This window comes from Streptococcus sp. BS35b, assembly GCF_000286475.1.
Classification (GTDB): Bacteria; Bacillota; Bacilli; order Lactobacillales; family Streptococcaceae; genus Streptococcus; species Streptococcus oralis_W.
Window position 1 is genome coordinate 230,687 of the sequence record NZ_ALKH01000004.1, and the last position, 57,671, is coordinate 288,357.

Genomic DNA, 57,671 nt, shown 5'->3' on the forward strand with positions numbered 1-57,671 from the left:
GCCTGCAATAATTGGAAAAATTACCAAATTGTAGATTAAAAAAGATATCTGATGCATTCGATTCACGGCTTCATTATTTCCCTTTGATAAAAGGTTTGAAACACGTGGAAGCATGACACTTCCAAGAGAAGTTACCAAAGTAAGTAATATATTTACCAATTTTAAAGCTTGATCATAAATACCAACATCAGTAGTTGATGCTAAAGCACCGAGCATTGTTCTATCTAAAGTAACATACAAAGAAATTGCTATTTGAGGCAGAAACAATAAAATTACCGGTTTAAGATGTTGCTTTGCATAACATAAATCCAAGTGAGGCTTGTCAATAAATTCGCGAGCTGGAAACCACATACTTAACTGGCCAAATAATTCAAATACCGTCAATAAGGAAACATATAGATATAAATCACCTGGAGATTTGACAAATAAAAATATTGAAACAACTCCCACCAGTTTAACAGTGATATTTCTAACTGTTATCTTACGAAAGTCCTCCAAACCCTGAAAAAGCCAAGAAATATCCATTCCCTTAGATAATAAACTTAAACCTAAAATATACGCTACTGGATTCTGCATAAATGAAAAGGCAAAGCATAAAATTATATAAAATAAAATTGATAAGCAAGTTGCAGCAAACTGTAAGGTATAGATACCCCAGAAGTTTTTTCGAATATCCTTCCGATGACTTGAAATTTCTTTTGTCCCATAATTAGCAACTCCTAGAGTTGCTAAGAGAATAAAGTAGGTAACAATTGAATTGAAATATCCATAAGTTCCTAAATCGTTGGAGTTAAAAACCCTAGTAACATACGGTGTTGTGACAATTGGAAGAATAATTACCAATAATTGATAAGAGAGATTGTAAGCATAGTTTTTCAAAACTTTCATGACTATCTAACCTATTTTCCCTCTGACTTTTTTATACAATTTTACAGATACTAGAAACAATATATATTTCAATTTATTTTTCCTTGTGACATTTGGATTCGGAATAACATCTTTGAAATATTGAATATATTCTTTTCTGATTTTATTGACTTCAGCATACATACCTGAACTAAGCATAGCATGTACAATATGCAGACCATTAAAAACATAGCGAACATTCAAGGCCGTTCTCATATCCCTATCACCTGAATAGTCTCGTTCAACATAACTTCTATTCCATTCCATTGCCTTGTAAAAATCTAAAAGACGATCACTATACTTAGAATTTACAATACTACCTGGTCTGCGATAGTATTTATAAAGGTTTAGGTCACTAACAGCAATATTTTTACAGGAAGCAATATGCTCATAAGCAAGAGCTAAATCTTCATACAACATTCCACTCGGATATGGAAACCGTAATAAGATTTCTTTCTTATATAGTTTACCACCTGAATGTGTCCCAACATAATTTCCATAAAACATTTCTTTTAAAGCTGTTCGACGATTTAATTTTTCAGAATATTTATCTCTGAAGTCTCCTAGGAAATTACTATTTGTATAGTTTCTAACTTCAATCACGGGAGTAGCTACAAGATCAACTTCATACTTGTCTCTGAGTTCTACCAAATATTCAATAGCTCTATGGTCATAATAATCGTCTGAATCAATGAAAACTATCCAATCTGTTGAAGATTCTTTGACCCCAGTATTGCGAGCATTAGACAATCCCCCATTTTCAATGTGCAGAACTTTTATTCTGTCATCTTCTCGAGCATATTGGTCACAAATTTCTCCAGAACTATCCGTTGAACCATCATCTACCAGAATAATTTCGATATTTTTATATGTTTGTTGTCTTAGACTTTCTACACAATAACTCAAACAGTTCTCGACATTGTACACTGGTACAACAATAGAAACCTGATCCATTATGATAATCCTTCCAAAATGATATCAACAATACGCTCACAAGCTTTTCCATCTCCATATGGATTACTTGCTTTACTCATCTTGCTGTACTCTGTTTCATCTTCTAGAAGAAGTTTGAAATTAGTATAAATATTATCTTCTTCTGTTCCTACTAATTTCAAGGTTCCTGCAGCAATTCCCTCTGGGCGTTCTGTTGTATCACGCATTACCAATACTGGTTTACCTAAAGAAGGTGCTTCTTCTTGTACACCACCCGAATCGGTTAAAATCATGTAGCTTTGATTCATAAAATTATGAAAATCAATGACTTCTAAAGGTTCAATGATTTTCATACGTTCATTGTTGCCAAACACTTTACTTGCTAGTTCACGAACCTTAGGATTCTTATGAATAGGATATACGACTTTAACATCTTCAAACTCATTTAGGATACGGTTAACTGCATTAAACATATTTTCCATAGGTTGGCCAAGATTTTCACGTCGATGAGCTGTTAGCATGATTAGTTTACTGTCCTTAGCCCACTCTAAAATAGGATGATCATAATGTTCTTGAACTGTCGTCTTCAAGGCATCGATGACAGTATTTCCCGTAACATAGATATTCTCTCTTCCTTCTTTTAGAAGATTCTCTTTAGCCACTTCTGTCGGAGCAAAATTGAAATCCGCAATAATTGAAGTAGTCTGACGATTGAATTCTTCAGGAAATGGACTTTGTAGATTATAAGTTCTCAATCCTGCCTCTACATGCCCAACTTTAATCCCCATGTAAAATGCTGCTAAAGCTGTCGCAAAAGTGGTTGTAGTATCTCCGTGAACAAGAACAATATCTGGTTTTTCCTGCTCTAAAACTGCCTGAATTTTATCTAAAATACTTGTCGTGATTGTAAATAGTGTTTGATTGGCCCTCATAATTCCTAAATCGTAATCAGGAACAACTTTAAAGACATCTAAAACTTGCTCTAACATTTCTTTATGTTGACCAGTCACACATACAAGTGTTTTAATTGAATCATTTTTCTTCAACTCATTAACTAAAGGACACATTTTTATTGCTTCTGGACGCGTTCCAAAAACTAACATTACTTTTTTCATTTTGAATCTCCCATTAGTTCTTGATAAAATTTACGGTAATTCTCTAAAAACAAAGGATAGCTAAACTTCTCTTCATAATCTTTTTTAGCTTGAAGAGCTAACCTTGTTCTAAGAATTGAGTCAGTTGCCAAACTCTCAATAGCAGCAGCTAAGGCCTTAGCATCTTTCGCTGGAACCAGGACCCCATTTTCTTTTGTAACAACTTCATTTAATCCTGGAATATCTGTAGCAACCATTGTTTTTCCGGCCATAAATGCCTCAATTGCCACTAAGCCAAAACCCTCAAATACTGAAGGTAAGACGCAAAAATCAAAACTATTAATGCACTCGACTATATCCTGTCTATAGCCTAAAAAAGTTATTTTATCTTCTAGATTGAGTTCTTTCGCCTTATTTTCGAGTTCAGCTCTAAGCTCTCCATCTCCAACGATAAATAAATGAAGTTTGTCATCTACAATCAATGAGATAGCATCAATGAGATAGGTCAAACCTTTTTGTTCAGATAATCTTGCAATACAGCCTAACTTGATTCCATCAAACTCCATAATCTCATCAACTTGTCTATTTGACTGTTTCAAGATTACTCCGTTATAGATAACCTTACTGTCTGTAACTCCCACATCATCTTTCAAATTTTTATTTACTGCTTGACCAACTGCAATACTATAAGCATTTTTCAGTGAAAATCTATATAAAGACAACTTATCTTGAAAGACATTATGAGCAGTGTAAACGTGGACTAGCTTCGGATTAATCAGTTTTAATAACCGAATATAAAAAGCTGCCATTCGATGATGCGTATGAACTAGAGTAATCTCATTTGTCTTGATAATTTGATAAATACTAAGAATCAACTTTAACACTGTGAGAGGATTTTTGCTGTCTATATCCTGAATTTTATGATGGATAATTCCTCGAGTCTCTAATTCTCGTTCCCATAGACCTCCTGTAGAAGCAACATGTACACTATCAAACTCATCTTTCAAATCAGAACTCAACTGGTACACAATTCTCTCAGCACCACCAATATCCATTGTTCGTGAAATATGTAAAATATTATTTTTTCGTTTTTCGTTTCTCATCTAAAACTCGCTTAATAAAGGTAACATTCCCTACAAAGTATCGTTTAAAGAGACGCTTTGGTTCGTTAGCAACTCGGAACAACCATTCCAAGTTTGATTTCTGCATCCAAAGTGGAGCACGCTGAATGTGACCAGACAATACATCAAAGCTACCACCTACCCCCATAAAAATAGAATTCACTCCATTATCCATAAATTTTTGGATGATATATTCTTTTTTAGGTGAGGTAATTCCAACAAATACAAAGTCAGGATTCTTTTCACGAATATCTCCCTGAATATCTTGCTCATCTTCCTCAGAAAAATAACCATTACGATGTCCCACAACTCGTAGATTTGGATACTCTTCTTTGAAATTTTGTAACATATCTTGCAAAACTTCTTCTTTAGCGCCAAAGAAATACACTGAATAAGATTTCTCATTGGCTAATTTAAGTAATCTTTGCATCAAGTCAATTCCAGCAACTCGTTCTGGAACCTGGTAGCCCAAAAAGCGAGAAGCAAGAACTACCGATGCACCATCTGCATTGATGATTTCAGAATCGTTAACTATCTTTTTAATGACTTCATCTGACTGGCATTGGTTAATCTTATCAGCGTTTACGCCCATTAAATGAAGAGGACGTTGTTCAATGACAAAATTCTCAACTGCCTGTACTGTTTCATCCATTGTTAAGGGGTCAATCCTGACCCCCATTAAATCAAAACTATTCAAATTAATTTCCCCATGTAGACTCAAAATGGCCCTTACGTTCTGCTTCTTTTGGTAACTTCATGTAATCACCATATATTTTTGTTAAATATTCATCTGGGTTTGCATGGCAACTTATTTCTAAGTTCTCAAACTCTAGTAATTGTGGTTCACCAAATACTTCTTTTCTAGCAAGTTCACGTTCTCTGTAGGAACCTAATACATTACCAACGATTGAACTAGTTTCAAAATCATACTGTTTAATTAGATTTTGTAATTTGTTGTTAATGGTGGATGTTTTCAAAAGTTTATTTAATTGCAAAACTTTTGATATACTCACAATTGCATTTTCAAAACTTCCCCGATCTCTGTCATGAAGACGATCGATTACAGAAATTTTAGAAAGTGCACGATAGAATTTAATTTTGTTTGTATGAATAAAATAGCGAAAACTATCATCTGGATATCCATCCAAAGGAAAAATATCTATGAATGGACTACATAGTTCATCTCCAAATGGAATTTGTAAGGATGTATCCATAATAGAGGTATTACCTAAATTATCATCATGAAGTCTCAAAACAACATGTTCTGGAAGTTCCTTGTTACAAATAGACAAAAATTTTTCATAATCTTTTCGAGGCATCCCTAAATCCATATCATCATCCCAAGGAATAAATCCTTTATGACGAATTGCTCCTAGTAATGTTCCTCCCAAAGCATAATATCTTAAATCATGCTTACTACAAATAGCAATAAAACTTTTCAATAAAGATAATTCTCCTAGTTGAATTTCCCTCACTTTATTCATAATTTTACTTCGCCCCTTCTCTCATAAATACCACTTTGACGGTCTTTAACAATATTTCAATATCTTTCCAGATGGTCCAATCATCAATATAAGCCACGTCCAGCTTGACAACATCATCAAAGTCCGTGATTTTACTACGACCACTCACCTGCCATAGACCAGTAATTCCTGGCTTAAAACTAAGACGACGTTTTTGTTCAGGAGTATATTTTTCATACTCATCAACTGTTGGGGGACGTGTCCCAACCAAACTCATATCTCCCATTAAAACATTCCAAAACTGAGGGAGTTCATCTAGACTGGTCTTACGGATAAATCTCCCTATCTTTGTTATACGAGGATCATCATCAACTTTAAACATACCACCTTGCATGGTATTTTGTGCAAGGAGCTCTTGTTTCTTTTTCTCAGCATCCACGCACATAGATCTAAATTTATAAAAAGTGAAATGTCGACCATTTTTTCCGATACGAGTTTGAGAAAAAATAGCGGGTCCGCCATCTTTTCGAATCACCGGAACCAAAACAATACTCACCAAGCCACAAATAAGTAGTCCGATAATTGAACCCATGATATCAATGAAGCGTTTAGCAATGACGTGGCTTGTCTTATAAAATTTTGTAGAAAATGTAATGACATTCAAGCCTGCCATTCCGCGAATCTTTTTATCGCTACCTAGATAGTTATTGAAAGCATTCAGGTTGACTGTCACGTCAATTCCCATTGTTTCAAAAAGAGAGATAAACTCCCCAATGTCATACTCTTCACTTGGTAAATTGATAAACACTTCATCAACAACTTCATGGGTAGCAAAGTCTAAGATGTTCTCTGCAGGTACAACGGTTACGGATGCATGCTGAAAATTAGGCTGATCCAAAACACTGACCGCCACCAATTCCCAAAAAATATCTCCCGACTCTATCAGTCTATCCACAACTTTCTCAACTCTGGAAGTAGCTGTTATCAAGAATATCTTTTTACTCCCCTTGAAATTTGGAAAGATACGTCTCCTATAGCGTTTAATGCACAGATTCAACAAATACAACAAAATAGAATGTATTGTCAAAAAATAAATCATGCCTCGTCTAGAGATACTAAAACGATCTTCTAAAAAGAAGTTTGAAATACTGATGGCTAAAGCAAAGAAAACGATATATTTTGTAGTGCTGATAAACTCAGCCAAATAGCCCCTTTTAAAAAAATCACGCTCATAATCACTAATGCTAAAAACAACAAAATGCAGAATGGACAAGATGATAACAGAGGTGTTCACAATCTCTGTTTCTCTAACAAAACTAAGTAAATAAGCTAATATAATGACAAGAAAACTCTGGATTGCCGCCAAAGTAATCTTCAATCCTTTTTCTTCCATAATATCTTCCCTAAGCTATCTCTTATTTTTTCCCGTAAGAGCCATAAGCTCCATATGATCCATATTTTTCAACTGAGGTATTCAATTTATTTAATACAATCCCTAAGAATGGTTTACTTGTTTGTTCCAATTGTTCTTTGGCTTTTTGGATATCACGTCGATTTGTTTCACCAGCTGCAGTCACCAAAATCGAAGCATCACATTTCTGAGTGATGATAGCCGCATCGATCACAACCCCGATAGGAGCGGTGTCCACAATGATATAATCGAAGTACTTGCGCAAAGTGTCAAGCATAGTCTTAAAATTCTCACTTTGCAACAAAGCTGTTGGATTTGGAGAAACAGAACCAGCTTGAATGACAAACAAGTTTTCAACATTCGTATCACATAACCCTTGTGATAAATCTGTTGTCCCAGATAAGAATTCTGTTAGACCTGTAATCTTTTCACGTGATTTAAAAACACCTGACATGACAGAATTACGAATATCGGCATCAATTAAAAGCGTCTTATATCCAGCACGCGCAAAGGCCCAAGCAATATTGGTAGAAGTAGTTGACTTTCCTTCCCCTGGTTTTACTGATGTAATTGAAATAACTTTTAAGTTATTTCCACTCAATTGTATATTGGTACGAAGCGCATTGTAATACTCCTCTGCTTTTCTTGCCAAATCTAATTTTTTTTGTGCAATTTCTAACGTTGGCATTTTTCTCTCCTATTTTAATTTATCCAAATTTGGAACAACTCCCAATAATGCAATTTGCATAACATCTTCAACGTCTTCTGGTCGTTTAACACGTGTATCTAGGAGTTCAATAAGGAGAACCGCGACAATCATCACAACCGCTCCAGCGAGAAATCCAATCATGGTATTACGACGAATGTTTGGTGAAGATGGTGAGGTTGCTGGGCGAGCCTCTTCAAGTGTCGTCACATCCGAAACCCGTGTAACACTTATAATCTTTTGAGCTGCAACCTCTCTCAATGAGTTGGCGATGCGACTTGCTTCTTCAGGCGCACGATCTGTAACAGAGATCGATACGATACGTGTATCAGCCGGTACGGTCACCTTGATTTTACTAGCCAAACCTTTTGAAGGAAGATCCAGTTTCAAATCCGTTGCGACCTTCTCCAAAACGTCTTGTGATAGAATAATTTCGCGATAGTCTTTAACCAAGTAAGATCCTGCTTGCAAATCTTGGTTTGTCAATCCAGGCTTATCTCCCTGATTACGATTAACTACATAGATACGTGTCGTACTAGTATATTCAGGTTTTACGATAAAGCTACTGTAGGCAAAGGCTACTACCCCAGTTACGATTGCTACCAGTGCAATTAGAACTTTCCGTTTCCAAAGGATTTTAAGTAATTGAAATACATCAATTTCCATCATATTTTGTTCTTTCATTGTTTCTCCTAAATCAATTGATCCATTATTATTTTTCGTGGGTTATCTTTGAAGAGTTCCTTCGCCTTATCTTCACCATACTTTTTAGCAATGATATCATAGGCTTCTTCCATATGAGGTGGTCTGCGATCCAAGTTATGCATATCACTAGCGATGACGTGAACTAGATCACGTTCCAAGAAATACTGAGCTCTCTTTTTCATGAATTTGTAGGTTTCTCCAAAGAGTTTTGGTTTCAAAACATGAGAACTATTGACCTGGGTATAGCACCCCATATCAATCAGTTCCTGAACTCGCTTTTCATTATTTTCTAGAGCATCATAGCGCTCAATATGGGCAATAACTGGTGTGATCCCCAACATGAGAATATCGCTCAGTCCTTTATGTATATCTCGATAGGGTGTATTCATGCTAAACTCAATCAAAGCATAGTGACTATCATTGAGGGTTGGAATCAATTTCTTTTCCAATTTTTCGACAACATCTGGCGTATAGTATATTTCTGCGCCATAGGCGATGACAAGATCATCTGCCACCTCCTTGGCCATTTCGCGAACTTTCAAAAAGTTAGTTGCTATCTTCTCTTCTGGTGTCTCAAACATCCCTTTCCGACGATGAGACGTGGAAACAATGGTCCTAACCCCTTGACTATAGGCTTCTCTTAAAAGGTTTTTACTCTCCTCTATCGACTTTGGACCATCATCCACATCAAAAACGATGTGTGAATGGATGTCTATCATGCTACTTACCCTCCATCACATCTTTGATAGCTGCCTTGGCTGCAGCCAAGCTACTTTCATCAATTTCCATCATATAGAGGTTGCTATCTGGCATAGCGTAGGATGGAAGATCCGTTCTACCAGTTCCTTTTAAGTCTTGGGAATTGACCTTATACTGACCGCCACTATCCAACTGTGTATTAACCAAGTCCATCATGGTTTCCAAAGGCATATTGGTTTGAAGAGAATCTTGCAATCCTTGAATAATGTTGTCATAATTCTTTAAAGCATCCGTTGATGTTAACTTCTGAATGATGGCAACAATGACTTTTTGCTGGTTCCGACCGCGGTCGCGGTCTCCATCCGCTAGAGAGTAGCGTTCGCGGACAAAACCAAGGGCTTTTTCAGAGTCTAGATGGACATTCCCGACAGGAAAATGGTACTGCCCATGCAAAGAAGTGAAATCTTGGTCATTATAAACATCCACACCACCTAGAAGGTCAATCAATTTCAAGAAAGAGGTGAAATTCAAACGAACATAGTAGTTAATATCAACTCCATATAGGTTTTCCAAGGTATGAATCGATGAGTCCACCCCATAAATCCCCGCGTGAGTCAATTTATCCTTTTGATTATTTCCTCCGTCCGCGATCGGAACATAAGAATCTCGAGGTGTTGTGGTGAGAAGGATTTTCTTAGTATCTCGATTTACAGTCATCAAGATGTTGACGTCTGAACGTGAAACTGAACTGATGGGTCCGTAAGTATCAATACCACTGATATAAATATTAAAGGATTGATTTTTAGATACCTTTGGTGCCGCAACATCCTTGGTTAGTTTTTTCGTATAGATTTTCTTAATCTTCGAAGCATAATCTGGATACTCTGCTTCAATGATGTTTTCAAAGACACTGTTCAAGACAATCGCTTTCGCATCACCTGAAATCAAGCTCTTATAGGCTGCTAAGTAAGATACACTTTGTTCAACCGCCAAGTCTTTGCTCTGAGTCGTCTTAATATCCGCTATCAATTTTTGGATATTGTCATTATCCGTTTCAGTCGGACCTGTCACACTCTCCAACTGGGTAACGTTGTTAATTTCACTATCTTTTAAAACCACAACACTCATCGAATACTCTGAGTAGTTTGATGTCGCATTGATGTGATTGGTCAAGCCCACAAATTGGTGCAGAGCAAATAGCGAAACCGAACTAGTCAGCACCGCAAGTACCAAAAAGAAAATCGTGAACTTTTCGGCTTTCTTATATACTATCAAAAGTAGAGCTGCGATAGCAGATAGTAAAACTAGAACTGTAGCTAAGATATTGAGATGCCTAAAGGCTAGAATATTATGTCTAAAAATTAAGAACAACAAAGAGCCACTCAATAATAAATAAATGGCTAATAAAGCTATATTAATACTTCGTTTCACATTTCCTGAACGATTTCTCTTTGAACGTCTACTCATGGTAATCCCCTATACACGTTAATAATTATAATTATTATATCACAATCATGAAAGAAATTCCATCCATTCCTGCTATTATCAGCGTTTTCATTCATTTTTTCTTATCTATATTTTGAATTTATGACTTCCATTAACGGAATCCTTGATCAAACAAAAACAAGGCCCCTTATCATGGGGCCCCATTTCTGTTTTTATTTGATATGATTTTCAAACTCTTTTTGGCTCTTTTCAATAGCCTTTTTACTTTCTGCTTCCCACTTAGCCTTGGCTTCGTCAAATTGTTTCTTGGTAACAGGGTCTTTTTGCAGTCTCATGTACTTATAATTATTTCCGTCACCCTTGATGCCCACTAGGGAGTAGGCACGTGTAAACGGAGTTACTTTAGTTACAGAGGCTGTACCACCATTTGACATAGCAGACATGATTAGAGAATTGTCAATCATCCAAGCTTGAGCTTCGGCGTATTTTTCATAACGCTTAGCGACATCTTTGTTCTCGGCATCTGCTTCTTTCAGGAGTTGTGTATAGGTATCTAACCCTAGACTCTTAATGAGTTCTTGGTCTTCCTTGGCATCAAGACCAAAAATCTTGAGATAGAAGCCGGTCTCAGCATTGAAGGGGTCTAGATAAGTTGATGGATCCTGGTAATCACCAACCCAACCATCAAAGTTTAGGTCGTAGTCACGAGCTGCTGGATTTGGTGCTAGGAAGGCAACATTTCCAAAGTCATCTGTAGAAAGCTGTTGAACATCAATGACGATATTGTCAGAACCTAGTACTGTTTCAAGGGTTTGTTTAACTGAGTTCATACCAGAAACCGCATTTTTATTCGTCTGATCAACAGGAACATCCAAATGGATTGGGAAAGTCACGCCTTGGGCTTCCAATTCCTTTTTAGCTTCTGCAAATTTTGCTTGGGCCTTTTCCTTGTTAAAGTAAGCATCTTGAGCGTCTGCCAAATTGATACCTGACCACTCAGTTCCATAGTTTACAAGTTTAGAAGCTGTCACTTCTCCAAAGGTCTTATCTCCCACCTGGACAAATGTTGGTGGAACTAGAGTATTACGAAGGGTCTTGCTTGCTGCTTCTTCACCGTTAGATTGAGCAGAGTAGGCTGTTCGATCAATACCAAAGTTGATAGCCTGACGGAAGTTTTTATTTAAAATAGCTATTTGAGTTGATTTCTTTTGTTCGTCCGTTGTTTTAGCAGTATGATTATAGGTCTTACGGTTGACGTTAAAGTTAAAGTACCAAGATGTCTTGTCTTGTAAGCTATAAACGATATTGTCTTGGTATTTTTCTTTTGTCTTGGCATAGTTCGAACTATTTGGATAGACTCCCGCAATTGAGTAGGCACCATTTTCAAAGTTTCGAATGGTCATCTCCTGATCTGACCCATCAAAGTAGGCTAACTTAACTTTTTCAATGGTTACTTTATCATGGTCATAGTAGTGTGGATTCTTCACATATTCGATCGAAGATTTTGATGTGAAATCTTTTAACAAATACGGACCATTATAAAGGATACTGTCTGGTGTCAAGGTACCAAAATCCTTATCCTTTGATTTCAAGAACTCTTCATTGACTGGGAAAAGGATACTATTAGTCGTCTTTGAATTCCAGTACGGTTCTGGTCGAGTCAAAGTGTACTCGACTGTGTAGTCATCCAAGGCTTTGACACCAACAGTTGAAAAGTCATTAGTCACACCCGTCACATAGTCATCTAATCCCTTGATTGAATTTTGGATCAGATCCATGGCTTGCCCCTTGTTGTCCGCGGCATATTTGATCCCAGTGACAAAATCCTGAGCCTTGACTGATGCATATTCCTCACCATCAGCTGTATACCATTTGGCATCTTTTCTGAGCTTGTAGGTATAGGTCAAACCATCTGATGAAACTGACCAATCCTCCGCAAGAGCAGGTACGAGGTTCCCATAGCTGTCATTCTCTAACAAACCATCTACGAGATTGGTAATAACGGCAGTGTTATCTGCATAATAATCTAGAAGATAGTTGAAAGTTGTTGGATTCGCACTAAATGTTGATGAATAAGTGCTAGTATTTGTGTTGAACTGTCCACATGCCGAAAGCAAAATACCTGTCGCTAAGACAAGACCTGTCCCGATTAGTCTTTTTTTCATTTTGATCATCTACTCCTCAGTCACTCATCTATGTTACGTTTTATAACATAACCATATTTTATCAAATTTATTCAAAAATGTAAAGTTACTGCTTTTATGACGACTAGTGTCTCAAAACAAAAAAAGAAAGCACAGTTTCCTGCAACTTCCTTTTCTGTTTATAGATTACTTGACGTGTTTTTCAAGTTCTTTTTGGTATTTGGCATTTGTTTCGATTTTTTCTTGTTGCCATTTCTTGAAGGCTTCTTCGTATTCTTTTGCAGTCACAACATCATTTTGCAACTCCAATCCTTTGAACACAAATGGGTCTCCCTTGATTCCGACTTGAGAGTAGGCTTTTGTGAACGGTACAGTACGGCTAACCGTTGGAGAACCACCTGAAGAAGCAACTGGGATTAAGAGTGAGCTATCAGACACCCAAGCTTGAGCTTTGGCGTATTTTTCATAACGCTTATTAAGGTCGCTAGTTTCAGCTGCAGCATCATCCAAGAGTTTCTTGTATTCGTCCAGTCCAACCTGAGCCATCACTTCTGGATCTTTTCCGCGAGTAATTCCCAAGTGTTTGAGGGCAGAACCCTTCTTGGCATCAAGAATATTGAGGTAGGTAGCTGGGTCTTGATAGTCTGGTCCCCAACCAGTTCCGTTCAAGTCATAGTCTTTTTGGGATGGAACCTTGGCTTGAGACGTAATGCTCATTTTCTCATTATCGGTCATTTGAAGGACATCGACAATGACATTTTCAGTACCAAGTGATGATTCGATAGACTGCTTGAGTGAGTTAGTTTGCTGAACCGCTATTACATCTGTTTGTTCAACTGGAACATCCAAACGAATTGGGAAGGTGACACCTTTGGCCTGCAATTCTGCTTTAGCTTTCGCAAAAGCTGCCTTGGCTTTTTCAGGACTGTAAATCGTATCCTTGCCATCTGTAAGGGCTACATCTTTCCACTGGTCTCCATATGAAACAAGCTCTGCCTGCGCCAACTCTCCAAAAGTTTTTTCTCCTACTTGAACGTAGTCATGAGGTACTAGGCTATTACGGATAATCTTGTCCGCACCTTCTTCACCATTCAACTGAGCAGTGTAAGAGTGACGGTCAAGGGCAAAGTTCAGTGCCTGACGGAAGTTCTTGTTGAGAAGAGCTTCTTTTGTTGATGTTTTTTGAGCTTCGTCTGTTTTGGCTGTTTTATTGTAAGATTGGCGGTTTACGTTGACAGTGAGGTAGTAGCTAGTCGCTTCTTGTGGACTGTAAACAATCTTATCGCCGTACTCTTGTTTAGTTGACTCAAAGTTTGAGCTTGTTGGGAAGAGACGAGCTGTTGTATAAGCACCTTGTGTAAAGCTACGAATCAAGGATTCTTGGTCGGAACCATCATAGAAGGTTAGTTTGATGTTGTCAATCTTAACATTGTCCTTGTCCCAGTAGTTTGGATTCTTTTCATATTCGATGACTGATTTTGAAGTCAATGATTTCAAAAGGTAAGGACCGTTATAAAGGATGCTTGATGGTGTTGGCGCACCGTAATCGCTCCCTTTAGAATTCAAGAATTCTTCATTAACTGGAAGCATGGTAGCAGTTGTGACTTTAGAGTTCCAGAAGCTTTCTGGTTTGTTAAGCGTGTATTCAACCGTGTAATCATCAACTGCCTTGACTCCTACAGTAGAAAAGTCATTGCTTTCTCCACTGATGTAGGCAGCCAAACCTTTGATAGAGTCTTGAAGGAGGGATAAGCCGTCTGATTTACCGTCAGCTGCATGTTTCAGACCTGTAACAAAGTCTTGAGCCTTGACTTCAGCGTATTCTTCTCCCTCAGAAGTATACCATTTCACACCCTTACGAAGTTTGTAGGTATAGGTCAAGCCATCTTTAGAAACGGACCAGTCTTCTGCAAGCGACGGAATCAAGTTCCCGTATTTATCATTTTCCAAGAGGCCATCGACAACGTTCGCTATAACATCAGAAGTTGAACTCTTGCTCGTCACACTGTAGTCCAAAGATGATGGATCCATAGCATAGACATAAGAGAATGTCTTGGGTGCATCAGCCTTCTTTTCACTTTGCCCACAAGCAGTTAAAAGAAGGGCTGTGCTCAGGACGGCACCTGCTCCTAAGAGCCACTTTTTCGATCTCATAAGTAATCTCCTTTAAGATAGTATTTTCACCATTATACCCTATTTTTTCATAAAAGCAAGGGCTTTTGACAGATTTTTTAGAAAATTCTAACAAATATTTTTAAAGACTTTTCTACATAATTTTTACTAAAAAGGCCCCAAGCTACAAAAGCTTGAGGTTCCCTTATTTTAATCCGTTAGTTCCACACAGAAAGCATCCCATGGTGCCAAGATTTGTTTTTCAACTGTTTCTTTAGCAGTAGTGTTTTCAATCAAGATTGACTTGACTCTTCCTTCTACTGAAAAGGTTTGTTTTTCATTGGACAAGTTAGCCACAACTAGGAAGCGGCGGTCACCGTCCTTACGGATATAGGCAAAGACCTTGTCAGCTGTATCAAGCAATTCAAAATCAGCTCGAATCAGCCAACTGTTTTCCTTACGGATTTGAACGAGTTTTTGATAGGTATAGAAAATAGATTTTGGATTCGCCAGCGCTTCTTGAACGTTGATTTCTTGATAGTTTGGATTAACTGCTAACCAAGGTTGACCTGTTGAGAAGCCAGCATTTTTGCTTTCATCCCACTGCATCGGGGTACGGGCATTATCACGTCCGATGACACGGATACTGTCCATGATTTCCTCTATAGGAACGCCTTTTTCAAGAGCTTCACGCGCATAATTGAGAGATTCAATATCTTCGACTTGGTCCAGTGTTTCAAACGGATAGTTGGTCATCCCAATTTCCTCACCCTGGTAGATATAAGGTGTCCCTCTCATAAGATGAAGCAGGATTGCAAAGGCTTTGGCGGATTTTTCGCGATATTCTTGGTCATTTCCCCAGATAGAAACGATGCGAGGAAGGTCATGATTGTTCCAGAAGAGAGAATTCCAGCCGTCTTCAACTCCCAACTCTGTCTGCCATTTGTTAAAAATCTCTTTTAATTTCCCTACATTTAACTCTTTTTGGTAGTGCCACTTAGGTTGCCCTTCCTGATATTGAAGACAGATATGTTCAAACTGGAAGACCATAGACAATTCTTGTCCCTTTGGATCCGAGTAGAGTTTAGCAATCTCTGGCGTTGCTCCCCAGGTCTCTCCTACTGTCAAGAGATCCTTATCTCCAAAGGTTGCCTGATTCATTTCCTTGAGATAGGGATGGAGCATAGGACCGTTATTGACTACTTTCTCATCAGGAATTTTCCCAATCATGTCAATGACATCCATACGGAAACCGCCAATGCCTTTATCAATCCAGAAGTTCATCATCTCATAAATTTTCTGGCGTAGTTTTTCATTCTCCCAGTTGAGATCAGGCTGTTTCTTGCTGAAAAAGTGAAGATAGTATTGACCTGATTTTTCATCGTATTCCCAAGCAGACCCACTAAAGATAGACTCCAAATCGTTTGGCTCATCCCGCCAGATATAGTAGTCACGCTCAGGGATATCAGGATTTTCACAGGCTTCGACAAACCAAGCATGCTCATCCGAGGTATGATTGACCACCAAATCCATGATGATACGAATATCACGCTTCTTAGCTTCCGCGATCAGTTCATCCATATCCTCCATGGTTCCGAAAATAGCTGCAATCGCTTGATAATCAGCAATATCATAGCCATTATCATCCATAGGACTGTCATAAACGGGAGAAAGCCAAATAGCTGTAATCCCTAACTTGGCTAGATAGTCTAACTTACTCGTAATTCCTGGCAAATCACCAATTCCATCTCCGTTGCTATCCATAAAACTCTTTGGATAGACTTGATAAACTACGGCATTGTGCCACCATTTTTCTTGCATCTGTTTACCTCATTATTTTAATATTCTACAGTCTATGATAGCGCTTTTTAAAAGTTAGTGCAAGCGTTTGCCTAATCTTTTTGATTTCTTTTTTAGCTCCGTAGTTTCCTAACTCCCATTTTTTTATTATAATAGAGGTCAGAGGTAAAAAAATGAAAAAACAAGCTTTTAGTTCTGAACAATATTTGAATCTACAACGCGACCACATTTTGGAGCGCATTAACCAATTTGACGGCAAGCTCTATTTGGAGTTTGGTGGCAAAATGTTAGAAGATTTCCACGCTGCTCGTGTCCTTCCTGGTTATGAGCCTGACAATAAAATCAAGCTCTTGCAAGAATTGAAAGAGCAAGTTGAAGTTGTGATCGCCATTAACGCAAGCAACATCGAGCATTCTAAAGCGCGTGGCGACCTAGGCATTTCTTATGACCAAGAAGTTCTTCGTTTGATTGACAAATTCAATGAGCTGGGAATTTTTGTTGGCTCAGTTGTCATCACACAATACGCTGGCCAACCAGCTGCAGATGCCTTCCGCAACCAGCTAGAGAAAAACGGAATCGATTCTTATCTTCATTACCCAATCAAAGGATACCCGACTGATATGGACCACATCATTTCTCCAGAAGGTATGGGAAAAAACGACTACATCAAAACCAGTCGCAACTTGATTGTCGTAACCGCTCCTGGACCTGGTTCTGGAAAATTGGCAACTTGTATGTCAAACATGTACCACGACCAAATCAATGGTATCAAGTCTGGTTACGCTAAATTTGAAACCTTCCCAGTTTGGAATCTTCCCCTTCATCATCCAGTCAACTTGGCCTACGAGGCTGCAACCGCAGACCTTGATGATGTCAACATGATTGACCCCTTCCATCTCCAAACCTACGGAGAAACCACTGTCAACTACAACCGTGATATCGAAATCTTCCCAGTGCTCAAGCGCATGTTAGAGCGCATCCTAGGCGAATCTCCATACGCTTCTCCAACAGACATGGGTGTCAACATGGTTGGTTTCGCTATTACAGATAATGAGGCTGCTATCGAAGCTTCAAAACAAGAAATCATCCGTCGCTACTATCAGACTGTACTTGATTTCAAAGCTGAAAAAGTCGGGGAAACTGCTGTCAAGAAGATTGAACTGCTCATGAACGACCTCGGTATCACACCTGCAGACCGTAAGGTTGCTGTTGCTGCACGCCAAAAAGCAGAAGAAACTGGTGGTCCTGCCCTAGCCCTTGAATTGCCAAGCGGGGAAATCGTGACTGGTAAAAACTCTGAACTCTTTGGCCCTACAGCTGCCGCCTTGATCAATGCCATCAAAAAATCAGCTAATATCGCTAAGGAAGTGAAACTAATCGAACCTGAAGTCGTCAAACCAATTCAAGGTCTTAAAATCGATCACCTAGGTAGCCGCAATCCTCGCCTCCACTCAAATGAAATTTTGATTGCACTAGCCATCACAGCTATGGAAAATCCAGATGCTGCGCGTGCCATGGAAGAACTTGGTAACCTCAAAGGAAGCGAAGCCCACTCAACCATCATCTTGACCGATGAAGACAAGAATGTCCTTCGCAAACTAGGTATCAACGTAACCTTTGACCCATACTACCAATACGATCGCTTGTATCGGAAATAATTAAACGAGGCTGGATAAAACTCAATTTGAAGAAAAATCCAGTAAATCTTTACATGATAAAAAAATCAAACGCATAATATCAAGACTTTTGAACACTTGGTATTATGCGTTTTTATGATTTTCCATTCTCATTTATTTCAATGAAATTGTCAACTCGACACAGGCTCCTCTGTGGTCTGGATTGAGCAGGGTCAGACGACCACCGTGCAAGAGAGCTACCTGCTTAGAAAAGGCTAAGCCGATACCATGATGGGGATTAGCTGAATTGCGGCTTTGGTCACTCTGATAAAAGAGTTGTTCCGCTCCCAGCAGCATCTCCTTTGAAAATGCAGGGCCGTTGTTCCAGATAGCAAAAACCAACTGGTCCTGCTGCACTGATACCGTCAGCTTCACTTCCTTTTGATCCGGGTCAGCATGTTCAAGCGCATTCAGTAAGATATTGAGCAAAGCCCGCTTGAGATAGTCCAAATGAATGGACAATCTCAAGCTAAGATCACAATCTTCTTGGAGAGAAAAACGATAGTTTTCCTGTTTGCTGAACAGTGCCCAGTCGTCCTGGAGATCAGCCAAAAAGTCCTCCAAGGAAAGCTGACTGAACTGATTAGAATCAATCTGAAAAGTCTTAGCGTAATCAATCAAAGAGCCACAATACTCTTCCATCTTGTGACTAGCCTGCAAAATCTCAGCAGCATAGTCTGCCTGTGGCTGGCCCAACTGCGCCAACTCCAAGAGCTCAGCATTCCCCTTAATCACAGTTAGGGGCGTCTTCAAATCGTGCGATGTCGCTGATAGCTGTAAAATCAACTCCTGATTATGCTGCTGCTCTTTTTCTAGAAGACGAGCATTTTCTTGGTGGCTGCTCCGTAAATCGCTATAGACTTCTAGCATTTCCTCAATCAGAAAAAGCTGGCTTTGATTTTCTTCTAAAAGCTTCTCGCTCGTTAGCATTTTTATTTCCCTGTCGATTTTTCGGAGCAATTTCAAAATATGATAAAAAGTAATCAGCAGCAAGCTCCCTGCCCAGAAGAACAAGGCGAAAAGAACGTGATCACTTCCTTGCGTAAATTCATAACCTATAAGCGCAAAAATCAAAACATGGAAAAAGACAATTTTCAAGCTAGTTGTCCAGACTAGGCTTTTGAAATTTCGGGTTCTAATTGCCATCTATAGCCTACTCCTCTAACTGTTGCAATTGCTTGCAACCCTTCTTGTTTGCATTTTTGGCGAATCTGATATACGTATTCTGAGATGGAGCGAAGCTGTGTTTCTGAGCTTTCTGGGTAAAGCAAGGTATGCAGACGTTCAGCTGAGAAGGTCTGCTTGGGATTGCTAGCTAGTAAATGTAGCAACTTAAACTCTCGCTCTGAAAATTTCAAGACTTTACCAAAACAGGCAACTTCATAGCGCTCTGGATAAAATTGACAAGAAGCAATTTCAGAATATCGCTCCTCACGTCTTTCCTCCCGCCGAAGATGAGCTCTGACACGCGCCAGCAATTCTTTGGTCCCAAAAGGCTTAACAATATAGTCATCTGCTCCGCGAAAGAGCCCTTCCACCTTGTCCGTCTCTAACTCCTTAGCCGTCAAAAAGATAATCGGACACGAAAGATGAGGACGAATGTAGGAACACAGCTCAAAACCGTTAACAGGCTCCATCATCACGTCCAGCAGAATCAAGTCATATCCGACAAAATGCGTCAGCTCTAGCTCTTCTATCCAATCAAGCGTCGTCACATCATAAGCATCGAGCTCTAGGACGTTTTTCACCAGCTTTAAAATGCTCCAGTCGTCATCAACTACCAAAATACGATACTGTCTCATGATTTCCATTATAGCATACCTCTAGCGAACATCTCGTTTCAAGGTTAAGAATATAGCAGAGCTCCAAACCAAAGCTAACCATAACAGCTGTATTCCCAGCCCTGATAAATCTATTGAATGCTGAAGCCCTTCATACTCAAAAAGATTTAGGGTAGCCAGATCGGGCAGGTACTTTGCCTCCTTGATGAACGTTGCCAATAAACGGCTGAGACCAATCAAGAGAGGAAAGAGCACCGACACCGGCACAACCCAAGATTGAAAGAGCAAAGCGAGGCCGGCAGTTAAAAAAGCCAGAAAAAGATTGCTAAGAAGACCAAAAGAGCTGTAATAGAGGAATTTCCCTAGTAAGGACCAGCTAAAGCTTAGGTCAAAACGAGCCAGCATAACAAGGAAACAACTGCCTATCATGACACTGTAGAGAACCAAGAGCAGCAAGTCCAGAAAAAGGAATTTCCCAGCCAACCAAGCCTTTCTATTTGATACGGTTAGAAAATTCGTTCGCATCCCAGACTTGACAAACTCTTGGGCAAAATAGAGAGAAGTGAAGATGACGATGACAGGCTGCGCCAGATAGAGGGCATGCAAAGCCTCGCTCAGAGCCTTCGTCTGGCCAACTGCTGTCTGACTGTAGTCAAGATTCATCAGAAAAAATGGAACGACTACCAGAACCACCAAGGCTGCACCAAGAGCGAGATAGTAAGAACGAAACTTAATCCATTCACTTCTAAGCAGAGCTTTTATCATCAGTATCGCCCTCCTAAATCCGTCTTCAAAAAGCGCAGAGAAGCCATGCCGCCGATGACTAGCAGCCATGCACCAAGTATCAACAGCCCTTGCAAGGGATTGTTAGCATATTGGGAAGTTGGCGTTGCAGCAAACAACTCTCCTGCTGGCTGTGGCAAATAAGCTCCCCAACTCGTGTGAGCTGCCAGGTAGTTTCCCAGATTATAGATCTGGGGTACGAGAAAAAGCAGAGGAACTAGCATGGTCCGAGCCAATAAACCTAACAAAAATGAAAGGATTCCTAATAAGGTTAGAGATAAGGTTTTCCACAAAATCAAACTCCAAGCTGCCTGATTGAGCAAAATCGGATCAAGTCCTTCCTTTCCTAAAGCCAGATGCATGACCATATAACTAAAGTAGATTGATAAAAAGCTAATGGCAGGAGAAAAGCAAGTAAAGGTCATGAGTTTCCCCACAAGCAACTTCAGGCGGTTATTACAGGATAAAAGACTGGTTCTCAAGCTATGAGACTGAAATTCCATAGCTCCCAAAATTCCAGCTAAAATGACCAAAACCATGACCGCCATAGAAGCCCCGTTGAGACCTAGATATTCCAGCGGATCAATGGCGTTTATCAGATTAGGAACCGTCTCAGGTGTAGCATCCAAGCCGATAGACAGATACTGTCGGCCCTCCAGCCAGGATACGACAGGCACCAATAGCAGCATGAGGGCCATACTCACTTTGAAAGCCTTGATTGATCGGATTTTCAACCATTCTGAACGCAATAAAGACATCGTTTCTTTCATCTTAAACCTCCTCTGTCAAATCAAAGAAGAGATCTTCTAGACTGTCTGAATCTTGCAGAACCTCTTCCAATCGTCCTTGCTCAATAATTCGCCCATGATGAATCAAGACTACATCATCTGTCACCATTTGCACCTCTGATAGGATATGGGAAGATAGAAGTACCGTTTTCCCTAAATCAGCCTGCTGACGGATAAACTTTCTAAACCACTTAATCCCACTTGGATCCAGCCCATTAGTCGGCTCGTCTAATATAAGAAACTGAGGATCACCCAGCAAAGCTACTGCCAAACCCAAGCGTTGACCTTCCCCCAGAGACAGGCTTGACAAGAGGTCCTTCCTCTTATGAGCGATTCCAGTCATCTCCAAAACCTCATCGATCCGAGACTTGGAAATAGCATTACTCGCCGCAATAATTCTCAAGTGGTCATAGACCTTTCGATTTGGCAGACCGCCAATGCCATCAAAGGCTGCACCTACCGTTCTGAGCGGATAGGTCATTGATTGATAGGTTTGCCCATCAAAAGTTGCAGTTCCTGCTGTCGCCCAATCTAACCCCAAGAGAATCCTCAAGGTCGAACTTTTCCCTGCACCATTTGGGCCTAGAAAAGCTGTAATCCGACCGCTTCTAGCTGTAAAAGAAATATCTTCTAAAATCTGCTTGCTGCCATGCTTTTTGCAGACGCCTTCTATTTTCACCATATGTTCCATACTGAACTCCTTTATCTTTATTTTCTCCAGTATACCCAATCTAGTTCAGAATTAGTTCAGAGATTAAACAGAAATTTCAGAAAAAGTTGATCCACTTTTCAAAAGTCGCTCTAGCTTCATTAGAAAGAACTCAGTTTTTCTTTTCCTTTACTCCATTCTTTTTTATAATTCTGAGGTTTATGTATAGAGACTTTATTATCATTCTAGTCTCAAAAAGTCATTTATCAAACTTCATCAAGAGCAGTCTTTATGATATAATGAAAGAAGAAAACTGAAAGGAACTACCATGTCAAAAGAAGTTATTGTTGAAAGTTTTGAACTTGACCACACCATTGTCAAAGCACCCTATGTTCGCTTGATTGGAGAAGAAACAGGGCCAAAGGGAGATGTCATCTCCAACTTTGATATCCGCTTGGTGCAACCAAACGAAGACTCTATCCCTACTGCTGGCCTTCACACTATCGAACACCTCTTGGCCAAACTCATCCGTACCCGCATTGACGGCATGATTGACTGTTCACCATTTGGTTGCCGTACAGGTTTCCACATGATTATGTGGGGACGTCATACCAGCGCTGAGATTGCTGCTGTCATCAAGGATTCACTCAAGGAAATTGCTGAGACCACTACTTGGGAAGATGTCCCTGGAACAACCATCGAATCTTGCGGAAACTACAAGGACCACAGCCTCTTTTCTGCTAAGGAATGGGCGAAGCTCATCCTGGAACAAGGTATTTCAGATGATGCCTTTGAGCGTCATGTCATCTAAACACAGAAGGAACCAGCTTTTTAGCTAGTTCCTTCTTTTTTTATTCTCAAAATCGCGAGTTAGGCTTTTTCACGAATGACCAAAACGCCATCTTCCATATCTGCTTCCAGATGTTTGGCATCTAGATGATCCAAGTGGAAGTCTGTCACCTTATCACGGATTTGTTGTTCAACCACGCGACGGAGAGGACGAACACCCATAACTTCGTCATAGCCTTCTTCTGTGATAAAGTCCTTAGCTGCTTGGCTAACTTCAAGGTCGATTCCTTTCTTAGCCAAGGTTTGGTTGACTTCAGCCAACATCAAGTCCACAATCTTAGAAAGATCTTCCTTATTCAAGTGTGAGAACTCGATAACTGCATTAAAGCGATTGAGGAATTCTGGACGGAAGTATGGTTTCAAACGATCCATTAATTCTGGTTTGTCTGCATCTTCCGTCAAGTTGGCTTCATAGCCAAATCCAGCGTTTGATGTTGCGATAATGACAGTGTTTTTGAAGTTCACGGTATTTCCTTGACCATCAGTTAAACGACCGTCATCCAAGACTTGGAGGAGAAGGGTAATTACTTGAGGATCAGCCTTTTCAATTTCGTCCAAGAGAATAATAGAGTAAGGATTGCGGCGAACACGTTCTGTCAAGGTATTGCTATTGTCATCATAACCCACATAACCTGCTGTTGTACCGATTAGCTTAGATACAGCTGTGCGGTCACTGTATTCAGACATATCCAAGCGGATGATTGCGTCCTTGGTTCCAAACATATCGAGCGCCAATTGCTTAGCAAGCTCGGTCTTCCCAACCCCAGTTGGACCTACAAAGAGGAAGCTGCCGATTGGCCGATTGCCTTCATCAAAACCAGCACGGTTACGACGGATAGCACGAGCCACTGCTTCTACTGCCTTATCTTGACCGATAACCTTGTGTTCCAAACGATGGGCCATATCTTTCAAACGTTCGATGTCTGATGCTCCCATTTGTGATACCGGAATACCAGTCATACGTTCTACAGATTCAGCCACATCGTTGACACTCGCAGTCACCTTCATATCTTCTGTGTGGTTTTCGATTTTCTTCTCTAATTCTGCAATACGTGTTTTAGCATTGAGAGCTGCTTCAAAGTCTTCTGCCTCAACTGCTTTTTCTTGCTTGTCTTTTTCTGCCTCAATTTCTCTTTCAACAGCATGCACATCTGTTACAGGATGTTGGGCTGCCAAGTGAGCTGCCGTAACATCGACAAGGTCGATAGCCTTATCTGGCAAGCTACGTTGAGGAATGTATTGGACAGAATAATCCACTGCTGCTTTCAAGACTTCGTCTGGCAAGATGACATTGTGGTGTTGTTGATAGAGGTCGCGAATCCCTTGAAGGATTTTAAAGGTATCCTCTGCTGAAGGAGCATTGACCTTGACTTCGTTGAAACGACGAGCAAGAGCTGCATTTTTCAAGATGGTGTTACGGTATTCGTCTTGAGTCGTTGCCCCAATAACGGTTAACTCACCTCGAGAGAGAGCTGGTTTGAGAATATCCGCAAGACCTTTAGAACCACTTTCACCTCCGATTGAGCCAGCGCCAAGGATTTGGTGAATTTCATCAAAGAAGAGGATAATATTTCCTGCTTCTTTTACTTCATTGACTAAGTTTTGAACATTTTCTTCAAAGCTACCACGGTATTGAGTACCAGCCTCAAGACCTGAGATATCAATAGAAATGATGTCCTTGTTCTTAATAGCAGCTGGAACATCTCCGTTCACAATGGCTTGTGCTAGACCTTCGACAACGGCTGTCTTACCAACACCTGCATCTCCGACCAGAACAGGATTATTTTTCGTACGACGTGAGAGGATTTCAGCTGTTTCTTGAATTTCCTTGTTTCGTCCGATAACAGGATCCAACTTGCCCTCACGAGCTTCTGCTGTCAAGTTACGACCTAGCTTAGCAAGGACACCGTCTTGTTTCATACCTGAAGCGTGTTGTTGCATTTGCACCTCAGATTCTGCATTTCCCGGCAATTGACCAGTTGCACGATAGTGAGCGAATTCCTCAGGTGTCACTTCTCGTCCATTAATCAAGTAGCGACGGTTCTCAGAACTGTATCCTCGCATGCCACCCATCAATTGGTTAAATAAATCATCCATGTTGTTAAAGTTATTAAAGTTGTTGTTCATATTCTTTACCTCGTTTATTCTTAATTAGATGCGATCTCTGATATTGACTATCTTTGACCTTTGTTTTAAAAATTTTAGACTAGCTAACTTGCTATCCTAAGAATAACTTCTGGTTTTTCTTTTTTAAATAAGCCTTTTATCATTTTCTTTTCAAAGTCTGTTAGATTTAACATAGGCCTCACCCCTTTCTAGGGTATCTATTATACATTTTCAAGAAATAGAATCATTGAAAATGAGTTTTTCTAAGGAAGTCATTTTCCTTATGTTTCTACTATATCACATTGGTCAGTAAAAGTCAATAACTTTTTGACTAAATTTGACTATTTTTAAAAAAGTTTTTAAAGCACAAGAAAACCAGTTAGATTAACTGGCTTTCTTTCTATTCTAATTGAATATTAGCTCAATGCATCATCCATTGAAAGAACTTCGTGGAAGACACGTTGTGTTAATTCAGTTTTTTGTTCTGGAGTGAGGTATTTAGTGTTTACACAGTATCCTGAGATACGAACGATGACATCTTCGCCATTCATAATCTTGTCATAAACATCTTTCAAGTCCATTACGTTCAAGTTACAGTGTTGTCCACCGTTTTCGAAGTAACCATCAAGGATTGTTACCAAGTTGTCCACTTGTTCGCCACGAGTTTTACCAAGAGCACGTGGAGAAACTTGAGTTGTCAATGAGATACCGTCAGCTGCGTAACCAAAGTCTAGGCTAGCAAGTGAGTTCAAGTTTTGCAACCATCCACCTTTAGCTTTGTTAGATGGGTTAGCACCTGGTGAGAAGAATTCAAGTTTAGACAAGTTCACAGAACCATCTTCGTTGAGGTATACGCCTTTGTGGACTGGTGAGTTACCAGTTTGTTTAGAGTAAGCAACGTTAGATGTGATGGTCAAAAGTGATACTGTGGCTTCTGCGTTCTTGTAGAGTTTGTGGCTACGTAGACGAGTTGTGTAAGCTTCAATCAACCATTCTGCCAATTCGTTTGAGCGTGGATCATCTTCACCCCAACGTGGGTATTCACCGATTGTTTCGTAATCGTAGATGTAGCCATTTTCGTCACGGATTGGTTTAACTGTAGCGTATTTGATTGCTGACAATGTATCAACAGTGTTGGCAAATCCACAGATACCGAATCCCATGTTTGCACGTTGTTTAGTTGGCAAGAAGGCCATTTGAACAGCTTCGTAGTTGTACTTATCAGTCATGTAGTGGATGATGTTCAAAGCATCTACGTAAGTGTCAGTCAACCAGTCAAGAGATTTTTCAAAGTTAGCTTTAACTGATTCGAATTCAAGAACTTCGTCACGGATTGGTTCGATGTCAAATACCTTGTAGTCTTTGTGAACATCGTCGTAACCACCGTTCAAACCAGTAAGAAGGGCTTTCAATACGTTAACACGAGCACCGAAGTACTGGATGTTGTGACGTTGTTCTTCATTTTCTGGGTCAAGTGGAGATACACAACATGAGATACAGCTCATTTCACCGTATCCGTCTTTAGCCATTGTTGTAACACCTTCATATTGGATTGAAGAGTGTTTGTGGCTCATGTGCATACAGTAACGACGGAAGCTATAAGGTAATTTGTCAGTCCAAAGAACTGTCAAGTTTGGTTCTGGAGAGTTACCGATATTGTCAAGAGTATTCAAGAAACGGTAGTCCATCTTAGTAACACGGTGACGACCGTCGTTACCCATACCAGCCATAGAAGTTGTGATGAAGGTTGGGTCACCTGAGTACAATTGGTCATAAGCTTTTGTACGAGCAAATTTAACTGTACGAAGTTTCATAACGAAATCATCAACGAATTCTTGGATTTCTGATTCAGTAAATGTACCACGAGCAAGGTCACGTTCTGCAAAGATATCGAGTACGATTGGCACACGTCCTAGAGATGTTGCAGCACCGTTGATAACACGGCAGACAGCCATGAAGGCGATGTTCACCCATTGGATAGCTTCTTTGACGTTCATCGCTGGTTTGCGAACGTCAACACCGTAAAGGTCACCCAAGCGAACAACTTGTTGCAATGCTTGGTACTGAAGGTTTACTTCTTCACGAAGACGGATTGTTTCTTCATCGATTTCTTTGATCGCATTCCAGTCGTTTACTTTTTCTTGCATCAAGTAGTCTGCACCGTAAAGAGCAAGACGTGCGTAAACACCGATGATACGTCCACGTGAGTAGGCATCTGGAAGACCAGTTACAGTGTGAGCGTGACGAGCGCGACGGATGTTTGAAGTATAGGCACGGAAGATACCGTCGTTAACTGTTGTTACGTATTTAGTGAAGATTTCGTGAACAGCTGGATCTGGTTCGTATCCATTTTCTTTCAAAGTAGTTTCAGCCATACGGATACCACCTTTTGGCATGAAGTTCAATTTGAAGAGTTCATCGTTTTGGATACCAAAAATCAATTCGTTTTCTTTGTCGATAAATCCAGCAGGAATATCAGCAATAGATGTTGGACGAGTGTCCATTGGGAAACGAGTTTCTTCGTAGTGTGCTTTTGTTTCTTCTACGATTTTTTTGATGTGAAGTGAACGTTCTGTTGGTCCAGCAAGGAAACTTTCATCTCCATCGTAAGGTGTGTAGTTAGCTTGAACAAAGCGAGAAATACTTGCTTTTTCTTTCCAATCTACGCCTTTGAAGCCTTCCCAAGCTTTATCAAAAATATCTTGTGCTTCAACAACTGTCTTAACAACCATGTTAATGTCCTCTTTTTTCTAGTAACAGTCATCTGTTACATTCTTGAGTCAAGTATACCATACAGTAACCGATTTCAACAAGAGAAAATCGGCATTTTAGACGCTTTCTTTTATAATACAGTCTCTTTTCTGTTCTTATCTGTATTATATTTTTGAAAGTCGGGTTGAACTTTCCCGTTTTTTCAGAAAAAAGGGTATAATAAATATAAAATGACACTAGAAAGGGATTGAAATGCTCATATTTCCATTGATAAATGATTTGTCCAGAAAAATCATCCATATCGACATGGATGCCTTTTTTGCTGCGGTGGAAATAAGAGATAATCCCAAGTTAAAGGGCAAACCTGTCATTATCGGAAGCGACCCTAGACAAACAGGTGGTCGAGGTGTCGTTTCTACCTGTAGCTATGAGGCGCGGGCTTTTGGTGTTCATTCAGCCATGAGCTCTAAAGAAGCTTATGAGCGCTGTCCCCAAGCTGTCTTTATCTCAGGAAATTATGAAAAGTATAAGACTGTAGGACTTGAGATTCGAGCTATTTTTAAACGTTATACTGATTTGATTGAACCTATGAGTATTGACGAAGCATACTTAGATGTGACGGAAAATAAACTCGGTATCAAGTCAGCCGTCAAAATAGCCCGCCTTATCCAAGAGGATATCTGGCAGGAACTACACCTGACTGCTTCTGCAGGTGTTTCCTATAACAAATTCCTAGCTAAGATGGCTAGTGACTATCAAAAACCACATGGTTTGACAGTGATTCTCCCAGATCAAGCCCAAGACTTCCTCAAACAAATGGACATTGCTAAATTCCATGGCGTGGGCAAAAAAACAGTTGAACGTCTTCATGAAATGGGCATTTATACTGGTGAAGACTTATTGGCTGTTTCTGAAGTCACTTTAATCGATCGGTTTGGTAGACTTGGTTTTGATCTTTATCGAAAGGCTAGGGGCATTCATAATTCACCGGTCAAGGCCAATCGTATTCGCAAGTCCATTGGCAAGGAAAAAACCTACGGAAAAATCCTGCAAGTAGAAGAAGACATCAAAAAAGAGCTGACTTTACTCTCCGAAAAGGTAGCTCACAATCTCAGAACGCAGGACAAGGCTGGAAAAATCATTATCCTAAAAATACGATATGCTGACTTCTCTACTCTAACTAGACGAAAAAGCCTCCCACAAGCAACACAGGACGCTAGTCAGATTTCTCAAACTGCCCTTCAACTCTACGAAGAACTAGCTGAAAAAGAAAAAGGTATCCGTTTACTAGGAATCACAGTGACAGGATTTTAAAAAGCTTGAAGGAAGATTCCCTCAAGCTTTTTCTTATACAAATAAACGCACAAAACTATAGAGCAACAAGACACTACCGAGTACGATACGGTATTTACCAAAGAGGGTAAAGTCGTGCTTCTTCACATAGCCAGTCAAGAAGCGAATAGCAACCATGCTGACCGCGAAGGCAACACCCATAGCAACCAAAAGCAGGAATAGTTGTCCAAAACTCAAAAGTTGACCTGCTTTAATAAATTTGAAAATCTTTAAAGCACTGGCTCCGAACATAACAGGAATTCCGAGATAGAAGGTAAACTCTGTTACGACAGAGCGACTTGTTCCATTCAACAAACCACCAACGATAGTTGCACCTGAACGGCTCGTTCCTGGGAAGAGGGCGAGGACTTGGAAAAGTCCGATATAGAGAGCTGTCTTGTAGGGAAGCTTTTCAAGTTCTGTAACTGTTGGTTCAATAGCTTGCGCCTTGTTCCGTTTTTCAAGATAGATAAAGGCAACCCCATAGATAATCAACATAATAGCAACTGATACCATATTATGAAAATGAGTGTCAAACCAATCATCCAGCTTAAAGACTAACAATAAAGGCAAGGTCGCAACGAGGACTTTTGACCACAATTGCCAAGTTCGACGGACTTCTACCTTATTTTTACCAGGTTTGAAAGGATTAAGCTTGTTAAAGTAAATGACCATAACCGCTAAGATAGCGCCGAGCTGAATGACAACATTAAACATGGACATGAAGGCTTCATTTTGGTCCTTGTATTGTACAAATTCTTCAACCAAGATCAAGTGACCAGTACTTGAAATGGGCAACCATTCTGTAATTCCTTCAACAATCCCAAAAAAGATCGACTTCAAAATTTCAATAAGATACATGTATTACTCCTTTTTCTGTCCTCTATTATAGCATAATTTCAGATTCTGCGATAGATTTTTTAGAAAGCACCGATGCTACCACCGCCTCCGCCTCCTGAGAATCCTCCACCTGAAGAACCACTTCCAGAAGAGACGGAGTAATTGCTTGCTGTATTTGCGACCGCTGCATAGTATTTCATCTGTCCAGTATAGGTATGAAGCTGTGTATACCAGCCATAGGCAATGTAACTATCTAAGTCTGGATTTTCAAGATGGATTTGCCGAACTTTCATTAATTGGCTGACCTTCTTGGCATAACCAAAAAGAGTCGCATAGACCAGAAGGCGATTCCAAAGGACGATACTCTCCAACTTAGCCTTGTCTAGACGGGCGATATTGCGAAGCATGTTTTCAAAACTCTTCCAGTGATAGTAAACCTCTGCCCCTTCATCTGTCAAGACGCCATTATCATAATACCCGTATGTTACAACATAAATTAGCACTAAAATAATGGAAGCAAGTAATCCCAAAAAGAGGAGGTAGAACGAAACAAAACCATACGTGTTCCAACTACAGTAGAAGAATAGCCAGCTCCCTACGGCTGAACCAATTAATCCAATCCACATAGCCAGAGATAGTTTCTTCTCACCCGTACTCAAAGGACGGTAATAATTTGGAATACGCAACGCATGCACCTTGTCTTTGACGCGCTTTTCAATGTTAGAGATGCGTCTATCAAACGAACGTTTCAGCTGCTTTCCTATCTCCTGAACCTGCTTTGCATCCTTTTTAGAAACTCCACGATAAATACTTGGTGAAACCTGATAATCTGAAAACAGATCCGAAATCGCTAACTCTTTCTTATCTGAAAAGCAGAGTGTCAGACATTCCTTCTCAAAATTTGCCAATCCACTTTCATTTATGATTTTAAGAATTGGCTCTTTTTCCCCTTTCTTAATAGCCAAATGCCCTCTATCTACTAGATCCAGCAAAGTAGCCTGAATGACTCGTTCAAATGTAAAACGACCAAATCCTTTTGCTCCCGGTTTCATTTCGCTCAGTGATAATGAATATACACTCTCTGCTAAAACCATTGGCGGCCAATCTATAGGTGGCTCATAGAGACGATGGTTCTTAGCAAATTTCTTCTTGGGACTAATTTCTTTTTTGAAACGTTTATAAAAGATTAAACCGACAAACAGAAGAACCGTCAAAACAATTGGAATAAGCCACATCATCACGATCTTGTCCGAAGCTTTTTCACTTGCTATTTCAAGCTCAACTCTTTTAAACCAAATGAGGTTATCAGATACCAATCCTTGATCTGGAGCTTCTGAAAAAGCACTTCTCGGCCAGTAAGCATGTAGTTCCACCTGACGATTTCTCGGAAGATCTTTCATCTTGACCTGGTAGAAATCATTTACCTTTTTGACACTAGCTCCCTCAAAAAGTTTTCCTGTATGGAAATAGAGTTTCTCTGCTGGATTTTCAGAGCTGACCTTGAACTCAAACTCTTTAATATCTCCAGAACTATCTGTCAAGGGTTGCCAATTTAGCTCAGCGATATCCTGATATAAGAAGAGAAGGTTTGTTAGTTTCCAGGTAACCGTCACCCGAACAGTATCCCCGGCATATCCAGCATTGTAAATTTTTACCTTGTAGCCGTCCTCTTCCTCCATAGTATAAAAGGAAACATTTTGAATAATTTGCCCATTTTTAGACACTTGAACGATCGGGTCGGGATCAATGTCAAATCCTTCTGGCATTTTCCCAGCTTTTCCTAGTCCAACTAGCTGACCATTATAATCATCTCCAAAACGGTAGGTGATTGTTTCCTTAAAAATTGCAGTATTATCTGCATGAATATTCAAATCACCCTGATAGGATAAGATATCAAAGTCTACTGCAAAAACTAAGCTCGGTATAAATAATAAACAAGCAAATACCAAAGCCACCAGCCATCTTTTTTTCATAATCGATTCCCTTTCAATCTTTTCACCATTATATCATTTTTTATAAGTAAAGGCTTACTTGTATTGAAAATCTCACCATTTTTAGATATAATAGAGAGAAGTCATTTTTAGACTAGAAATAGGAGAAAACATGAAAAAATTATGCTTATCTATTCTTGCTAGCATAGCCCTTACATTAGGACTGGTTAGCCAAGTCCAAGCCGACGAATATTTACGCATCGGGATGGAGGCTGCTTACGCTCCCTTCAACTGGACCCAAGACGACGATAGTAACGGCGCCGTCAAAATCGACGGTACCAATCAATATGCCAACGGCTACGATGTTCAAATCGCTAAAAAGATTGCCAAAGACTTAGGCAAGGAACCTTTGGTCGTGAAAACCAAATGGGAAGGACTTGTTCCTGCTCTTACTTCTGGCAAAATTGATATGATCATTGCTGGTATGAGCCCAACCGCTGAACGTAAACAAGAAATTGCCTTTTCAAACAGTTACTATACTAGCGAACCAGTTCTATTGGTCAAAAAGGACTCTGCCTATGCAAATGCCAAATCTCTAGAGGACTTTAATGGAGCAAAAATCACTTCCCAACAAGGTGTTTACCTTTATGACTTGATTTCTCAAATTCCAGGTGCCAAAAAAGAAACAGCTATGGGGGACTTCGCTCAGATGCGTCAAGCTTTGGAGGCTGGTGTTATTGATGCCTATGTTTCTGAACGACCTGAAGCAATGACCGCTGAGTCTGCTAACGCTAAGTTCAAAATGATCCAACCCCAACCAGGTTTCAAAACTGGCGAAGAAGATACAGCTATTGCCATTGGACTTCGTAAAGATGACAGTCGTATCAGCCAAATCAATGCGAGTATTGAAACCATCTCTAAGGATGAGCAAGTAGCCCTCATGGATCGTATGATTCAGGAGCAACCTGCCGAAGCCACAACGACTGAAGAAAGTAGCAGTAATTTCTTCAGCCAAGTTACTAAAATTCTTTCTGAAAACTGGCAACAGCTCTTGCGTGGTGCTGGTATCACACTCTTAATCTCCATCATCGGAACTATCGTAGGTCTCATTATCGGTCTTGCCATTGGTGTCTTCCGTACGGCTCCTCTATCGGAAAACAAAGCCATTTACAGCCTACAAAAACTAGTCGGTTGGATTCTCAATGTCTATATTGAAATCTTCCGTGGTACTCCGATGATTGTTCAATCCATGGTTATCTACTATGGAACTGCTCAAGCTTTCGGTATCAATCTCGACCGGACACTGGCTGCTATCTTTATCGTCTCAATCAACACGGGTGCCTACATGACAGAAATCGTTCGTGGTGGTATTCTAGCAGTCGACAAGGGACAGTTCGAAGCTGCAACCGCTCTTGGTATGACCCACAATCAAACCATGCGTAAGATTGTCCTTCCTCAGGTTGTCCGTAATATTCTACCTGCTACTGGTAATGAGTTTGTCATCAATATCAAAGATACCTCTGTATTGAACGTTATTTCAGTTGTCGAGCTTTATTTCTCAGGAAATACTGTAGCGACGCAAACTTATCAATACTTCCAGACCTTTACCATCATTGCAGTGATTTACTTTGTCCTCACCTTCACTGTGACCCGTATCCTACGTTTTATCGAACGCTATATGGACATGGACACTTACACTACAGGTGCTAACCAAATGCAAACGGGGGATTTGAAAAAATGACACAACCAATCCTTGAAATCAAACACCTAAAAAAATCCTATGGGCAAAACGAAGTGCTAAAAGATATTTCTCTCACCGTCCATAAAGGAGAGGTTATTTCCATCATTGGAAGCTCGGGAAGCGGAAAATCAACCTTCCTTCGTTCAATCAATTTACTCGAAACACCTACAGGAGGAGAGATTCTCTATCGCGGAGAAAATGTTCTGGAAAAAGGCTATAACCTCACCCATTATCGTGAAAAGCTCGGTATGGTTTTCCAATCTTTCAATCTCTTTGAAAATCTGAATGTCCTTGAAAATACTATCGTTGCCCAAACTACTGTACTCAAACGCGACCACTCTGAAGCTGAAAAAATTGCCAGAGAGAATCTCGAAAAAGTTGGTATGGGAGAACGTTACTGGCAAGCCAAGCCTAAACAACTTTCAGGTGGACAAAAGCAACGTGTAGCTATCGCTCGTGCACTCTCCATGAATCCTGACGCCATTCTCTTTGACGAACCTACATCTGCCCTTGACCCCGAAATGGTCGGAGAAGTCCTCAAAATTATGCAGGACCTAGCTCAAGAAGGCTTGACCATGATTGTTGTAACCCACGAAATGGAATTTGCTCGCGACGTCTCCCATCGTGTCATCTTCATGGACAAGGGAATCATTGCAGAAGAAGGTAAACCTGAAGAACTCTTCACGAATCCTAAAGAAGAACGGACAAAAGAATTCCTTCAGCGTTATCTCAATTAATAAATAAAGACTGCATACAGAATGCAGTCTTTTTAGTTTGTAATTGTAAAGAAAAGGCAGACTCGATTCATGAATCTGCCTGTAACCACAGTTCAATCTTCAAATTTTTCATGATTTTTTTCATAGAAATCGATTAAACTAAGAGCTGTTTCAAATGAAATATTTTTAACTTTTGCGCGTCCTTGTGCTAGGGCAATGATAGACATTTCACGCGCATTCGTTTCTTTAGAGATACGGTAACCTGTGATCTTCTTATCACGAACCCAGCCAACAACTGCTTCTACCTTTTCAAAGTTTGACTTAACCATGTTCTTCTCCTGAATTATTCTTTACAATTCTTAATTGTATACGTTTTTATTTCATCTGTCAATAAAAAAACATATATTCGTCACAACTATATTATTCTGCATATTTTTATTTGGCTTTTAAAGCCGACAATATATGAGTTCTTATATCCTCAACTCCATTAGGATTTGCTGGTAGGAAGATTGTATTATTACCTTCTTTTTCTGCAAAATTATTCAATGTATCTAAATACTGGTTCGTTAATAGGATAGACATGATTTGTTCTTCAGTCAGCTCAACATTAGCTCCCTTTAACTCTTTGATAGAATCAGCCAGTCCGTCAACAATCGCTTTACGCTGTTCTGCAATCCCTACACCATGTAGGCGATCTTTTTCTGCTTCTGCTTCTGCTGCGGTCACGATCTTAATCTTATCTGCTTCAGCAAGTTCTTGCGCTGCAACTCTCTTACGTTGAGCTGCATTGATTTCATTCATTGATTGTTTTACTTCAGCATCAGGTTCAACCTTAGTAATCAGCGTTTTGACAATGATATACCCATACGTAGACATTTCTTCTGCCACTTGTTTTTGAACTTCTAAGGCGATTTCATCCTTCTTCTCAAACAACTCATCTAGGGTTAACTTTGGTACAGATGAGCGCAAAGCATCTTCAATATAGGATTTGATTTGGGCTTCTGGACGCATCAATTTATAATAGGCATCTGTGACATTGTTTTCATTCACTCGATACTGAGTTGCCACATTCATCGTTACAAATACATTATCTTGCGTCTTTGTCTCTACAACGATTTCACTCTGCAACAAGCGTAGTTGTACTCTTGCTGCAATTCTATCAATCCCAAAGGGAGCCCGCAAATGAATACCACTATTGCTCAACTTTTGGTATTTACCAAAGCGTTCTATAATAGCGACAGATTGTTGTCGTACCACATATACAGAACTAATCGTAATCACTGATGCAATCACCACTAAAATCAATACAACAAGTAAAATTTGTAAAACCATGGGAATCTCCCCCTTTCATCACCCTCATTATAACACCATCGTTATCATTACGCAAATAATATGATAATAATTTTATTTTAGTTTAAACTAGCATATTATACAGTGTTTCATTTCCATTCAAATTAATATAAGACGGGTCAAACTTTTCCATTCGATGAATCAATCCAGCATAATCATGCTTATTGGCAAGAGCAATCCCAATCAATACGGGCCCCGTCCCCTTACTTGCTCGTTTGATATATTCAAAACGAGTGATGTCATCATTTGGCCCCAAGATATCATTTACAAACTCTCGGAGGGCTCCAGGACGCTGTGGAAAGTTCACTACAAAGTAATGCTTGATTCCATCGTAAATCAAGGCACGTTCTTCCATCTCTGGCATACGGTTGATATCGTTATTTCCTCCAGAAATAATACAACAAATCGTCTTGCCTTTGATATAGTCTGATAAAACTTCCAAGGCTGCAACGCTGGCAGCCCCTGCTGGTTCCGCTACAATTCCTTGTTTGGAATAAAGATCAATCAAGGTTTCAGAAATCAATCCCTCGTCCACCCCAATCAGCGTTTCAACATTCTGACGGGTCGCTTCATAGGTTAATTGTCCAACCTTCTGTACGGCTATCCCATCAGCGAACTTATCAATCTCTTTGAGTTTAACTGGTCCTCCAGCTTCAAAGGCTGCCTTCATCGAACGGGCACCATTGGCTTCTACACCAATTACTTCGATAGCGGGATTAGTTTCTTTGATATAGGTCGAAACCCCTGCAATCAGTCCGCCACCGCCTACTGGCACGAGTACTGTATCAAAATCGATAGCCTCTTTACGAGCTTCTTCAAGAATTTCATAGGCGACAGTCCCTTGACCTGCTTGGACATGAGCATCATCAAAGGGATCAATAAAGGTGCGGCTTTCAGAAACTGTAAATTCTTGAGCTGCTTTAGCTGAGGCATCAAAGGTATCTCCAACTAGTTTAATGGTCACGAAGTCTCCACCAAAAAAGCGAACCTGTCCAATCTTTTGTTGCGGTGTTGTGATGGGCATAAAGATGGTTGCAGGAATCTTCATCTCATTACAAGTATAGGCGACACCTTGGGCGTGATTTCCTGCAGAGGCACAGACTACACCACGCTCACGTTCTTCTTTTGATAGTTGAGAAATGGCATAATAGGCTCCGCGAATCTTAAAGGAACGAACACGCTGGGCATTCTCCTTCTTCAAATAAATCTTAGCACCATACTTCTCCGATAAATAATGATCATAATCAAGCGGAGTATTGACTACTACACCACTCAATACTTTGTGGGCTTTCACCACGTCTTTTGCACTTAGCATTGTCTCCTCCTCAAATACTGTTTAAGATAAAAAGCGAGTTAGGTACCCCCAACTCGCCTTCTGTTTTTCTTCACAAGAATTAGTTGTAGATTTTGAATGCGTCGTCGTCATTTTTACCAACGAATGGCATTGCTTTACGCAATTCAGCACCAACTTTTTCAATTTCAAGGTTAGCTGCTTGTTCACGGTAAGCAGTCAATTTTGGACGTCCAGCCTTGTAGTCATTTACAAAGTCATTTGCAAATTTACCATTTTGGATATCTGCCAAGACAGCTTTCATGTTTTCTTTAACTTGCTCAGTAATCACACGTGGACCTGATACATAGTCACCGTATTCAGCAGTGTTTGAAATAGATTGACGCATTTTCTTGAATCCACCTTCATAGATCAAGTCAACGATCAATTTCATTTCATGAAGAACTTCAAAGTAAGCCAATTCTGGGGCGTATCCTGCTTCTGTCAAGACTTCAAAACCTGCTTCGATAAGGGCAGTCAAGCCACCACAAAGTACAGCTTGTTCACCAAACAAATCTTCCTCAGTTTCTTCTTTGTAAGTTGTTTCAAGCAAACCAACACGAGCTGCTCCAACCCCTTTACACCAGTCCATAGCAATGTTTTTAGCATTTCCTGTTGCATCTTGGTAAACTGCGTAAAGAGCTGGCACACCAAATCCTTCTTCGTAAGTACGACGTACCAAGTGTCCTGGTCCTTTAGGAGCACACATGAAGACATCTACATCTGCAGGAACTTTGATAAATTCAAAGTGGATGTTGAAACCATGGGCAAATCCAACTGCATTTCCAGCTTCCAAGTTTGGAGCGATTTCTGCTTCGTACAATTCTTGTTGGATTTCGTCTGGTGCCAAGATCATGATAACGTCAGCCAATTTAGTTGCTTCTGCCACTGTATAAGTGTCAAAACCATCTTCTTTTGCTTTGTCAAAAGATTTACCTGGACGTACACCGATAATGACATCACGACCTGAATCACGCAAGTTTTGCGCATGCGCATGTCCTTGTGAACCATAACCGATTACGGCGATTTTTTTACCGTCAAGCGCTGCTACTTTAACATCTTTTTCGTATTCCATTTGAACTGCCATAGTTTTTCTCTCTTTTCTATTATTTATTGCCTTTTAGGCTGGTTTAACAAATTTATGCTGGATTTTATAGTCAATGAAAATCAAAGAGTATTAGTCGCGGGTAAATCCAGTTGCACCCGTACGAGCGATATTTTTGATACCATATGGTCGAATCACTCGCAATAAAGCTTCACTCTTTTCAGCATTTCCAGTCATCTGAATAGTGATGGAGCTTGGAGCCACATCTACTACCGTTGCACGGAAAGGTTGGATAATGGCCAAGATTTCTGCACGCTTTTCAGCAGGAGCAGATACCTTCACCAAGATAACTTCTCTTTCCAAGTGTGGTTTATCTGTGATATCTCGAATGCGAATCACATCAATCTGACGATTCAGTTGTTTAATGATTTGCTCTACTTCATCGTGTGAAGCTACATCGATAATGATGGTAATCCGTGATACATCAGGATTCTCTGTCGCACCAACTGAGATACTCTCAATATTGACTTGACGACGTGAAAGGACACCTGTAAAACGATTCAAAACTCCTGAACGATTTTGTAGTTTTGCTGTTAACATTCTACGCATGGAACTTAACCCCCAACATCTCATGATTGCTCTTACCAGCTGGTACCATCGGTAAAACTTGTTCCTTACGAGAAATATCCACCTCGATAAACATGGGCACATCCTCCAGAATGACTTCTAAATCCTTCTCTAGCGTCTCTGGATTATCAAATTTATAATTTTTGATGCCGTAAGCCTGTGCCATCAGCTGGAAATCAGGAAGTGTATCAAAGACTGATTCGGAAGTTCTACCCTCATAGAAGGATTCCTGCCACTGACGAACCATTCCTAGGGAGTGGTTATTCAACATGACAACCTTAATCGGTACCTTGTATATGTTTAGGATTGCTAGTTCCTGATTGGTCATCTGGAAGCCACCATCACCGACAAAAAGGATAACTTCTTTTTCCGGATTGGCAATCTTAGCTCCGATAGCTGCGGGAACTCCGAATCCCATGGTACCCAGACCACCTGAAGTGACTAACTGACGCTCATTTTGGTAAGGATAATACTGAGCCGTCCACATTTGGTGTTGACCAACGTCAGTTACAACAATGGCATCCCCATTCGTCAACTCACCGATGCGTTCAATAACGGCCTGCGGTTGAACCACACGTTCTTTCTTATCATAAGAACGAACTCGATTCTTGTCCTTGGTGACTTTTTCAATCCATTTCTCAGTATTGTTATGAACAGTTGGTTCTGCTAGTAGCATCTGCAAGGCTTTCTTAGCATCGCCCACCACAGGAATATCTGCTCTGATAATCTTGCCAATCTCAGCTGGGTCAATATCAATGTGGGCAACCTTAGCATTCTTCGCAAAGGTCTTAGGATTTCCAGTCAAGCGGTCATCGAAACGGCAACCAATACTAATCATAAAGTCGGCTTCCGTCATGGCAATATTAGCTGCGAAAGACCCGTGCATACCTCCCATTCCAAGAAAAAGCGGATGAATCGTTGCAATCGTACCTTGTCCTAAAAGACTGGTCACGACTGGAATTTGGTAGCGTTCTGCAAACTCATTGAGTTCTGTAGCTGCTTCTGCATAACTAACTCCACCACCTGCTAATAAAACAGGTTTCTTGGCTTTTGACAATTGCTTCAAGATTTTCTTGATTTGCATGTCATTTGGCTCCAGAGTCGGCTGATAGCTTGGCAAATTCACTTCGGGTGAATAGATGAAATCTGTCTCTAAGGCAGATACGTCTTTTGGTAGGTCAATCACGACAGGCCCTGGACGACCTGTCGTTGCGATATGAACAGCTTCCGTAATGATGCGAGGAATATCTGCCGTCTCACGAACTTGGTAATTGTACTTAGTGATTGGCATGGTAATTCCCACGATGTCCGCCTCCTGAAAGGCATCTTTCCCAATCCCTGCTCGCGCCACCTGACCCGTAAAGACCAAAAGGGGAACGCTATCGCTCATGGCATCTGCAATCCCTGTAATGGCATTTGTAGCTCCCGGTCCACTCGTGACGACAGCAACACCCAACTTTCCAGTTGATTTGGCATATCCTTCAGCTTCGTGCAAACAACCTTGCTCATGGCGTCCTAAAATGTGACGAATACCTTTAAAATTGTATATCGCATCATACAAAGGTAAGACTGCACCACCAGGATAGCCAAATATGGTATCAATTCCTAAATCACGAAGTGTTTCCAAAACTAGATCCGACCCCGTCTTAGGAGATTCTAAACTGATTTTCTCCATTGTTCCCCTTTCTCTTCTCTTAAAAATAGCTTGTTACTATCATACCATTTTTTCAAAAATTTTCAAGACAAAAGAAGCAATTTTCTGAATTTTCTATCTAAAAGTGTATTTATGAACTTTTTTATCATTTTTATTAACATATCATCAAAATAAGGAACTTTTCCTTACTTTCATTTATTAAATCAGTCTAATTTCTTCGTACATGGGATGGAAGTTGGCAAGATTTTCATTTAATTCCTAAATTTCCATAATATATTCAGCAAATCTGTGTGAAATAAAGGTAATAAAAAAGGAAGCCACTATGTGACTTCCTTCTATTGCGAAGACAGATTATTCTTCACCTTTGTTTTTCTTAATGATTTCTTCTTGTACTGACTTAGGTACATCTTCATAGTGGTCAAATACCATCATGAATGTACCACGTCCTTGAGATGCAGAACGAAGAACTGTTGCGTAACCGAACATTTCAGCAAGTGGAACGTAAGCACGAACGATTTGGCTGTTACCGTGTGCTTCCATACCATCTACACGTCCACGACGAGCAGTTACGTGACCCATAACATCACCAAGGTTTTCTTCTGGAACAGTGATTGTTACAAGCATCATTGGTTCAAGGATAGCTGGTTGTGCAGTCTTAGCAGCTTCTTTAAGTGCAAGAGATGCAGCAATCTTGAAGGCAGTTTCAGATGAGTCGACATCGTGGTATGAACCATCGTAAAGTTTAGCTTTAACGTCAACAATTGGGTAACCTGCAAGAACACCGTTAGCCATTGCTTCTACAAGACCTTTTTCAACCGCTGGGATAAATTCACGAGGAACCACACCACCGACGATTGCGTTTTCAAATTCGAATCCTTTACCTTCTTCGTTTGGAGTAAATTCAATCCATACATCACCGAATTGACCTTTACCACCAGACTGACGTTTGAAGAATCCACGTGCTTGAGTAGAAGCGCGGAATGTTTCACGGTAAGATACTTGAGGAGCACCTACGTTTGCTTCAACTTTAAACTCACGACGCATACGGTCAACAAGGACGTCAAGGTGAAGCTCACCCATACCAGAGATAACTGTTTCACCAGTTTCAACGTTTGTTTCAACGCGGAATGTTGGATCTTCTTCAGCCAATTTTTGAAGAGCGATACCCATCTTGTCTTGGTCTGCTTTAGATTTTGGCTCAACCATCAATTGGATAACTGGTTCTGGAACGTCGATTGATTCAAGGATGATTTTAGCTTTTTCATCAGTCAATGAGTCACCAGTTGTCGTATCTTTCAAACCAACGGCAGCAGCGATATCGCCTGAGTAAACAGTGTCGATTTCTTTACGGCTGTTAGCGTGCATTTGAAGGATACGTCCGATACGTTCACGTTTACCTTTAGAAGTGTTCAATACGTATGAACCTGATTGAAGAACACCTGAGTAAACACGGAAGAATGTCAAACGACCTACGAATGGGTCTGTCATGATCTTGAAGGCAAGAGCTGCAAATGGCTCTTCATCAGATGCTGGACGAGTTTCTTCTTCATCTGTATCTGGGTTAACACCTTTGATTGCTGGGATGTCAAGTGGGCTTGGAAGGTAGTCGATAACCGCATCAAGCATCAATTGAACACCTTTGTTTTTGAAGGCAGAACCACACAATACTGGGAAGAATTCAACATTGATAGTAGCTTTACGGATACCCGCTTTCAATTCTTCGTTAGTGATTTCTTCACCTTCGAGGTATTTCATCATCAAATCTTCATCAGTTTCAGCAACTGCTTCGATCAATTTTTCACGGTATTCTTGAGCTTGTTCAAGGTATTCAGCTGGAATATCCTCTTCAAGGATATCTGTACCAAGGTCGTTTGTATAGATTTCAGCTTTCATCTTGATCAAGTCGATGATACCACGAAAATCATCTTCAGCACCGATTGGCAATTGAATTGGGTGTGCGTTTGCTTGAAGACGGTCGTGAAGTGTGCTTACTGAGTAAAGGAAATCAGCACCGATTTTGTCCATTTTGTTGGCAAATACGATACGTGGAACTCCGTACTCAGTTGCTTGACGCCAAACTGTTTCAGTTTGAGGCTCAACACCTGATTGTGAGTCAAGAACGGTAACCGCACCGTCCAATACACGAAGAGAACGTTGTACTTCGATTGTGAAGTCCACGTGCCCTGGTGTGTCGATGATGTTTACACGGTGGTTGTTCCATTGAGCTGTTGTCGCAGCAGATGTGATAGTGATACCACGTTCTTGCTCTTGCTCCATCCAGTCCATTTGTGACGCACCTTCGTGAGTTTCACCGATTTTGTGGATTTTACCAGTGTAGTAAAGAATACGCTCAGTAGTAGTTGTTTTACCGGCATCGACGTGAGCCATGATACCGATATTACGAGTTTTTTCAAGTGAAAATTCGCGTGCCATGAGGTTTGTTTCTCCTATTTATTTTTGATTTCTATTCTATTATAACACGATTTTAATAAAAACGGATAGGCAGGACCTACCCGTTCTCAATGTTTATCTTGTTTTTGTTGGTTTCAACTTGTAGACAAGTTGAATTGAACTCGGGCTAAAGTTAATTAGCCGAGTTGAACTCAAGCTAAAAGTCTGGAGAAAAAGATGAATCTCATTGGTTGCAATCGCAACCTACTTCGATTCCCTATTTTCTCTGGGACTTTCTTAACGCTTTCGTATCCTATCTTACCAACGGAAGTGTGCGAAGGCACGGTTAGCTTCAGCCATACGGTGAGTGTCTTCACGTTTCTTAACTGCTGCACCAGTGTTGTTTGCAGCGTCCAAGATTTCTTTTGCAAGACGGTCTTGCATTGTGTGTTCACCACGAAGGCGAGCGATGGTTACCAACCAACGAAGTCCAAGTGTTGTACGACGTTCTGGGCGAACTTCAACTGGGACTTGGTAGTTAGATCCACCAACACGACGTGCACGTACTTCAAGTACAGGCATGATGTTTTCCATAGCTGTTTCAAATACTTCAAGTGCATCGTTGCCAGTAGCTTCTTTGATTTGCTCAAAAGCACCGTAAACGATTGAAGCAGCTGTACCACGTTTACCATCAAGCATAACGCGGTTGATAAGACGAGTAACTAGTTGTGAATTGTAAAGCGGATCTGGCAATACGTCACGTTTTGGAGCTCTATTTTTACGACTCATTTCTCTTTATCCCCTTTCCTTATGCTTTTGGACGTTTAGTACCGTATTTAGAACGGCCTTGTTTACGATCGTTAACACCTGCAGTATCAAGTGCACCACGGACGATATGGTAACGTACCCCTGGAAGGTCTTTTACACGTCCACCACGAAGAAGCACCACGCTGTGCTCTTGCAAGTTGTGTCCGATACCTGGGATGTAGGCAGTAACTTCGATAAGGTTGCTCAAACGTACACGAGCGAATTTACGAAGGGCAGAGTTAGGTTTTTTAGGTGTCATTGTTCCAACACGAGTTGCAACACCACGTTTTTGTGGTGAAGAAACGTTTGTTTGAACTTTTTTATGACTGTTGTAACCAACGTTCAAAGCTGGTGATTTAGATTTTTCTACTTTTGATTTACGCGGTTTGCGAACCAATTGGTTAATTGTAGGCATCTACATTCTCCTGTGTTTTTTATTTTTGGTGATGATACACTTGGTGACAGCTACCATCTGTGTGTACTTTTGCAACATTTGTCAGCACGTCCCTGTACACTTTTGAGAGACCAAAAGTAAAAAGTACCGTCTATTATTGTAACACAATTTTCCCTTCATTGTCAAGATATTTTTCATTTTTATTCTGATCTTTTAACTCTTTGACACTGGCTTTCGCCGCTTTTCTAAACAAAAAAAGAGGCAATTTGCCTCCTCCTTTCTAGTATGGATTTCCTTCAATTTAGCAATTATTTGAGTTGTTATCAAAGCCAACCAGATTCTTTTGCGATGTTGGCCGCCTCTGTTCGGTTACCAGCATCTAGTTTCGAAAGAATATTGGTGACATAGTTTCGGACGGTTCCATTTGATAGATAGAGTTGGTCTGCGATTTCTTGATTAGACAAGCCCCGAGCGATTCCCTTTAAAACAGCGATTTCTTGTTCTGTTAACGGATTGGGATGCGTCATCACCACTTCCATCAATTCAGGCGAATACTCCTTGCGCCCTTCGAGAACAGTATGCAAGGTTTGCATGAGGTCTGCAATGCTTCTTTCTTTCAAGACATAAGCATCTACTCCAGCCTTGACCGCACGTTCAAAATAGCCAGGGCGCTTGAAGGTCGTCACCACAACCACCTTTGTTTCTAGCTTTTCTGCTCGTATCCACTCCAAGACTTCGAGGCCTGTCTTAACAGGCATTTCTACGTCAAGAATGGCGATATCTACGGACTCCTTTCCTAAGAGTTGAATTGCTTCTTGCCCATTCTTGGCTTGTAGGACAGTCTCTACATCTGGTTGAAAGGTAAGCAACTGGCACATAGCATCTCGCAACATACTTTGATCTTCTGCAACAAGTAATTTCATCTTAGTTTCTCTCCTTATAAGGTAGTCGAACCTGCACTTCAGTCGGATGTTTCTGACTGATCACCTTTACTTCTCCTGAAAAAGGAAGGACACGGTCTCGAACGGTATGGAGTTCATCTCCTTTTAGAGAAGCAAATCCACAGCCATCATCTCTCACTGTTAGAATGAGTTCTTTCTCAGTTCGTTCTAATTTTAAGTAGGCTTTCGATGCTTTGGCATGTTTAATGATGTTGGTCACTAACTCAAGTAAAATCATGGAGGCCGTTGATTCTAATTCCTGAGTTAGGCTAGCTGTATCTAGTTGGTGATCGATTTCCGTTTCAATTCCTGCAATTTCCAGCATTTTTTTAACAGTCGCAAACTCGGAGGCAAGTGTTCTGGTTTTGAGATTTTCAATGATGGTACGAACTTCGTTCATGGATTCTTTACTGATCTGATGAATTTCTTTTAACTCTTTTTCCACTTGAGGATAGGCATCCATTTGAATAAGCTGGAGGGCAAGGTCCGTCTTCACACTCAGCATGGCAAAAGTATGGCCTAGACTATCATGAAGATCCTGGCCGATACGACTGCGCTCATTTTCAGCCAAAAAAAGATTGAGCTTAGCATTTTGTTTTCTCTTTTCTTCTTTTAGTTCTTCTGTCATCCGAATGCGATAAAGACCAAAAGTAAAGGCATCAGAAAAGACAAAGGTCACCAAGAAAAAGAGCAGTTGCCAGGGGCTAACTTGATCGACCATATAAATCCCTGTCAAAATCAAGGGTTGCAAGACAATAAAACTGACAAAACGCCAAGAGTGAAAAGAAATCCCATCCAGTTGGTAAACGAGGAGGTTTGATAAATAAAAGATAAACCAAGCGAAGCCCGCATTTAACCAGACGGAACTGTAAAAAATATAGGCAAGCATGATCCACCAAGCAAGCCACTGCACAGTTCGATTTTGACTGACTAAAACTGAATAGAAGGCTAGGACAAATAGTAGGGTCCATAACAAGGTTAAAAGCGGGTACTCTCCAACGATGACACCCGCTATAGGAAAGATGATAAACACTAGCGAAATATGAAACATATAATGAGTGTTTTTTAATTTTTCCAACATAGATTTATTTTACCTCGATCCGTTTTTTCAGTTGAATAACCAATACACCAAAGAAAACTGTATAACCTAGTACAACCAAGGCAGCAAGAATGTTAAACTCGTGGTGCTCCAAATAAGTAGAGACAACCTGCATCAGTTGATAGGTTGGAGTCAGTTTTCCAATAGATTGGAGCCATTCTGGGAAGGAACTCAAAGGGAACCAGAGTCCACCTAGGACAGCCAAAGCAATATAGGCAATATTTCCAATAACCGTCATCAGTTGAGCACTGGGAAGCAAGCTCACCAAGACACCCATGCTGATAAAGACCACGCTTCCGACCAGCAAAATAGCTCCAATCACCAACCAGTCAAGCCAAGGCAGAGTCACTCCACGGACAAAATGACCAACCGAAAAGACAACTATAATTGATAGCAAGAAAGTCAGTAGAGTACTGAACAGTTTTGATACATAATATTCTACCATAGAAACAGGAGAATGTTGAATCAATTTTTGCCAGTTGTTTGTCTTATCAGACTCGAGTGTGCTAGGAATACTGAAAAAGGCGCTTGACATGATACTAAAGACCGTCATAGCAAAGAGATAGGCTTGAAGAGCGATTTCTGGAATGTCTGACCCTGACATCATACCAGAGAAGATAAGGTAAAACACGCTTGGGAGTCCGATGGATAGCAAGTAGTAGACGGCTTGCCGTTTCATCAGAATGATTTCCATTTTCATGAGACTTGTCATATTTTTCATCGTCAATCTCCTTTAATCTTGAGTCGTTTCAAAGATACTATCTAAGAGAGTTCGATTGCGAACTTCAATTTCTTCGATTGTGCAACCCTGTTCTTGCAAGGCTTCCCATACCTGGCTGGCTTCTCTGGTTGTGAAGGAAAGAGCATTTTGCTTGATTTCAATCTCTTGAACCTGGTCCAAAGTGCTGATAACTTCCTGATAAGTTAGAGGTACCGTAAAATGTTTTTCTTGTTCTTCACCACGCATAGCATAAGGCGTCGTATCGCGAATCAATTCTCCCTTATGGAGCACCAAAATGCGGTCAGCCGTATGTTCTACCTCTTCGATATAGTGAGAAGAGTAGACAATGGTGACACCATTTTTCTTTAACTGATTGACAATTTCCCAAAAATGCTGACGTGTTGAGGTATCCATGGCAGCAGTTGGCTCGTCTAAAAATAGAATTCTCGGACGACCGATTAGTGCCAACACAAAAGAGAACAAGCGTTTTTGCCCACCAGACAACTTGCCCGCTAGCTGATTTTTCTGCTTGTCTGAGAATCTAAGCAAGTCATCAATTTCTTTGTCTGAAAGGCTGTCGGGATAAAGTGACTTAAAAAATGATAGAAGTTCTTTCACTTTCAAGCTTTGGACAACTGCATTTTCTTGGGGCAAGACAGAAATAAGCTGCTTTAATCGAGGATCTGTTGGTACAAACCCTTGAATGGCTATCTGACCTGAGCTCATGAACTTGTCTCCCAAGAGGCAATCAATCAAGGTTGTTTTTCCAGCTCCGTTGGGCCCAATCAAGGCGACACATTCACCATCGTTGATTTCAAAGGAGATGTTCCGCAAGATCTCCTTGCCTTGTATTTTCTTACTCAATTTCTCAACTTTAATCACAGTCATGAGATTCTCCTTTCAACCACTCCATTCCCATAGGGAAAACAACGAAAATCATAAATCCAAAACCCCAAGCACCACGAATAAATTGGCGAAGTAAGGTTTGGTCAAACCACCCAGTAAACATTTCCACTAACCATACCAAGAGTGACAGACCGATAAAGAGATAGATGATTGTTTTTTTCATTCCTCAAACTCCTTTTTCACATCTCTGACTAATTTCAAACCTTCTCTGACAAGCCAAGACATCATTCCAAAGCCAGCAAAGAGCTCCCAAGGAAAATGATAGAACCCCTCGTCCAATCCTGAAAACATGAGATAGGTCATAACTCCTGCTGCTACTAAACTCACTGCGACAATCATTTTATTTTTCATTTCTTCTTCCTCCATTTCATACTTCAATTATAGTCTTTTGAAGTTAGCGGAGCTAGATGCTTCTGTCACTAGGAAATATGACAAATGTCATAAAAAAAGAAAGTTGCAAAATCAACTTTCTTTTTAATCGATTAAATTTTTATTCCACACTGAAAAGATATGGATATACGGGTTGTTGACCTTGGTGAATCTCTACTTCAATATCTTCAAATTCTTCTGCGATTTCTTGGGCAATTTCATTGGCAAGTTCTTCGCTTCCATCTTCACCGACATAGAAAGTCACGATTTCACTATCTTCGTCCAACATATGTTTCAAGGTTTCTGTCAAGGTTTGGTGCATGTCAGGATTTGACACAAGGATTTTTCCATCTACCATACCAAGATTGTCATTTTCATGAATTGCTAATCCATCAATCGTTGTGTCGCGAACGGCTGTTGTTACACTACCGCTTACGACATCACCAAGGGCTGCAGTCATGCGTTCTTTGTTTTCTTCGATTGATTTGCTTGGATCAAAAGCAAGAAGACTCGTCAAACCTTGAGGAATTGTACGCGCTTCTACCACAATAGCAGGTTGTTCAAGCACTTCAGCCGCAGACTGAGCTGCCATAAAGATATTTTTGTTGTTTGGCAAGAAGATAATGTTGCGAGCATTGACCTGTTCAACAGCCTTGATAAAGTCTTCTGTTGAAGGGTTCATTGTCTGACCACCTTCGATGACATAATCCACACCTTGGGCACGGAAGATATCTGTTAAACCTTGACCAGCTACTACTGCGATAATGGCATACTCTTTTGTTTCAGCAGGCTTGTTGCCTTGAGTTGCTTCTTTTTCAACTTGCGCTTCGTGTTGATTACGCATGTTGTCCACTTTTACTTTGATCAAGCTACCATATTTGAGACCTTCTTGCATAACAAGACCTGGATCTTCTGTATGGACGTGAACTTTGACGATTTCATCATCATTGACAACAAGGAGCGAGTCACCGAGTTCATTCAAGTAGTTACGGAATTCATCGTAGTCAAAGTCTTTAGAATAAGTTGGACCTTGTTTGAGAGCTACCATAATCTCCGTACAGTAACCGAAGGTAATATCCTCAGTTGCCACATGACCTGCTACAGACTTGTGGTGCTCTGCATTGATCATTTCACTCATATTGGCAGGAGTAGCTACAAAGTCTTCAGAAGCACTGTATTCACCAGTAAGAGCTGAAAGGAATCCTTCGTAGATGAAGACCAAACCTTGACCACCTGAGTCTACCACACCAACTTCCTTAAGGACTGGAAGCATTTCTGGTGTCTTAGCCAAAGCTGCTTTTGCGCCTTCCAAGGCTGCACGCATGACCTCAACAGCATCATCTGTCTCCTCGGCTTTTTTCTTAGCTCCAATAGCCGCTCCACGAGAAACAGTCAAAATGGTTCCTTCAACTGGTTTCATAACCGCTTTATAAGCTACTTCGACACCAGATTGGAAGGCAAGAGCCAAGTCTTGACCTGTTAATTCATCTTTTTCCTTGATAGCCTGAGAAAAGCCACGGAAGAGCTGAGAAGTGATAACTCCTGAGTTCCCACGCGCACCCATCAAGAGCCCTTTGGCAAGAATGCTCGCTACTTCTCCAACTGTAGAAGCAGGCTTGTCTGCTACTTCTTTCGCACCATTTTCAATGGTCATTCCCATGTTTGTCCCAGTATCTCCATCTGGAACTGGAAAGACGTTCAATGAATTGACATATTCTGCTTGCTTATTCAAACGAGTTGATGCAGCTTGCACCATCTCTTGGAATAAACTGGTAGTAATTTTTGACACGATTATTCTCCTACAACTTTGATATTTTGAATGTAGACATTCACAGTCTGAGCAGTAATTCCTAGTTGATTTTCTAGACTAAAACGAACACGCTCTTGAATGTTTTTTGACACTTCGCTTATCTTTATTCCGTAGCTCAACACGGTATAAACATCAACTGCGATGCTACCATCTTCGGCTGCCTTCACGACAACACCCTTAGAATAATTTTCCTTACCAAGGAGGGCTTGGAAATTGTCTTTGAGGGCATTTTTACTAGCCATACCGACCACTCCAAAAATCTCAGTTGCGGCACCACCTACTACGGTTGCAATCACTTCATCTGTCAGTTCGATTTGACCATCTTTTGTATTAATTTTTACAGTCATTTTTTTTACCTCAACTAGTTGATACTCTATTTTATCATATTTCAGCCCAAGTGTAAAAGCAGAATGCTGTATCGGCGGATATTTACTCTATTTTTCAAATGATTTTATCTATAGAGCAAAAGAAAAAGACCCAAGCGGTCTTTTCATCTTTATTAAACGCGTTCAACTTTACCTGATTTCAAAGCACGAGCTGAAGCCCAAACTTTTTTAGGTTTACCATCGATAAGAACAGTAACTTTTTGAAGGTTTGGTTTTACGGCACGTTTTGTTTGGTTCATCGCGTGTGAACGGTTGTTTCCTGATACAGTCTTACGACCTGTAAAGTAACATACTTTAGCCATTGTGTTTTCCTCCTATTAGATCTAATATAGCGGATGTGCTAGCACCACATACCGTACTATGTTATCACACTTTCTTGAATTTATCAAGGGCCTAAACTATTTTTTTATTTAACGTAAACAACTCCAAGTTTACCAAAAGCGACTTCCCCACGGATAATCAAGGTTTTGCTGGTTGGTGCTACAGGAGCGTCTGCCTTAGCTGCACCAAAGGAGGTTTCTACTTTCAAATCGACACGCCAGTGTTGTGGAACATAGACGGTTGCATTCCCGAAGGCCACTTCAATATTTAAAGTTGCAAAATCACCCAGCATCTCTGCATTATCATAGTAGATTTTAGCATCTCCAAAAGCGACTTCCACTTGGTCATCTACGAGATCTTGATCTTGCTTATAGAAGGTCCCGCTACCAAAAGCGACTTCCTTATCCGTGACGACTGTTTTTTTCCCATTGTACCACCATTTTTTTTCATTCCAGAACTTACTTGAATGCGTCAGATAACCAACACCTAGCACTGCTAAGATACTAGCCCAAAACAAAGACTGGTTTGGAATAGGAAAAATGCTATAAAAATGATTCGCAATCATTAAGGCTACTAGAGCGGTAAAAACTGCTGATGTTAGATGACGACGAAGCAAAGCTTCAACTGATTGGTAAGCAAAAAAGGCGATACCAATCAAAGGCCATATTTTACCATCCAAAGAAGGTATTCCAAAATTCCCTTGCAGCAAGATCCAAGCTGCTAAAACCAATAAAACAATACCAAATGCTTTCTTTTTCATGTTTTTTACCTCATGTTTCTTAGATTTTCTTTTAGGAGGGATTGGTAATGCCGTGAGACATGAACCTCCTTGTGCGTCTGATAAAAGGAAATGGTGCCCGTTCCTGAAAAGGACTTGTCCACTGAGTAAATCTGACGGATGTTTGCGATAGTTGACTTGGAAACTCGACTAAAATAGCGAGGCAAGATAGACTCCAACTCATAAAGTTTGAGACGAACTTCATAGGCTTCCTTCTGGTTATGAGCGTAGATCTTGCTCCCTTCAGTTTCAAAGAAGAGAATTTCTGACAGGTCTAGATAATATTCACCTGTCCCCTTGTAAAAAGTCAACCTCGGAGCCTTTGACTCTTGCAAAAGTCGTTGCAAATCTGCAATTTCATCTGTCAAAGCAGGGGTCTTGATGACAATTTCAGTCTCATCTAAATTGCCGTCAATCTCAATTCGTAACTTCATCACATCTCCTTTCTGACTCTACTATATCAAAGCTAAGTTAGGAATACAAGGGTAAAAAAGCAAGTGGTCAATATGAAGCAGTAAGTGGTTGTAGGACCAGCCTAACTTACATGTCAGAATAGGAAGAAAAGGAACCCCCACAACAGACCGCAGACATAGCCAACCAAGACGTCCTTTGGATAATGCACACCACATAATACTCGGACCAAGGCTAAGACTCCTGAGCAAATAAGCAAGATCATTCCGATCAAAGTCCAAGCATGGAAATAGGCCATGGAGATGATAGTTGCCGAAAAGACATGACGACTGGGCATAGACTGTCCCGAACTATCCTTGTCAAGCAGGGGACGGATGTCCCAAGTTTCATAAGGTCGTGGGTGATTGATTTTCTTACGAAACAGGGACAAGATCACAAAGCCCGAGGCAGGGATAAACAAATAAATCCCAACTTGCTGACTAAGTCCTAGTTGCAGGTAAGTGGTGACTAGCAAGGCCAGGTAGACCAGGGGCATGGTGACTGTCATCAAACGATTGAAACTGCGTAACAGAAATAAAAGAGGGGGATGGCTGGTGAGTCTGGAGCTGATATTTTGATACCATTCTTGATAATTTTTCATTTATACTTCTCATTCATTACCTTGTTTTTGTCTACCGGTGAGACGTTTGTCTTCTAGTATAGTGCAGAAAAAGAAGGCCGTCAAGCCTTCTTTAGATTTATTCTTCTGCTTCGTCTTCTGTAAATTGGCTATTGTACAAGTCGGCGTAGAAGCCACCTTGCACCATTAGTTCCTCATGGTTGCCTTGTTCGATGATATTGCCATCTTTCATGACAAGAATCAAATCAGCATTACGAATAGTTGACAAGCGATGGGCGATGACAAAGGATGTGCGTCCTTCCATCAAACGGTCCATGGCTTTCTGAATCAATTCCTCTGTACGTGTGTCGACTGAGGATGTCGCTTCATCCAAAATCAAGAGCGGTGCATCCTTGAGAAGCGCACGAGCGATAGTCAAAAGCTGTTTCTGTCCAACAGACAAGGTCACAGTGTCATCCAAGACAGTATCGTAGCCATCTGGCAAAGTCATGATAAAGTGGTGAATTCCCACAGCCTTGCTAGCTTCCATCATCCGCTCATCGCTGATGCCCGTTTGATTGTAGATGAGATTTTCTCGAATGGTTCCTTCAAAGAGCCAAGTATCTTGCAAGACCATTGAAAAGGCATCATGTACTTCTGAGCGCTTCATATCCTTGGTATCGACACCATCGATACGGATACTTCCCTTATCTATCTCATAAAACTTCATCAAAAGATTGACAATGGTTGTCTTACCAGCCCCAGTCGGTCCAACGATTGCGACCTTTTGACCTGCATGAGCTATCGCAGAAAAGTCATGGATGATGGTGCGTTCTGGTGTATAGCCAAAGGACACATGATCAAAGACCACTTCCCCTCTCATGCCAGTTAATTGTTTTTCCTTATGGGATTCATCCTGCATCTCAGCTTCACCTAGAAATTCAAAGACACGTCCCATGGCTGCACTCGCTTGTTGTAAGCTGGTAATCCCTTGGGCAATCTGTGACAGGGGTTGGGAGAAGGTCCGTACGTAAACCATAAAGGCTACAATAACCCCGATAGTGATATGCCCTTCTAACGCCAGCGCGGCACCAACGATGATGACCAAAACATAGCTAAAATTCCCAACAAAGAACATGGCTGGCATCATGATACCAGAGATAAACTGAGATTTCCAGATGCTGTCGTGCAAGTTTTGGTTTAAACCTGCAAATTTCGCTTTGGAGGTGTCCACCGCGTTGTAGCTCGTTACAACATTGTGTCCCGAATACATTTCTTCTACATAACCATTGACGGCTGCTAGATTATTTTGTTGGGCTTTAAAATAACCCTGTGACTTGGCCATAATTACAGAAACCGCCGCAAAGCCAACAAGGGTTGATACAACGGTTACCAATGCCAAAATCCAGTTCATCCCAAACATGGTCACCAAGACAGCAATCAACAAGAAACTAGCTGAAAGAACTGTCCCTAGACTTTGGTTGAGAGATTGCGCTGCTGTATCCACATCATTGGTCACGCGCGAAAGGGTATCTCCTTGTGAATGACGGTCAAAATAGCCAAGTGGCAAACGATTGATTTTTTCAGCGATTGCTGTCCGCAAGCGTTTTGAAAAATGCTGAATACTCGTTGAAAAGATATAGGCCTGTGTATAGTTAAGGATGGCGCCAAATACATAGAGAATCACTAAAAAGCTAGCAATACTTGACACAGCCTCTAGGTCAATTCCCGTCATCAAACCATCTGAAATCAAGTTGGTAATTTCTTTAATCTTGGTTGGTCCATAAACAGTGATGATGCTTGAACATACAGCTGCTACAATCGCTACTAGTAGGGGAAGTTGGAGGCCTGCCATATAAGGTTTGCACTGTTTCCAGACCGACACTTTTTTATTTTCCATGTTCCAATTCCTCCTTCGATAGTTGTGAGTAGGCAATTTCTTGATAGACTCCGTTGGTTGCAAGAAGTTCCTTGTGGGTGCCTTGTCCCACGACTTTTCCTTGATCCAATACTACGATCAGGTCAGCATCCATAATGGTAGAAATCCGCTGCGCTACGATGAGCTTGGTCATGGATTTTGTTTTCTCTGCTAGTTCTTGGCGTAGGATACGATCTGTCTTGTAGTCCAAGGCTGAGAAAGAGTCATCAAAGATGAGAATCTCTGGTTTACGAGCCAAGGCACGCGCAATGGCCAGACGCTGTCTTTGTCCTCCTGAGAAGTTGGTTCCACCTTGGGCTACTTCTGATGCAAGACCTGCTTCCTTATTCTCGATAAAGTTTTTAGACTGGGCCAATTCAAGAGCTTGCCACATAGCAGCCTCGCTTAGAGGAGTTTCTTTGCTCTTACCAAAGTCCAAGTTCCCCTTGACATCTCCTGAGAAGAGGACTGCTTTTTGAGGGATATAGCCGACCTTATTGCGCAAATCTTCCAAATCGTAATCTTGCACATTAACTCCGTCCACTAGGATTTGTCCATCTGAAACGTCGTAAAAACGTGGCAAGAGGTTGACAAGCGTAGACTTACCTGATCCAGTCGATCCGATGAAGGCCACGGTTTGACCCGCTTCTGCTTTGAAAGTGACATGTTCCACGACTGCTTCTGAGTTTTTAGAGTAGCGGAAAGTCACATCACGGAATTCCACTTGTCCTTGAACTGAAGGATCCGCTGTCTGTGCATGACTAGGATTTTCAATAGAAGAATGCAGATCCAATACTTGATTGATACGTCCTGCCGAAACCAAGGTACGAGGAAGGACGAAAAAGAGAGCACTCATGAGCAAGAAGCCCATCACGACCTGCATAGCATAAGACATGAAGACCACCATATCACTAAAGAGTGGTAGACGGTCTGTCAAACTTGCATCGTTGATGATATAGGCACCAATCCAGTAAATGGCTAGACTCAAGCCACTAGAAATCGCCATCATAATGGGATTCATAATGGCCATCAATCGATTGACAAAGAGATTGAGACGTGTTACCTCATCGTTAGCTGCTTCAAATTTCTTATCTTGGTAATCCTCGGCATTGTATGCGCGAACAACTCGAATCCCAGTCAAACTTTCACGAGTGATGCTATTGAGTTTATCTGTCAATTTTTGGATGACCGATTGTTTTGGAAAGGCCAGAGTCAGGAGAACAGTTGTCATCAAAACATTGACGATAACAGCGATTACTACTGCCCAGAGCCAGTATTCCGATTTTCCAAGAATTTTCCCAATGGCCCAAATAGCCATAATTGGCCCACGAGTAACCACTTGCAAGCCCATGGTAAAGAGCATCTGTACCTGGGTAATATCATTGGTCGTCCGAGTCAAGAGACTTGGGATTGAAAAGCGCTTGATCTCTGTCTGCGAAAAATCTAAAACACGATGAAATACGTCTCTACGTAGATGGGTTGTATAGGATGCTGCAACGCGAGCGGCAAAGAAACCAACCATAACAGATGAAAAGAAAGCCAATAAAGACAAACCAATCATCTTCGCAGCTGGTGACCAGAGTTCACCCAACTGCGTTCCAGACGTTCCCAGTAATTCTGTAATTTGCGAAATATAAGTCGGCACCTCTAACTCGAGATAGACCGAGAAACAAGTGAAAAGAATCGCAAGGACAATCATCCCCCACTCTTTTCCTGTAATACGTTTAGCGAGTTTCTTCATTCTCTCCTCCTATCTTCTCAACATTTTCTTGCAACTGACCGAGGACCTTTTCAAAGATTGCCAAGTCTGACTTTGAAACACCCTCTAGCAGACTCTGATTGATCCGATCAAAAAAGGCCTTAACTTCTTGCATCTGCGAACGCGATTTATCCGTCAAGCGAACAAACTTTGCCCGCTTATCACTCGGGCTGGCCTCTAGTTCAACCAAACCATTTTGTACCATGCGCTTGACTAGATTACTCGCAACAGATTTAGTAATATTGAGTTCCTGCTCGATATCCTTAATTAAGACCAGATTTTCAGACTGTTCTTGGCAATCTAAAAAACGCAGAACCTGCCCCTGCGGTCCACCCATAAATTCAAGGCCACATCGCTTGGCTTCTTTCTGTATCATCAGATGAGCCTGGTATCCAAAACGTTTAAACATCAACATCGGCTTGTCCATGATTGCTCCTTTCTCACGATTAAATATAGTTCTCTGGAGAACTAATTACGTTTCCATGAGAACTATTTTATCACCTTCAGAAGAGATGTCAAGAAAAAAGTTTCCTAGAGAACTATTTTAGTCTGAATTGACATTGGAGAATATTTTCTCTATAATAAGCACTAGCTACCGTGGATAGGAATCCATTCACTTGATGAAGGGAGAAAACGTTCAAATGAAACCAGAAGAACAAAAAGTTTTAGGGATTTTAGCAACCATTTTTGGAGCCATCGCACTTTTAGGATCTTGGATCCCGTTTATTAACTATCTATCGTTTTTCATCGCTATTGTCGCGTTGATCTTAGGTATTATCGGACTTATTGCCAATCTCAAAAAACGGAAAACAATGGCCATTATCGGAACATCCTTGTCAATTGCTTCTATTATACTCTTCCTTACGACCCAGATGTTGTATGCTAATGTCTACAAAGAGTTTGTCAGAGAGTTTAACCGTTCTTATAGAGAGGCTAGTTCCTCAATGGAACGCGACTTGACAGATGATACCATTGATTCACTCCCTGAAGAGGAGGAAGAAGACGATACCTTCACTTGGACCCAAGAACAGTTCGACGCTTTAATCGAAGGTGACCTTGATAACAAAGGAAAAGGTGGTACCAATTACAAGGATATTATCAAAAAACACGGACTGCCAGACTCCGAGTTTGATTCCACTATTGGGGGATACGATACTAGAAAAGTCACCTATATCTCTATTGGTGACAATATCAAGACTGTTACCTTAACTTTTGCAAAACAGGACAATGGTCAACTCTTACTAGTTCATAAAATAGCTGTAGGCCTAGGAGAAAGCCAGCAGCAAAGAGATTCTGGTTCCAGAATCTAATCTCAAATATAAAAAGCGAACAGACTTGCTAGCTGTTCGCTTTTTTATTAGAATCCATCGACGTTCGTATAAATCTTTTGGACGTCCTCATCATCTTCAAGAACGCTGTAAAGTTTTTCAAAAATTTCAAGATCTTCGCCTGACAATTCTACTTCTGACTGAGGAATCATTTCCAATTCAGTCACTTGGAATTCTTCGACGCCAGACTCACGAAGGGCAACGATAGCCTTATGAAGGTCTGTTGGAGCTGTGTAAACAGTGATTGTTCCTTCTTCCGCTTCTACATCATCCACATCAATATC

At 40.6% G+C, this 57,671-nt stretch carries 54 protein-coding genes (2 of these 54 running past the window's edge); 6 read left to right on the forward strand and 48 right to left on the reverse strand.

Annotated features, from left to right (window positions below):
• The 14 genes from HMPREF1149_RS06740 to HMPREF1149_RS06805 form a co-directional block, all read right to left on the reverse strand.
• A protein-coding gene (locus tag HMPREF1149_RS06740) for a flippase (RefSeq protein ID WP_000866219.1) crosses the window boundary here: on the reverse strand, positions 1-888 show its 5' portion. It extends 528 nt beyond the left edge of the window; 888 of the gene's 1,416 nt are visible here — the first part of the coding sequence; the start codon lies at positions 886-888; its stop codon lies off the left edge, out of view.
• A gap of 6 nt (positions 889-894) precedes the next feature.
• The gene (locus tag HMPREF1149_RS06745; protein ID WP_000373087.1) at positions 895-1,860 is read right to left on the reverse strand and encodes a glycosyltransferase family 2 protein; all 966 of its coding nucleotides are present in this window, start codon (positions 1,858-1,860) and stop codon (positions 895-897) included.
• Positions 1,860-2,954: a non-hydrolyzing UDP-N-acetylglucosamine 2-epimerase gene (wecB, locus tag HMPREF1149_RS06750; RefSeq protein ID WP_000757460.1), complete on the reverse strand. Its 1,095-nt coding sequence runs from the start codon at positions 2,952-2,954 to the stop codon at positions 1,860-1,862. Before wecB ends, HMPREF1149_RS06745 begins: the two co-directional genes overlap by 1 nt.
• Positions 2,951-4,036: a glycosyltransferase family 4 protein gene (locus tag HMPREF1149_RS06755; protein WP_001243383.1), complete on the reverse strand. Its 1,086-nt coding sequence runs from the start codon at positions 4,034-4,036 to the stop codon at positions 2,951-2,953. The genes wecB and HMPREF1149_RS06755 overlap by 4 nt, the downstream gene beginning before the upstream one ends.
• Complete coding sequence (locus tag HMPREF1149_RS06760; RefSeq protein ID WP_029710893.1) at positions 4,011-4,733, reverse strand: WecB/TagA/CpsF family glycosyltransferase; 723 nt, start codon at positions 4,731-4,733, stop codon at positions 4,011-4,013. The genes HMPREF1149_RS06755 and HMPREF1149_RS06760 overlap by 26 nt, the downstream gene beginning before the upstream one ends.
• Before the next feature lie 19 nt (positions 4,734-4,752).
• Positions 4,753-5,538, reverse strand: a complete 786-nt coding sequence (locus tag HMPREF1149_RS06765) for a LicD family protein (protein ID WP_001045391.1) — start codon at positions 5,536-5,538, stop codon at positions 4,753-4,755.
• A 4-nt stretch (positions 5,539-5,542) separates the two neighbouring features.
• The gene (locus HMPREF1149_RS06770; RefSeq protein WP_000391462.1) at positions 5,543-6,910 is read right to left on the reverse strand and encodes a sugar transferase; all 1,368 of its coding nucleotides are present in this window, start codon (positions 6,908-6,910) and stop codon (positions 5,543-5,545) included.
• A gap of 22 nt (positions 6,911-6,932) precedes the next feature.
• A complete protein-coding gene (locus tag HMPREF1149_RS06775; RefSeq protein ID WP_001142501.1) occupies positions 6,933-7,616 on the reverse strand; it encodes a tyrosine-protein kinase in 684 nt (227 codons plus the stop codon).
• Positions 7,617-7,625: 9 nt separating this feature from the next.
• Positions 7,626-8,318, reverse strand: coding sequence for a capsular polysaccharide biosynthesis protein CpsC (gene cpsC / locus HMPREF1149_RS06780; RefSeq protein WP_000664132.1), 693 nt, complete (start codon positions 8,316-8,318; stop codon positions 7,626-7,628).
• Between the two features lie 8 nt (positions 8,319-8,326).
• On the reverse strand, positions 8,327-9,058 hold the full coding sequence (cps4B, locus tag HMPREF1149_RS06785; RefSeq protein ID WP_000565336.1) for a capsular polysaccharide biosynthesis protein Cps4B: 732 nt from the start codon (positions 9,056-9,058) through the stop codon (positions 8,327-8,329).
• Between the two features lies 1 nt (position 9,059).
• Complete coding sequence (gene cpsA / locus HMPREF1149_RS06790) at positions 9,060-10,505, reverse strand: LCP family glycopolymer transferase CpsA (RefSeq protein WP_000091229.1); 1,446 nt, start codon at positions 10,503-10,505, stop codon at positions 9,060-9,062.
• 191 nt (positions 10,506-10,696) lie between these two features.
• Complete coding sequence (locus HMPREF1149_RS06795; protein WP_000594267.1) at positions 10,697-12,658, reverse strand: peptide ABC transporter substrate-binding protein; 1,962 nt, start codon at positions 12,656-12,658, stop codon at positions 10,697-10,699.
• 156 nt (positions 12,659-12,814) lie between these two features.
• Positions 12,815-14,782, reverse strand: coding sequence for a peptide ABC transporter substrate-binding protein (locus HMPREF1149_RS06800; protein ID WP_001256759.1), 1,968 nt, complete (start codon positions 14,780-14,782; stop codon positions 12,815-12,817).
• 168 nt (positions 14,783-14,950) lie between these two features.
• Complete coding sequence (locus HMPREF1149_RS06805) at positions 14,951-16,561, reverse strand: glycoside hydrolase family 13 protein (RefSeq protein ID WP_001156776.1); 1,611 nt, start codon at positions 16,559-16,561, stop codon at positions 14,951-14,953.
• 152 nt (positions 16,562-16,713) lie between these two features.
• Between HMPREF1149_RS06805 and HMPREF1149_RS06810 the strand changes: the two genes are divergently transcribed.
• Entirely contained in the window at positions 16,714-18,198 is a 1,485-nt protein-coding gene (locus HMPREF1149_RS06810) for a DUF1846 domain-containing protein (RefSeq protein WP_000743608.1), read from the forward strand.
• 132 nt (positions 18,199-18,330) lie between these two features.
• Here the strand turns inward: HMPREF1149_RS06810 and HMPREF1149_RS06815 are convergent, their stop codons facing one another.
• The 5 genes from HMPREF1149_RS06815 to HMPREF1149_RS06835 are packed head-to-tail and all read right to left on the reverse strand — an operon-like array spanning position 18,331 to position 22,259.
• Positions 18,331-19,362: a sensor histidine kinase gene (locus tag HMPREF1149_RS06815; RefSeq protein ID WP_001007868.1), complete on the reverse strand. Its 1,032-nt coding sequence runs from the start codon at positions 19,360-19,362 to the stop codon at positions 18,331-18,333.
• The gene (locus HMPREF1149_RS06820; protein WP_000404925.1) at positions 19,329-20,027 is read right to left on the reverse strand and encodes a response regulator transcription factor; all 699 of its coding nucleotides are present in this window, start codon (positions 20,025-20,027) and stop codon (positions 19,329-19,331) included. The genes HMPREF1149_RS06815 and HMPREF1149_RS06820 overlap by 34 nt, the downstream gene beginning before the upstream one ends.
• 12 nt (positions 20,028-20,039) lie before the next feature.
• A complete protein-coding gene (locus tag HMPREF1149_RS06825; RefSeq protein WP_000588284.1) occupies positions 20,040-20,762 on the reverse strand; it encodes a hypothetical protein in 723 nt (240 codons plus the stop codon).
• A complete protein-coding gene (locus tag HMPREF1149_RS06830) occupies positions 20,762-21,550 on the reverse strand; it encodes a lantibiotic ABC transporter permease (RefSeq protein WP_000665382.1) in 789 nt (262 codons plus the stop codon). The genes HMPREF1149_RS06825 and HMPREF1149_RS06830 overlap by 1 nt, the downstream gene beginning before the upstream one ends.
• A gap of 1 nt (position 21,551) precedes the next feature.
• Positions 21,552-22,259 carry an ABC transporter ATP-binding protein gene (locus HMPREF1149_RS06835; RefSeq protein ID WP_000400714.1) on the reverse strand — a complete coding sequence of 236 codons (708 nt, stop codon included), beginning with the start codon at positions 22,257-22,259 and terminating at the stop codon, positions 21,552-21,554.
• Positions 22,260-22,545: 286 nt separating this feature from the next.
• Between HMPREF1149_RS06835 and HMPREF1149_RS06840 the strand changes: the two genes are divergently transcribed.
• On the forward strand, positions 22,546-23,028 hold the full coding sequence (locus tag HMPREF1149_RS06840) for an S-ribosylhomocysteine lyase (protein ID WP_000032557.1): 483 nt from the start codon (positions 22,546-22,548) through the stop codon (positions 23,026-23,028).
• A gap of 59 nt (positions 23,029-23,087) precedes the next feature.
• Here the strand turns inward: HMPREF1149_RS06840 and HMPREF1149_RS06845 are convergent, their stop codons facing one another.
• A complete protein-coding gene (locus HMPREF1149_RS06845; protein WP_001063370.1) occupies positions 23,088-25,193 on the reverse strand; it encodes an ATP-dependent Clp protease ATP-binding subunit in 2,106 nt (701 codons plus the stop codon).
• Positions 25,194-25,588: 395 nt separating this feature from the next.
• Positions 25,589-27,904, reverse strand: a complete 2,316-nt coding sequence (gene pflB / locus HMPREF1149_RS06850) for a formate C-acetyltransferase (RefSeq protein WP_000260617.1) — start codon at positions 27,902-27,904, stop codon at positions 25,589-25,591.
• A gap of 232 nt (positions 27,905-28,136) precedes the next feature.
• Between pflB and dinB the strand changes: the two genes are divergently transcribed.
• The gene (dinB, locus tag HMPREF1149_RS06855) at positions 28,137-29,198 is read left to right on the forward strand and encodes a DNA polymerase IV (RefSeq protein ID WP_000904550.1); all 1,062 of its coding nucleotides are present in this window, start codon (positions 28,137-28,139) and stop codon (positions 29,196-29,198) included.
• Positions 29,199-29,231: 33 nt separating this feature from the next.
• Here dinB and HMPREF1149_RS06860 read toward each other — a convergent pair whose 3' ends face one another.
• Both HMPREF1149_RS06860 and HMPREF1149_RS06865 read right to left on the reverse strand, forming a co-directional pair.
• On the reverse strand, positions 29,232-30,077 hold the full coding sequence (locus HMPREF1149_RS06860; protein ID WP_000280786.1) for an undecaprenyl-diphosphate phosphatase: 846 nt from the start codon (positions 30,075-30,077) through the stop codon (positions 29,232-29,234).
• A 59-nt stretch (positions 30,078-30,136) separates the two neighbouring features.
• Positions 30,137-32,029: a DUF2207 domain-containing protein gene (locus HMPREF1149_RS06865; protein ID WP_000747712.1), complete on the reverse strand. Its 1,893-nt coding sequence runs from the start codon at positions 32,027-32,029 to the stop codon at positions 30,137-30,139.
• A 130-nt stretch (positions 32,030-32,159) separates the two neighbouring features.
• Here HMPREF1149_RS06865 and HMPREF1149_RS06870 point away from each other — a divergent pair, with 130 nt between their 5' ends.
• Both HMPREF1149_RS06870 and HMPREF1149_RS06875 read left to right on the forward strand, forming a co-directional pair.
• Complete coding sequence (locus tag HMPREF1149_RS06870; RefSeq protein WP_000732036.1) at positions 32,160-33,728, forward strand: ABC transporter substrate-binding protein/permease; 1,569 nt, start codon at positions 32,160-32,162, stop codon at positions 33,726-33,728.
• The gene (locus tag HMPREF1149_RS06875) at positions 33,725-34,465 is read left to right on the forward strand and encodes an amino acid ABC transporter ATP-binding protein (RefSeq protein WP_000193356.1); all 741 of its coding nucleotides are present in this window, start codon (positions 33,725-33,727) and stop codon (positions 34,463-34,465) included. Before HMPREF1149_RS06870 ends, HMPREF1149_RS06875 begins: the two co-directional genes overlap by 4 nt.
• Positions 34,466-34,557: 92 nt before the next feature.
• Here HMPREF1149_RS06875 and HMPREF1149_RS06880 read toward each other — a convergent pair whose 3' ends face one another.
• From HMPREF1149_RS06880 to HMPREF1149_RS06995, 24 genes are all read right to left on the reverse strand, one after another.
• Entirely contained in the window at positions 34,558-34,773 is a 216-nt protein-coding gene (locus tag HMPREF1149_RS06880; protein ID WP_000241003.1) for a capsule biosynthesis transcriptional regulator, read from the reverse strand.
• A 106-nt stretch (positions 34,774-34,879) separates the two neighbouring features.
• Positions 34,880-35,776, reverse strand: a complete 897-nt coding sequence (locus tag HMPREF1149_RS06885) for an SPFH domain-containing protein (RefSeq protein WP_000244068.1) — start codon at positions 35,774-35,776, stop codon at positions 34,880-34,882.
• Positions 35,777-35,858: 82 nt separating this feature from the next.
• The gene (gene ilvA, locus HMPREF1149_RS06890; RefSeq protein ID WP_000947303.1) at positions 35,859-37,109 is read right to left on the reverse strand and encodes a threonine ammonia-lyase IlvA; all 1,251 of its coding nucleotides are present in this window, start codon (positions 37,107-37,109) and stop codon (positions 35,859-35,861) included.
• Positions 37,110-37,188: 79 nt separating this feature from the next.
• Entirely contained in the window at positions 37,189-38,211 is a 1,023-nt protein-coding gene (gene ilvC / locus HMPREF1149_RS06895) for a ketol-acid reductoisomerase (protein ID WP_000290683.1), read from the reverse strand.
• Between the two features lie 90 nt (positions 38,212-38,301).
• A complete protein-coding gene (gene ilvN / locus HMPREF1149_RS06900; RefSeq protein WP_001253806.1) occupies positions 38,302-38,778 on the reverse strand; it encodes an acetolactate synthase small subunit in 477 nt (158 codons plus the stop codon).
• Positions 38,771-40,471 (reverse strand): acetolactate synthase large subunit, encoded by a 1,701-nt coding sequence (locus tag HMPREF1149_RS06905; protein WP_000411750.1) that lies wholly within the window; start codon positions 40,469-40,471, stop codon positions 38,771-38,773. The genes ilvN and HMPREF1149_RS06905 overlap by 8 nt, the downstream gene beginning before the upstream one ends.
• 330 nt (positions 40,472-40,801) lie before the next feature.
• Positions 40,802-42,883, reverse strand: coding sequence for an elongation factor G (gene fusA, locus HMPREF1149_RS06910; protein ID WP_000090342.1), 2,082 nt, complete (start codon positions 42,881-42,883; stop codon positions 40,802-40,804).
• Positions 42,884-43,159: 276 nt separating this feature from the next.
• Positions 43,160-43,630 (reverse strand): 30S ribosomal protein S7, encoded by a 471-nt coding sequence (gene rpsG / locus HMPREF1149_RS06915; RefSeq protein WP_000087873.1) that lies wholly within the window; start codon positions 43,628-43,630, stop codon positions 43,160-43,162.
• Positions 43,631-43,649: 19 nt separating this feature from the next.
• Positions 43,650-44,063, reverse strand: coding sequence for a 30S ribosomal protein S12 (gene rpsL, locus HMPREF1149_RS06920; protein ID WP_001142332.1), 414 nt, complete (start codon positions 44,061-44,063; stop codon positions 43,650-43,652).
• 302 nt (positions 44,064-44,365) lie between these two features.
• Positions 44,366-44,965, reverse strand: a complete 600-nt coding sequence (locus HMPREF1149_RS06925) for a response regulator transcription factor (protein ID WP_000772070.1) — start codon at positions 44,963-44,965, stop codon at positions 44,366-44,368.
• Between the two features lies 1 nt (position 44,966).
• Entirely contained in the window at positions 44,967-46,064 is a 1,098-nt protein-coding gene (locus tag HMPREF1149_RS06930; protein WP_000890466.1) for a sensor histidine kinase, read from the reverse strand.
• Between the two features lie 4 nt (positions 46,065-46,068).
• The gene (locus HMPREF1149_RS06935; RefSeq protein WP_000794217.1) at positions 46,069-46,803 is read right to left on the reverse strand and encodes an ABC transporter permease; all 735 of its coding nucleotides are present in this window, start codon (positions 46,801-46,803) and stop codon (positions 46,069-46,071) included.
• Between the two features lie 12 nt (positions 46,804-46,815).
• Positions 46,816-47,691, reverse strand: a complete 876-nt coding sequence (locus HMPREF1149_RS06940) for an ABC transporter ATP-binding protein (RefSeq protein WP_000216051.1) — start codon at positions 47,689-47,691, stop codon at positions 46,816-46,818.
• A complete protein-coding gene (locus HMPREF1149_RS06945) occupies positions 47,678-47,872 on the reverse strand; it encodes a hypothetical protein (protein WP_000750983.1) in 195 nt (64 codons plus the stop codon). The genes HMPREF1149_RS06940 and HMPREF1149_RS06945 overlap by 14 nt, the downstream gene beginning before the upstream one ends.
• A complete protein-coding gene (locus tag HMPREF1149_RS06950) occupies positions 47,869-48,075 on the reverse strand; it encodes a hypothetical protein (RefSeq protein WP_000390701.1) in 207 nt (68 codons plus the stop codon). Before HMPREF1149_RS06950 ends, HMPREF1149_RS06945 begins: the two co-directional genes overlap by 4 nt.
• 124 nt (positions 48,076-48,199) lie before the next feature.
• Positions 48,200-49,867 carry a DAK2 domain-containing protein gene (locus HMPREF1149_RS06955; protein ID WP_000036684.1) on the reverse strand — a complete coding sequence of 556 codons (1,668 nt, stop codon included), beginning with the start codon at positions 49,865-49,867 and terminating at the stop codon, positions 48,200-48,202.
• A 2-nt stretch (positions 49,868-49,869) separates the two neighbouring features.
• Entirely contained in the window at positions 49,870-50,235 is a 366-nt protein-coding gene (locus HMPREF1149_RS06960) for an Asp23/Gls24 family envelope stress response protein (protein ID WP_000216435.1), read from the reverse strand.
• A 152-nt stretch (positions 50,236-50,387) separates the two neighbouring features.
• A complete protein-coding gene (gene rpmB, locus HMPREF1149_RS06965; RefSeq protein WP_001140948.1) occupies positions 50,388-50,576 on the reverse strand; it encodes a 50S ribosomal protein L28 in 189 nt (62 codons plus the stop codon).
• Positions 50,577-50,680: 104 nt separating this feature from the next.
• Positions 50,681-51,355, reverse strand: a complete 675-nt coding sequence (locus tag HMPREF1149_RS06970; RefSeq protein ID WP_000725736.1) for a LiaF transmembrane domain-containing protein — start codon at positions 51,353-51,355, stop codon at positions 50,681-50,683.
• A 5-nt stretch (positions 51,356-51,360) separates the two neighbouring features.
• Positions 51,361-51,807 carry a LytTR family DNA-binding domain-containing protein gene (locus tag HMPREF1149_RS06975; protein WP_000776579.1) on the reverse strand — a complete coding sequence of 149 codons (447 nt, stop codon included), beginning with the start codon at positions 51,805-51,807 and terminating at the stop codon, positions 51,361-51,363.
• A 113-nt stretch (positions 51,808-51,920) separates the two neighbouring features.
• Positions 51,921-52,424 (reverse strand): phosphatase PAP2 family protein, encoded by a 504-nt coding sequence (locus tag HMPREF1149_RS06980; RefSeq protein WP_000800920.1) that lies wholly within the window; start codon positions 52,422-52,424, stop codon positions 51,921-51,923.
• 97 nt (positions 52,425-52,521) lie between these two features.
• Positions 52,522-54,282, reverse strand: a complete 1,761-nt coding sequence (locus HMPREF1149_RS06985; RefSeq protein ID WP_000428394.1) for an ABC transporter ATP-binding protein — start codon at positions 54,280-54,282, stop codon at positions 52,522-52,524.
• Entirely contained in the window at positions 54,272-56,041 is a 1,770-nt protein-coding gene (locus tag HMPREF1149_RS06990) for an ABC transporter ATP-binding protein (protein WP_000731797.1), read from the reverse strand. The genes HMPREF1149_RS06985 and HMPREF1149_RS06990 overlap by 11 nt, the downstream gene beginning before the upstream one ends.
• Positions 56,025-56,486 carry a MarR family winged helix-turn-helix transcriptional regulator gene (locus HMPREF1149_RS06995; protein ID WP_000360527.1) on the reverse strand — a complete coding sequence of 154 codons (462 nt, stop codon included), beginning with the start codon at positions 56,484-56,486 and terminating at the stop codon, positions 56,025-56,027. Before HMPREF1149_RS06995 ends, HMPREF1149_RS06990 begins: the two co-directional genes overlap by 17 nt.
• A 193-nt stretch (positions 56,487-56,679) precedes the next feature.
• Here HMPREF1149_RS06995 and HMPREF1149_RS07000 point away from each other — a divergent pair, with 193 nt between their 5' ends.
• Complete coding sequence (locus HMPREF1149_RS07000; protein WP_000675591.1) at positions 56,680-57,369, forward strand: CD20-like domain-containing protein; 690 nt, start codon at positions 56,680-56,682, stop codon at positions 57,367-57,369.
• Between the two features lie 47 nt (positions 57,370-57,416).
• Here HMPREF1149_RS07000 and HMPREF1149_RS07005 read toward each other — a convergent pair whose 3' ends face one another.
• On the reverse strand, positions 57,417-57,671 hold the 3' portion of the coding sequence (locus HMPREF1149_RS07005) for a YebC/PmpR family DNA-binding transcriptional regulator (protein WP_000532899.1). It continues 462 nt past the right edge of the window; 255 of the gene's 717 nt are visible here — the last part of the coding sequence; its start codon lies off the right edge, out of view; the stop codon is at positions 57,417-57,419.

Bases quoted from the DNA above. Each gene is read 5' to 3' on its own strand.
- HMPREF1149_RS06745 (WP_000373087.1), bottom strand. From the start codon at position 1,860: ATGGATCAGGTTTCTATTGTTGTACCAGTGTACAATGTCGAGAACTGT.
- wecB (WP_000757460.1), bottom strand. From the start codon at position 2,954: ATGAAAAAAGTAATGTTAGTTTTTGGAACGCGTCCAGAAGCAATAAAA.
- HMPREF1149_RS06755 (WP_001243383.1), bottom strand. From the start codon at position 4,036: ATGAGAAACGAAAAACGAAAAAATAATATTTTACATATTTCACGAACA.
- HMPREF1149_RS06760 (WP_029710893.1), bottom strand. From the start codon at position 4,733: ATGGGGGTCAGGATTGACCCCTTAACAATGGATGAAACAGTACAGGCA.
- HMPREF1149_RS06765 (WP_001045391.1), bottom strand. From the start codon at position 5,538: ATGAATAAAGTGAGGGAAATTCAACTAGGAGAATTATCTTTATTGAAA.
- HMPREF1149_RS06770 (WP_000391462.1), bottom strand. From the start codon at position 6,910: ATGGAAGAAAAAGGATTGAAGATTACTTTGGCGGCAATCCAGAGTTTT.
- HMPREF1149_RS06775 (WP_001142501.1), bottom strand. From the start codon at position 7,616: ATGCCAACGTTAGAAATTGCACAAAAAAAATTAGATTTGGCAAGAAAA.
- cpsC (WP_000664132.1), bottom strand. From the start codon at position 8,318: ATGAAAGAACAAAATATGATGGAAATTGATGTATTTCAATTACTTAAA.
- cps4B (WP_000565336.1), bottom strand. From the start codon at position 9,058: ATGATAGACATCCATTCACACATCGTTTTTGATGTGGATGATGGTCCA.
- cpsA (WP_000091229.1), bottom strand. From the start codon at position 10,505: ATGAGTAGACGTTCAAAGAGAAATCGTTCAGGAAATGTGAAACGAAGT.
- HMPREF1149_RS06795 (WP_000594267.1), bottom strand. From the start codon at position 12,658: ATGATCAAAATGAAAAAAAGACTAATCGGGACAGGTCTTGTCTTAGCG.
- HMPREF1149_RS06800 (WP_001256759.1), bottom strand. From the start codon at position 14,782: ATGAGATCGAAAAAGTGGCTCTTAGGAGCAGGTGCCGTCCTGAGCACA.
- HMPREF1149_RS06805 (WP_001156776.1), bottom strand. From the start codon at position 16,561: ATGCAAGAAAAATGGTGGCACAATGCCGTAGTTTATCAAGTCTATCCA.
- HMPREF1149_RS06810 (WP_000743608.1), top strand. From the start codon at position 16,714: ATGAAAAAACAAGCTTTTAGTTCTGAACAATATTTGAATCTACAACGC.
- HMPREF1149_RS06815 (WP_001007868.1), bottom strand. From the start codon at position 19,362: ATGGCAATTAGAACCCGAAATTTCAAAAGCCTAGTCTGGACAACTAGC.
- HMPREF1149_RS06820 (WP_000404925.1), bottom strand. From the start codon at position 20,027: ATGGAAATCATGAGACAGTATCGTATTTTGGTAGTTGATGACGACTGG.
- HMPREF1149_RS06825 (WP_000588284.1), bottom strand. From the start codon at position 20,762: ATGATAAAAGCTCTGCTTAGAAGTGAATGGATTAAGTTTCGTTCTTAC.
- HMPREF1149_RS06830 (WP_000665382.1), bottom strand. From the start codon at position 21,550: ATGAAAGAAACGATGTCTTTATTGCGTTCAGAATGGTTGAAAATCCGA.
- HMPREF1149_RS06835 (WP_000400714.1), bottom strand. From the start codon at position 22,259: ATGGAACATATGGTGAAAATAGAAGGCGTCTGCAAAAAGCATGGCAGC.
- HMPREF1149_RS06840 (WP_000032557.1), top strand. From the start codon at position 22,546: ATGTCAAAAGAAGTTATTGTTGAAAGTTTTGAACTTGACCACACCATT.
- HMPREF1149_RS06845 (WP_001063370.1), bottom strand. From the start codon at position 25,193: ATGAACAACAACTTTAATAACTTTAACAACATGGATGATTTATTTAAC.
- pflB (WP_000260617.1), bottom strand. From the start codon at position 27,904: ATGGTTGTTAAGACAGTTGTTGAAGCACAAGATATTTTTGATAAAGCT.
- dinB (WP_000904550.1), top strand. From the start codon at position 28,137: ATGCTCATATTTCCATTGATAAATGATTTGTCCAGAAAAATCATCCAT.
- HMPREF1149_RS06860 (WP_000280786.1), bottom strand. From the start codon at position 30,077: ATGTATCTTATTGAAATTTTGAAGTCGATCTTTTTTGGGATTGTTGAA.
- HMPREF1149_RS06865 (WP_000747712.1), bottom strand. From the start codon at position 32,029: ATGAAAAAAAGATGGCTGGTGGCTTTGGTATTTGCTTGTTTATTATTT.
- HMPREF1149_RS06870 (WP_000732036.1), top strand. From the start codon at position 32,160: ATGAAAAAATTATGCTTATCTATTCTTGCTAGCATAGCCCTTACATTA.
- HMPREF1149_RS06875 (WP_000193356.1), top strand. From the start codon at position 33,725: ATGACACAACCAATCCTTGAAATCAAACACCTAAAAAAATCCTATGGG.
- HMPREF1149_RS06880 (WP_000241003.1), bottom strand. From the start codon at position 34,773: ATGGTTAAGTCAAACTTTGAAAAGGTAGAAGCAGTTGTTGGCTGGGTT.
- HMPREF1149_RS06885 (WP_000244068.1), bottom strand. From the start codon at position 35,776: ATGGTTTTACAAATTTTACTTGTTGTATTGATTTTAGTGGTGATTGCA.
- ilvA (WP_000947303.1), bottom strand. From the start codon at position 37,109: ATGCTAAGTGCAAAAGACGTGGTGAAAGCCCACAAAGTATTGAGTGGT.
- ilvC (WP_000290683.1), bottom strand. From the start codon at position 38,211: ATGGCAGTTCAAATGGAATACGAAAAAGATGTTAAAGTAGCAGCGCTT.
- ilvN (WP_001253806.1), bottom strand. From the start codon at position 38,778: ATGCGTAGAATGTTAACAGCAAAACTACAAAATCGTTCAGGAGTTTTG.
- HMPREF1149_RS06905 (WP_000411750.1), bottom strand. From the start codon at position 40,471: ATGGAGAAAATCAGTTTAGAATCTCCTAAGACGGGGTCGGATCTAGTT.
- fusA (WP_000090342.1), bottom strand. From the start codon at position 42,883: ATGGCACGCGAATTTTCACTTGAAAAAACTCGTAATATCGGTATCATG.
- rpsG (WP_000087873.1), bottom strand. From the start codon at position 43,630: ATGAGTCGTAAAAATAGAGCTCCAAAACGTGACGTATTGCCAGATCCG.
- rpsL (WP_001142332.1), bottom strand. From the start codon at position 44,063: ATGCCTACAATTAACCAATTGGTTCGCAAACCGCGTAAATCAAAAGTA.
- HMPREF1149_RS06925 (WP_000772070.1), bottom strand. From the start codon at position 44,965: ATGAAATTACTTGTTGCAGAAGATCAAAGTATGTTGCGAGATGCTATG.
- HMPREF1149_RS06930 (WP_000890466.1), bottom strand. From the start codon at position 46,064: ATGTTGGAAAAATTAAAAAACACTCATTATATGTTTCATATTTCGCTA.
- HMPREF1149_RS06935 (WP_000794217.1), bottom strand. From the start codon at position 46,803: ATGAAAAATATGACAAGTCTCATGAAAATGGAAATCATTCTGATGAAA.
- HMPREF1149_RS06940 (WP_000216051.1), bottom strand. From the start codon at position 47,691: ATGACTGTGATTAAAGTTGAGAAATTGAGTAAGAAAATACAAGGCAAG.
- HMPREF1149_RS06945 (WP_000750983.1), bottom strand. From the start codon at position 47,872: ATGAAAAAAACAATCATCTATCTCTTTATCGGTCTGTCACTCTTGGTA.
- HMPREF1149_RS06950 (WP_000390701.1), bottom strand. From the start codon at position 48,075: ATGGAGGAAGAAGAAATGAAAAATAAAATGATTGTCGCAGTGAGTTTA.
- HMPREF1149_RS06960 (WP_000216435.1), bottom strand. From the start codon at position 50,235: ATGACTGTAAAAATTAATACAAAAGATGGTCAAATCGAACTGACAGAT.
- rpmB (WP_001140948.1), bottom strand. From the start codon at position 50,576: ATGGCTAAAGTATGTTACTTTACAGGTCGTAAGACTGTATCAGGAAAC.
- HMPREF1149_RS06970 (WP_000725736.1), bottom strand. From the start codon at position 51,355: ATGAAAAAGAAAGCATTTGGTATTGTTTTATTGGTTTTAGCAGCTTGG.
- HMPREF1149_RS06975 (WP_000776579.1), bottom strand. From the start codon at position 51,807: ATGAAGTTACGAATTGAGATTGACGGCAATTTAGATGAGACTGAAATT.
- HMPREF1149_RS06980 (WP_000800920.1), bottom strand. From the start codon at position 52,424: ATGAAAAATTATCAAGAATGGTATCAAAATATCAGCTCCAGACTCACC.
- HMPREF1149_RS06985 (WP_000428394.1), bottom strand. From the start codon at position 54,282: ATGGAAAATAAAAAAGTGTCGGTCTGGAAACAGTGCAAACCTTATATG.
- HMPREF1149_RS06990 (WP_000731797.1), bottom strand. From the start codon at position 56,041: ATGAAGAAACTCGCTAAACGTATTACAGGAAAAGAGTGGGGGATGATT.
- HMPREF1149_RS06995 (WP_000360527.1), bottom strand. From the start codon at position 56,486: ATGGACAAGCCGATGTTGATGTTTAAACGTTTTGGATACCAGGCTCAT.
- HMPREF1149_RS07000 (WP_000675591.1), top strand. From the start codon at position 56,680: ATGAAGGGAGAAAACGTTCAAATGAAACCAGAAGAACAAAAAGTTTTA.